The organism is Aeromonas sp. QDB34, assembly GCF_027705405.1.
GTDB lineage: Bacteria > Pseudomonadota > Gammaproteobacteria > Enterobacterales > Aeromonadaceae > Aeromonas > Aeromonas hydrophila.
This window is the reverse complement of record NZ_JAPDBT010000012.1, coordinates 55,817-113,487: the sequence shown is the minus strand read 5'-3', so window position 1 is coordinate 113,487 and position 57,671 is coordinate 55,817. Positions and strand designations below refer to the sequence as shown.

Genomic DNA, 57,671 nt, shown 5'->3' with positions numbered 1-57,671 from the left:
GGCAAACCCTATCTGAGTCTGGTGCTGTCCGATGCCCGCGGCATCAACCGGGTGCCTGAGCTGCAACTGGGGGAACAGCGCATCCCGTTCGCTCCCGGCGCCCTGCTGGGTGACGGGCTGGCCGGTATCCATGCACCGCTTGCCACCCTGCCGGGAGCAGACGGTGCCTTTCATATCGAGCTGGATCTGCAGGGGATGAACCAGCTGGAAGTGGTACCGCTCGGCCAGGACAGCAGGCTCAACCTCGCCAGCAACTGGCCCCACCCCAACTTCATCGGTGACTTTCTGCCGGGCAGCCGCACCCTCACTGCCAGCGGTTTCGAGGCCAGCTGGCAGAGCAGCTGGTTCGCCACCGACATGGAGAGCCGTTTCAACCGGATGATGAAGGGTGCCAGCGGCGATCTGCCCGCCTTCAGCGTCAGCCTGGTGCAGCCGGTGGATCACTACCAGCAGAACGAGCGGGCCGCCAAGTATGCGCTGCTGTTCATCGGCCTCACCTTCCTCAGCTTCTTCATGTTCGAGCTGCTCAAGGGGCTGCGGGTGCACCCGATCCAGTACGCGCTGGTGGGCATGGGGCTGGCCATCTTCTATCTGGTGCTGCTGGCCCTGACCGAGCACCTCGGCTTTGCCTGGGCCTATCTGATTGCCGCCCTGGCCAGCGTGGCCCTCAACGGCTTCTACCTCAGCCATGTGCTGGACGGCCCCAAACAGGGGCTCGGCTTCGCGGCGCTGCTCGGGCTGGTCTACGCCATCCTGTTCGGCTTGCTGCAGGCCGAGGAGATAGCCCTGCTGCTCGGCGCCCTGCTGCTGTTCGCCATCCTGGCGCTGGTCATGGTGCTGACCCGCAAGCTGGACTGGTATCGGGTGATGGGAAGTGCCCCCACGCCCCCCACCAGCGGGCAGGAGAACTGAAATGCAAACCGGCGCCATCAGGCGCCGGTTTGCATTTCATTGATCGGGCATCACTTCTTCTTGACCGGGCGAGCCCAGTTCTGGATGTGACGCTGGGGTACCCGGGTGATCACCAGCTCGTTCTCGGCCACATCCTTGGTGATGGTGGAACCGGCCCCCAGGGTCGCCCCCTTGCCGATGCGCACCGGCGCCACCAGCTGGGTATCGGAGCCGACGAAGACGTCATCCTCGATGATGGTCTGGAACTTGTTCACCCCGTCGTAGTTGCAGGTGATGGTACCGGCCCCGATGTTCACCTTGGCACCCACTTCGGCATCCCCCAGATAGGTCAGATGACCGCACTTGGAGCCAACTCCCAGCCGGGCCTTCTTCATCTCGACGAAGTTGCCGACGTGGGCATCCTGCTCCAGCACGGCGCCCGGGCGCAGCCGGGTAAAGGGACCGACCGAGCACTGATCGGCGATCTGTGCCCCTTCGATGACGGAGTAGGGTTTCACCTCGGTGTGGTCGCCGATCACGCAATCCTTCAGCACACTGCCGGCCCCGATGCGGACGTGGTTGCCCAGCACCACCTTGCCTTCGATGATGACGTTGACGTCGATCACCACCTCTTCCCCGATTTCCAGGGTGCCGCGCAGATCGAAGCGAGCCGGGTCGATCAGGGTGGCGCCGGCGATCATCAGCCGCTCGGCCTGCATTTTCTGGTAACTGCGCTCGAGCTGGGCCAGCTGTACCCGGTTGTTGGCCCCTTCCACTTCCATGGCGTCGTCCGGGTGGACTGCGGCGATGGGGCAGTTGTCGGCATGGGCCATGGCGATCACGTCAGTCAGATAGAACTCGCCCTGGGCATTCTTGTTGTCCAGACGCGACAGCCAGCTGCGCAGCTGGCCACCGTTGGCCACCAGCACGCCGGTGTTCACTTCGCGGATCGCCAGCTGCTCGGCATTGGCATCCTTCTGCTCGACGATGCCGACCACCTGGCCGTTGCTGCGCACGATGCGGCCATAGCCGGTCGGGTTGTCCAGCACCACGGTCAGCAGTGCCATGCCGTCGTCGGCCTTGGCGGCCAGCAGCCGCTGCAGGGTTTCCGGCTGGATCAGCGGGGTGTCGCCGTACAGCACCAGCACGTCGTCTTCGTCCTGCCAGAACGGGATGGCCTGGGCGACGGCGTGGCCGGTACCCAGTTGCTGGGCCTGCAGCACCCAGTTCAGATCGGATGCCTGGATCCGCTCCTTCAGCAGTTCGGCACCGTGGCCATACACCAGATGCAGCTGCTCGGCACCGACCTTGCGGGCAGTCTCGATCACATGGGAAACCATCGGCTTGTTGGCGACCGGGTGCAGCACCTTGGGCAGGGAGGAGCGCATACGGGTACCTTTACCCGCAGCCAGGATCACGACGTTGAGAGACATAATTCGACCTTTGGAACATGAAGAAATACTCGGCGGAGTCTATCCAACGAGTAAAAAAAAAGCGACCCGCAGGTCGCTTTTTACCTCACCGTTATTAACGGTAATTCTTTTTGACGATATCGATGACCCGCAGTTGAGCCATCGCCTTGGCCAGCTCGGTGGCGGCCTGGGCGTAGTCGATATCACCATGGGAGCTGTGGATCCGCTCTTCCGCCGCGCGTTTGGCTTCCTGGGCTTTCGCCTCATCCAAATCGTCGGCACGAATCGCGGTGTCCGCCAGCACGGTCACGGCTTCGGGTTGTACTTCCAGCATACCGCCGGAGATGTACAGCACCTCTTCAGTTCCATTCTGCTTCACCAAGCGGACCAGGCCCGGCTTGATGGCAGTCAGCAACGGAGCATGACCGTGGCGGAGACCCAGCTCACCTTCGGAGCCTGATACCTGAGCGGACTGCACGCGACCGGAAAACAGTTTTCCTTCAGCGCTCACCACGTCCAGGTGAAAGGAGATCATCTCTGCCATGGGCCCTCCTATCGAGGCTTACAGTTTCTTGGCTTTCTCGACAACTTCGTCGATGCTGCCAACCATGTAAAACGCCTGCTCCGGCAGATCGTCGTACTCGCCTTTCAGGATGCCCTGGAAACCACGGATGGTCTCTTTCAGCGGCACGTATTTGCCCGGGGAACCGGTAAACACTTCTGCCACGAAGAACGGCTGGGACAGGAAACGCTCGATCTTACGGGCACGGGCTACGGTCAGTTTGTCTTCTTCTGACAGTTCATCCATACCCAGGATGGCGATGATGTCCTTCAGCTCTTTGTAGCGCTGCAGCACGGTCTGAACGCCACGAGCAGTCTCGTAGTGCTCCTTGCCAACCACCAGCGGATCCAGCTGACGGGAGGTGGAGTCCAGCGGGTCAACGGCCGGGTAGATACCCAGTGCCGCGATCTGACGTGACAGTACGACGGTCGCATCCAGGTGGGCGAAGGTGGTCGCCGGAGACGGGTCGGTCAAGTCATCCGCAGGCACGTAAACGGCCTGTACGGAGGTGATGGAACCAGTCTTGGTGGAGGTGATACGTTCCTGCAGAACACCCATCTCCTCGGCCAGGGTCGGCTGGTAGCCTACTGCGGAAGGCATACGGCCCAGCAGTGCGGATACTTCAGTACCGGCCAGGGTGTAACGGTAGATGTTGTCCACGAAGAACAGCACGTCACGACCTTCGTCACGGAACTTCTCGGCCATAGTAAGGCCGGTCAGCGCCACGCGCAGACGGTTTCCGGGCGGCTCGTTCATCTGACCGTAAACCAGAGATACTTTGTCCAGTACGTTGGACTCCATCATCTCGTGGTAGAAGTCGTTACCCTCACGGGTACGCTCACCTACACCGGCGAACACGGAGTAACCGCTGTGTTCGATCGCGATGTTACGGATCAGCTCCATCATATTGACGGTCTTGCCTACACCGGCACCACCGAACAGACCAACCTTACCACCCTTGGCGAACGGGCATACCAGGTCGATAACCTTGATGCCGGTCTCCAGCAGGTCGTTGCTGTTGGACTGATCTTCGTAGCTGGGAGCCGCGCGGTGGATGGACCAACGCTCTTCTTCACCGATCGGACCTTTTTCGTCGATCGGATCGCCCAGTACGTTCATGATCCGACCCAGAGTCGATACACCGACCGGCACCTGGATGGATTTACCGCTATTCACTACTTCCAACCCACGACGCAGACCGTCGGAGGAGCCCATGGTGATGCAACGAACGACGCCGCCACCGATCTGTTGCTGAACTTCCAGCACCAGACCCTGGCCTTGACCTTCGCTGACAACCTTCAGTGCATCGTACACCTGGGGCACGGCATCTTGCGGGAACTCGATGTCCACCACAGCGCCGATGATTTGGACGATGAAACCGTTACTCATGTCAAATCCTCTAAACCTTTGATAACCCTTGCCTTACACCGCAGCAGCACCGGATACGATCTCTGTCAGTTCCTGGGTAATACTGGCCTGACGGGCCTTGTTGTATACCAGTTGCAGATCGTTAATCAGGTTACCGGCGTTGTCAGTCGCGGCTTGCATGGCAACCATTCGGGCTGCCTGTTCACTTGCCAAGTTTTCCACTACCCCCTGGTAGACCTGGGATTCGACGTAGCGAATCAGCAGGGTATCCAGCAGTTGCTTGGGATCCGGCTCATAGAGGTAATCCCAGTGGTGTTTCTTGGCGAGCTTGCTGTCTTCAGTTACGGGCAAAGGCAGCAGTTGATCGACTCGTGGTTGCTGAACCATGGTGTTGACGAACTTGTTGTACACCAGGTACAGCCTGTCAATCTCACCGTTGTCGTAAGCCTTCAGCATGACCTTGACTGAACCAATCAGGTCATTGACGCTCGGGTTATCGCCCAGTCCTGCGACATGAGCTTTCACCTTGGCGCCGTGCCGTTCAAAGAAGTTGGAGGCCTTGTTGCCGATCAGAGCCAGGTCAACCTTGGCTCCTTTCGCGCTCCATTGCTTCATATCATTGAGGGCAGCCTTGAACAGGTTGATGTTCAAACCGCCACACAGGCCACGGTCGGTGGAGACGACGATGTAACCCACTCGCTTGACCTCACGTTCGATGAGGTAGGGGTGCTTGTATTCCAAGTTCCCCTGAGCGATATGGCCGATCACCTTGCGCATGGTTTCAGCGTACGGACGGCTGGCAGACATGCGATCTTGCGCACGGCGCATCTTGCTTGCTGCCACCATTTCCATAGCGCCGGTGATCTTCTGAGTGTTTTTCACACTCCCGATCTTGTTACGTATCTCTTTTGCGCCGGCCATCTCTTACTCTCCATCAGGTGGCAGCTCGCGCTGCCACACACGCTTACCAGGTCTGGGTTGCCTTGAAGTCATCCAGCAACGCAGTCAGCTTGCCAACGATCGCGTCGTTGTAGTCGGCCTTGGCATTGATTTCAGCCATCAGCTCAGCATGCTGGGTATTGGCGTAAGAGAGCAGAGCGGCTTCGAAGTCGACGATCTTGTTCAGCTCGACATCGGAGAGATAGCCTTTTTCCGCGGCGAACAGCACCAGAGACTGGTGAGCCACGCTCAGCGGAGAGTACTGTTTCTGCTTCATCAGCTCGGTCACTTTCTGACCGTGGTCCAGCTGCTTGCGGGTTGCGTCGTCCAGATCGGAAGAGAACTGGGCGAACGCCGCCAGTTCGCGATACTGGGCCAGCGCGGTACGGATACCACCGGACAGCTTCTTGACGATCTTGGTCTGAGCGGCACCGCCCACACGGGATACGGAGATACCCGGGTCAACCGCCGGACGAATACCGGAGTTGAACAGCTGTGAGGTCAGGAAGATCTGACCATCGGTGATGGAGATCACGTTGGTCGGTACGAATGCAGATACGTCACCCGCCTGGGTTTCGATGATCGGCAGCGCGGTCAGGGAACCAGTCTGGCCTTTCACGGCACCATTGGTGAACTTCTCTACGTACTCGGCGTTGACGCGAGCAGCACGCTCCAGCAGACGGGAGTGCAGATAGAAAACGTCACCCGGGTAGGCTTCACGTCCTGGCGGACGGCGCAGCAGCAGGGAGATCTGGCGATAAGCTACGGCCTGCTTGGACAGGTCATCATAGATGATCAGCGCGTCTTCACCGCGGTCACGGAAGTACTCACCCATGGAGCAGCCGGCATACGGAGCCAGGTACTGCAGAGCGGCAGCTTCGGAAGCAGAGGCAACCACCACGATGGTATTGGCCAGAGCGCCGTGCTCTTCCAGCTTGCGAACCACGTTGGCGATGGTGGAGGCCTTCTGGCCAATCGCAACGTAGACACACTTAATGCCGGAGTCTTTCTGGTTGATGATGGTGTCGATCGCGATGGCGGTCTTACCAACCTGACGGTCACCGATGATCAGCTCACGCTGGCCACGACCGATAGGGATCATGGCATCGATGGCTTTCAGACCGGTCTGGACCGGCTGGTCAACAGACTTACGCTCGATAACGCCCGGTGCAATCACTTCGATCGGCGAGAAGCCATCGTTGTCGATTGGACCTTTACCATCGATCGGCTGACCCAGGGTGTTCAACACCCGGCCCAACAGACCACGACCGACCGGCACTTCCAGAATGCGGCCAGTCCCTTTTACTTTCATTCCTTCTGACAGACCGTCATAGGAACCCATGATCACCGCACCGACGGAGTCACGCTCCAGGTTCAATGCCAGAGCGTAGCGGTTGCCCGGCAGCTCGATCATCTCACCTTGCATGGCATCGGCCAGGCCGTGAATACGAATGATGCCGTCGCTCACAGAGACGATGGTACCTTCGTTACGCGCTTCGCTCTTGATATCAAACTGCGCAATGCGCTGCTTGATCAGCTCGGCGATTTCAGTGGAATTCAGTTGCATGCTCTAATACCCCAATCAAGATTGCAGCGCGTCAGCCATGCGATCCAGCTTACCGCGGACTGTACCGTCGATAACCAGATCACCGGCCTTGATGAGCACCCCGGCCATCAAGGACGCATCCATGCTGCAATTCAGCTTCACTTTGCGCGCGAGACGTTGTTCCAGAGAAGCCTGAATATTGGCTTTCTGCTGGTCGGTCAGTTCGATCGCCGAAATCACGTCAGCCTGAACTTCTTTATCCAGTTCAGCCTTGAACGCGACGAATTCAGCAACGACCGCCGGCAGCACACCCAAGCGACCATTCTCAGCCATCACCCGGATCAGGTTCTGACCATGCTCGTCGAGTTGCTCACCGCAGATACCGACAAAGATACTTGCCAGTTCTTCAGCAGCCACAGAGCCGTTTACCAGATTGTGGATGGTCTCGTTCTCCGCTACTTGTGCAGCGAAGCCGAGCATCCCCAGCCACTGGTCAACCGCCTTGTGCTCAACGGCAAACTCGAAAGCAGCCTTGGCGTAGGGGCGAGCGATTGTAGTCAGTTCAGACATAGCCCCGTTCCCGTTACAGTTCTGCTACCAGTTTGTCGACGATGTCGCTGTTGGCAGCCTGGTCGATTTGACGCGCCAGGATCTTCTCTGCACCAGCAATGGCAAGAGCAGCAACCTGCTTACGCAGTTCTTCTTTGGCACGATGACGTTCAGCTTCGATCTCGGCACGGCCCTGAGCCAGGATTTTTTCCCGCTCAGAGTGGGCACCGGCAGCAGCCTCATCAATGATCTGGGCTTTACGTTTGTTAGCCTGTTCAATGATTTCTGCAGCCTGGAGCTTGGCTTCTTTCAGCTGATCGGTGGCGTTGGCCTTGGCCAAATCCAGATCTTTCTTGGCACGCTCCGCGGAAGAGAGACCGTCAGCAATGGCTTTCTGACGGGCTTCGATGGCTGCCATCAGCGGCGGCCATACGTACTTCATGCAAAACACTACGAAGATGAAAAAAGCAATTGCTTGGCCGAGGAGGGTGGCGTTGATATTCACAGCCTATGTCCTCTTAGTTAGTTAATGGGTTATGTCCGGGAGTCGTTGAGACTTAGCCAGCAACCGCAAACATCACGTACAGACCCAGACCAACGGCGATCATCGGGATCGCATCCACCAGACCCATCACGATGAAGAACTGGGTACGCAGAACAGGGATCAGGTCAGGTTGACGAGCAGCGCCTTCCAGGAACTTGCCACCCAGGATACCGATACCGATGGACGCGCCGATAGCCGCCAGACCCATCATCATTGCAGCAGCGATGTACAGCAGGTCCATGTTCAAGTTTTCCATGAGGATCTCCATTTATTTAGATGTAATTGATTGTATAAAAAGGATTATTTGAGTTGCATCAACCATGGTCTTCTTGTGCCATCGACAGATAGACGATGGTCAGCACCATGAAGATAAACGCCTGCAAAGTGATGATCAGGATGTGGAAAATTGCCCAAGGCACGGACAGGATCCACTGTGACCACCAGGGTAGCAAACCCGCAATCAGGATAAAGATCAGTTCGCCAGCATACATGTTGCCGAACAGTCGAAGACCCAGAGAAACAGGTTTGGAAATCAGCGTAACAGTTTCCAGGATGAGGTTAACCGGGATGGCCGCCGGGTGGTTGAAAGGCTGAAGCGTCAGCTCCTTCACGAACCCGCCGATACCCTTGACCTTGATGCTGTAGTACAGGATCAAGAAGAACACGCCCAAAGCCATGGACATGGTGATGTTAACGTCAGCAGAGGGAACCACACGCAGATAGGGAACACCCATCAACTGTGCAGCGTGGGGGATAAAGTCAACGGGGATCAGATCCATCAGGTTCATCAGGAAGATCCACACGAACACTGTCAGGCCCAAAGGTGCGATGACCTTGTTACGACCGTGAAAGATGTCCTTGACGTTACCACTCACAAACTCGACCAGCATCTCCACAAAGCACTGCAGTTTGCCGGGCACACCGCTGGTAGCCTTGACGGCGACACGGCGGAACGACCAGATAAACAGAGCGCCTAGCAAGACGGAAAATATCATGGAATCGATATTCACCGTCCAGAACCCAGACCCGACTTGCAGATGGGTCAGATGGTGGGAGATATATCCCTGAGGAGTCAGGACTTCTCCGGTTGCAGACATGAGTTTTCCTAATAGTGGTTGTTAAGCGTGAATGAGACTATCCACTGTACAACGAGGGCGAGGATATAAGTGGCGAAGAACGAGACGGTATCGACCTCGATCCCGGCGCCAAACATCAGGGCGAAAAGTCCTGTTGTAGTAATGAGCTTAATCCCTGCCCCACCATAAAAGTCCCGCAGAACCAGGCCCACACTCTCCTTCGTCACCTTGCGGCGCAGAACCCAGAGCGTGAACAGGGCTTGAGGAACCCAGTACATGCCCCCCCCTAAGAGGGAGGAGCGTCCGGCAAACGCACCGGTCTGGTAAAACCAGACGGTACTGATCGCCAGGATCAGGACGAGCTGACAAACGAGCATAGCCAAGGCCAGCGTTAAACCTTCCAAGGCTATTTTCTGCTTCACCAACCTACCCCTGAACATTACAGAACTGTAAAAAATCGGGATCCGAAGACCCCGCGTTTACAGCCCAAAAAGCCGGTCAAATTATACCCTTGAAGACAGCTATTGCAACATGGCAAAAATCCTTAATTTTTGCGGCTTTCCGCACAGAATTAAGGTTATGTTCATATCAAAAGGAATGGATGTTTTATTACTACAAAAAGCGTAAAAATCACGTTTCTGACAGGCCAAAATAGCCCAATACCCGGTCCAAATCAGCCAAGTTCTCGTAACTTATTACTAACTTACCGCTATCCTGTTTTCCCGGCTGAAGTTGTACCTGATTGCCAATTTTTTCTGAAATCTGGCGCTCGAGATAACCAAACTGGGGATCACGGACGGGATCGACCTTGGCTTTTGCCGGTTCCAGCGCTTTTTGCACCAGCTTCTCGGTATCTCGCACTGTCAGCCCCTTCTGGGCCACCAGTTTCGCCAGTTCGGACTGGGCCTGGCCGCTCAGTGCCAGCAGGGCGCGGGCATGACCCATGTCGAGGTCGCCGTGCTCGACGAAGCGCTTCACGTCGTCGTTGAGCTGATTGAGGCGCAGCAGGTTGGTGACCGTGGTGCGGGACTTGCCCACCGCCTCGGCCACCTGCTGGTGGGTCAGTTCGAATTCGGTCAGCAGCCGCTGCAGGGCGACCGCCTCTTCGATGGCATTGAGATCCTCGCGCTGGATGTTCTCAATCAGCGCGATGGCGACGGCCGCCTCGTCAGGCACGTCCTTGACCAAGCAGGGCACCACCTCGAGGCGGGCCAGCTGGGACGCACGCCAGCGCCGCTCACCGGCGATGATTTCGAAGGAGTGCTCGCCGAGCGGACGCACCACGATGGGCTGGATCACCCCCTGGGCACGGATGGAGTTGGCCAGATCTTCCAGCGCATCCTGCGACATATCCTTGCGCGGCTGGTACTTGCCGGATTGCAGCCACTCCACCGGCAGCTTGCGCAGCTCGCCCTGGTTGGTCGGGGCCATGGCCTGCTCAGTGCGCTGGTCGCTCATCACCTGTTTCTGGCGCGCGGCCGTGCTGGTGCTGAGCAGAGCGTCCAGCCCCTTGCCCAGCCCACGTTTTTTCGGCGTCATATGCTCTCTCGGTCTGCGATGGTCACCTGACGTTCCTGCTCCTGACGGCGCAGGATCTCGCCAGCCAGAGCCAGATAGGCCTTGGCGCCCACCGATGATTTGTCATAGTGCATGGCCGGCGCACCGAAGCTCGGCGCCTCAGCCAGTCTTACGTTGCGGGGAATGATGGTGCGATAGACCTTGTCCCCGAAGTGCTGTTTAAGCTGATCGGACACATCATTGGCCAGCCGGTTGCGGTGATCGAACATGGTGCGCAGCACCCCCTCGATCTTCAGCTCAGGATTGACCACGGCTGCCAGCTTGCTGATGGTGTCGACCAGGGCGGTGAGCCCTTCCAGCGCATAGTATTCGCACTGCATGGGCACCAGCACGGAGTCGGCGGCGGCCATGGCGTTGACGGTCAGCATGTTGAGAGAAGGCGGGCAGTCGATGAAGACGTAGTCGTATTTGTCCCGTACCGAGGCCAGCGCATTGCGCAGGCGGATCTCGCGGGCGAAGAATTCCATCAGCCGGATTTCGGCTGCGGTCACGTCGGCGTTGGCGGCGATCAGGTGATAGCCCCCGGAGGTTTCGGGGATGATCACCTCGCCGATAGGGGCGTCCTCGATCAGCAGCTCATAGGCGGTGCGCTCGACGTCGTACTTGTCGACACCGCTGCCCATGGTGGCATTGCCCTGCGGATCCAGATCGATCACCAGCACCTTGCGGCGGGTAGCGGCCATGGAGGCGGCCAAGTTCACACAGGTGGTGGTTTTACCCACTCCACCCTTCTGGTTGGCTATGGCGATGACTTTTCCCACACTGTCCCCTAAATGAAACTGCGACCCTATTCGGGCTGGATATGTTTGAATTCCAGCAGATGACGTTCGCCTTCCAGCTCCGGTACCACCAGTTGATGGGAGGCGACCAGATGGATGTTGGCGGGCAACTGGGCCAGCTCCTGCTCGGGGAATTGTCCCTTGAGCGCCAGGAAGCTGCCCTGGGCCGACGGCAGATGGTGACACCAGTTCAGCATGTCTTCCAGCGAGGCAAATGCCCGGCTCAGCACGCCGTCAAATCCGACCTCGGGCTGATACTCCTCGACCCTGGATTTGACCGGCGTCACGTTGGTCAAGCCCAGCTCCAGGATCACCTGGCGGATGAAGTTGATCCGCTTGCCCAGGCTGTCCAGCAGCACGAATTGCTTGTCCGGGTTGATGATCGCCAGCGGCAGGCCGGGCAGGCCCGGGCCGGTGCCCACATCGATGAAGCGCTCACCGTGCAGGTGCTGGCTCACCACCAGGCTGTCGAGGATATGCTTGACCAGCATGGCGTCCGGATCTCGTACCGAGGTGAGATTGTAAGCCTTGTTCCACTTGTGCAGCAACTCGACAAGCTGAACCAACTGGGTCTTTTGGGTATCGGTGATAACAATTCCGGCCTGCATGAGCAGGCCGTTCAATCTTTCCAGCATGTTTTGCAACGGTAGGATCCTCAGGCGGTTTTACGCAGCAGGCCGTGTTTTTTCAGATGAACCAGCAGGATGGAGATGGCCGCCGGGGTGATGCCGGAGATGCGGGACGCCTGACCTATGGTCTGCGGCTTGGCATCGTTGAGCTTGGCGATCACCTCGTTGGAGAGGCCGTTGACGTCGCGGTAGTTCATGTCCAGCGGCAACAGGGTGTTCTCGTTGCGCAGCTGCTTCTCCACTTCGTCGTGCTGGCGCTCGATGTAGCCGGCGTACTTGATCTGGATCTCCACCTGATCGGCGGCGGCCGTATCGGGCAGGGCCGGACCGACCCCCTCGATGGCCATCAGAGCCTCATAGGTCACCTCGGGGCGACGAAGCAGCTCTTCCAGACTCTGCTCGCGGGTCAATGGGGTGTTGACCAGGGCATTGACCGCCTCCAGCGACGGATGCTGCGGGTGGATCCAGGTCGAGCGCATGCGCTGACGCTCCTGCTCCACCAGCTCCATCTTGGCGTTGAACTTGCCCCAGCGCTCGTCGTCCACCAGACCCAGTTCACGACCGATGCCGGTCAGACGCAGGTCGGCGTTGTCTTCGCGCAGCAGCAGGCGATATTCGGCGCGGCTGGTGAACATGCGGTAGGGCTCGCGAGTCCCCAGGGTAGAGAGATCGTCCATCATCACGCCGATGTAGGCCTGATCCCGGCGCGGATGCCAAGCATCTTTCTCCTGCGCCCGCAGACCGGCGTTCAGGCCGGCCAGCAGACCCTGGGCGGCGGCCTCTTCATAGCCGGTGGTGCCATTGATCTGGCCGGCGAAGAACAGGTTTGGAATGCACTTGCTCTCCATGTTGGCCTTGAGATCCCGCGGATCGAAGAAGTCATATTCGATGGCGTAGCCGGGACGGGTGATGTGGGCATTCTCGAAGCCGCGCACGGAACGGACGATCTGCACCTGCACGTCGAACGGCAGGCTGGTGGAGATCCCGTTCGGGTAGAGTTCGTGGGTGGTCAGGCCTTCCGGCTCGACGAAGATCTGGTGCGCCGTCTTGTCGGCAAAGCGGGTGATCTTGTCCTCGATCGACGGGCAGTAACGCGGCCCAATCCCCTCGATCACCCCGGCGTACATGGGGCTGCGATCCAGGTTGTTGCGGATCACCTCGTGGGTACGCTCGTTGGTATGGGTAACGTAGCAGGGCACCTGACGCGGGTGCTGGCTGGCGTCGCCGATGAAAGAGAAGACCGGGCGCGGATCGTCGCCGTACTGGGCCTGCATCACCGATAAATCGACGCTGCGGGCATCGATGCGCGGCGGTGTGCCGGTCTTGAGACGATCGATGCGCAGCGGCAGTTCACGCAGGCGCTGGGCGAGGGCGATCGAGGGAGGATCCCCGGCGCGGCCGCCCTTGTAGTTCTCCATCCCGATGTGGATCAGGCCGTTCAGGAAGGTGCCGACGGTCAGTACTACCGTCTTGCCACTGATACGGATCCCGCTCTGGGTGACCACGCCGGCAACCCGATCCCCGTCCATGATCAGATCGTCACAGGCCTGCTGGAAGATCTTCAGGTTGGGGTAGTTCTCCAGCATCTGGCGTACGACGGCCTTGTACAACAGGCGATCCGCCTGGGCACGGGTGGCGCGCACTGCCGGTCCTTTGGAGGAGTTGAGGGTGCGGAACTGGATCCCGCCAAGATCGATGGCGCGCGCCATGATCCCGCCGAGGGCATCTACTTCCTTGACCAGGTGTCCCTTGCCGATCCCGCCGATCGCCGGATTACAGGACATGTGTCCCAGCGTATCGATATTGTGGGTCAGCAACAGGGTATTCAGCCCCATCCGGGCTGCCGCTGTTGCTGCTTCGGTTCCTGCATGACCGCCGCCAACGACGATCACATCAAATTGTTCATGGTATTGCATTGGGGATCACCTTGATCTGCACGCCTGAAGATCTTTATTTGCCTGGGCTGAAGGGCGGAACATTCTATCTGTTTCACGCCCTGAGGGGAACGTCTACTTAGCGTTCAGTATGGAGGGAGGATCCACTAAATAGATCTTAAGGATCTTTAGATCGATCTTTTATTGGATCTTTTATTAGGATCCGCCACTTCTGTTGATAAGCACTTTTTGATCATAAAGATCATCGTGTTAAAGACGATCCCAGGTTGTGGAAAAGCTTGGATCCTGGCCCGGTGAACTGGGGGATAACAAGGGGTTTTATGCACAGAGGCTTGCCGCTCTGGATCTCATACATGGATAACTATAGGTTTTACAGAGTTTTACACCATAGTTATACACATTTTCCGGCTGCGTTGTGGGTAACGGCGTAGAACAACTTATCCGGATCCATCTGTTAATAACCTGGTGGATAGCGATCTGGGGATAAGCGGGGAGATCAAGGCCTTTTTTACCGGATCTCCCGCTTCCATTCAGGCGATCAATGCCAACCAGTCCCGGATCCAGCCTTCTGCGGCATCTTCCGGGATCTCGTGCTGGGTCACGTCGATGTCCAGACGATCTCCAATCCGGCTGGCGCCGCACTCGGCCAGCAGTCGATCCAGCGTCTTGCCGCCCTGGCAAAAGGTGTCATAACTGCTGTCACCCAGCGCGATCACGCCATATTTCAATGCTTTAAGATCCGGATGCTGCTCGGCAAGATCCTTGGCGAAGGGCTGCAGGTTGTCCGGCACATCGCCGGCACCGTGGGTCGAGGTGACCACCAGCAGTATGGCTTCGGGCTCGGCGAGCACCTCGGCCAGGCTGGCCGGATTGTGGATCTCGGCCTGATGGCCTGCCTGTTCCAGCAAGCTGGCGACGTGGTCTGCGACATATTCGGCGGCTCCCAGCATGGAACCGACGACGAGATTGAGTTTGGCCATGGAATGGATCCTGATTTCTGACGAAGCGAGGGAAAGCCGGATTCTACCGCCAAAGGGTGTGGATAAATATGGATAAAGCTTGGGGATAATGGATCCTCGGTGCTTTTTGCCCCTCAATGGGGATCCCCGACGCACCGTTGACGCCTTCTTGCCGACTGGCAGAAAAAGATCGGCTCCCCCTCTTCATATGCTGCTCAATCGACGCCTTGATACGTTAAGTAACAATGCAGATGCAAATGATTAGCAATTATTGAATCGATTCGATCATGGCTCCTGTAGTAGCATGTCGCTGCTTTATTCGCCTGAGGAACCGGGCTACCGGCATGACCGGGCACCAATAATAAGAAATCAGAAACAACTCATTGATATTTGAGACACTTACTATGATTGCGCAAAAAGACACCCCCATCGCAGCAATGCGAAAGAGAGGCGCACAGCAACTGTTGCCGCTCTCCTGCCTGTTGGCCAGCCTGCCCGTGCTGGCGGCCGAACAACCGAAAGAACTGCCCAAGGCCAGCGAGACCATGGTGGTCACCGGTACCGCCATGAAGGTGGAAGTACCGATGGCCGAGACGCCTCGCGCCGTCTCCGTGGTCAACCGCGAGGACCTGGATCAGCACGCCGTGCAGCAGCTTGACGAGTCCCTGCGCTACCGCTCCGGCGTGCTCAGCGGCCTCTATGGCTCCGACAACAATACCGACTGGTTCAAGGTGCGTGGCTTTGATGCCGCCTCCTATCTGGATGGCAACCGCCTGTTCGGCACCGGTTACTATGTCTGGACGCCGGAGCCGTTCGGCCTGGAGAGCGTGGAAGTGCTGAAAGGGCCGGCCTCGATCCTCTACGGCGAGGCGCCTCCGGGCGGCGTGATCAATGCCATCAGCAAGCGGCCGACCGCCACCCCGCAGGGGCTGCTGGATCTGCAGCTCGGCAGCCGGGATCACCGCCAGATCGGGGTGGATGTCTCCGATGCGCTGACCGACAACAGCCGCTACCGCATGGTTGCTCTTTATAAAGAGCGTGACGGCGTGCTGGACGGCACCTACAACGATCGCGTCTATCTGGCGCCGAGTGTGACCTTCGATCTCTCGGATCGTACCAGCCTGACCCTGCTGGCCAGCTTCCTGCACGACGAAGGGGTGCCGACCAACGGCTTCTTCCCGGTTTACGGCACCCTCAATACCAGCGGTGGCCAGATCGATCCCAGCACCAACCTGAGCCAGCCGGATTACGATCGCAACCGCAACACCCAGATCTCCACCGGTTACGAGCTGGCTCACCAGCTCAACCAGACCTGGGAGTTCAAGCAGAACGTTCGCTTTAACTACAACGATCTGCTGCTGCGCCAGACCTATATCTTCCCGACCTATGAAGGCACTACTGCCTTCCGTGGCCTGGTTTACCGTGATGGCAATACCAAGAGCGCCACCATGGACAACCAGATGGTGGGTTACTGGAACACCGACAGCACCGAGCAAACCCTGCTGCTGGGGGTGGATCTGCAGCGCCATGTCAATGAAGGCCAGGAGGCCGACAACTACGGCATGGGCTCCATCAATACCATGAACCCGGATTACAGCGGCTTCCCCGGTTTTGATGAATCTACTGCCACCCACCAGAAGAGCACCAAGGGCCAGAGCGGCCTCTACGCCCAGCACCAGATCCGCTGGGACGATCGCTGGTTGCTGACCGGCGGCGGTCGCTTCGACTACGTGGAGACCCACAACATCAGCGAAGCCAAGGGCAAGAACGAGAAGCAGTATGATCACGAGCTCTCCCTCTCCGGCAGCCTGATGTACCTGGCCGACAACGGTCTCTCTCCTTATATTGCCTATGCCGAGTCGTTCGAGGTACTGCCGGGGATCGACCCCAACACCAGCCAGTCCTACAAACCGCTCAAGGGCACCCTGTACGAGACTGGGGTCAAGTACGCGCCGAGCTTCCTCGATGGCTACATCAACCTGGCCCTGTTCGATCTGGAGCAGACCAACTCGCTGGTCTCCACCGGTTCCGGCCAGCAGACCCAGGCCGGTGAAGTGATCTCCCAGGGGGTCGAGCTGGAAGGAAGCGTGCAGGCCACTGAGGCGCTGCGCCTGACCGCCGCCTACACCTATACCGATGCCAAGACCAACGACACCGGCAAGGGCGATCGCCGTGCCAGTCTGATCCCGCGCCACCAAGCCTCCTTCTGGGGCAACTACAAGGTGCAGCAGGGTCCGGTCTCCGGTCTGGAACTGGGTAGCGGCGTGCGCTATGTCGGTTCCAGCGTCGGCATCGGTGCCGTGAATGCGGACTACACCCCCATCTATGGCTCGGCCGAGGTGCCGGCCCATACCGTGTGGGATGCGATGATCGGGTATGACTTTGCCAAGAACTGGCGGGCTCAGCTCAACGTCAACAACCTGCTGGGTGATACCTACGTGGCCAGCTGCGACTACTACTGCTACTACGGCGAGCCGCGCAGCGTAGTGGGCAGCATCAACTACCGCTGGTAATCGAAGTGGGGCGGGAACCTGGTTCCCGCCCTTCTTTTCACCTGCAGTGCTCTGATCTCTCTGGAATACCGGTCCGTTATGGAACTCTTGTCTCTGGTTTATCGCCAATATCGTTGGCCCTTCATCGCCATTACCCTGCTCAGCCTGCTCAGTGCCCTCAGCGGGATTGGTGTCATTGCCTTTATCAATCAGTCTCTCGTCGAATCCGTCGGCGATCCGCTGCCGGTGCTCGGCCAGCTGATCGGCCTCATCTTATTGCTGCTGGTGATCACGCTCGGCTCTCAGCTGGCGCTGACCACCCTCGGCCATCATTTCGTCTACCGGCTGCGCGGGCGCCTGCTCAAGCAGTTGCTGGATACCGATGTGGCCCGTCTGCGCCAGATTGGCCAGGGGCCGCTGCTGGCCTCCCTCTCCAGCGACATCGGCCAGATCACCATCGCCTTCGTGCGCCTGCCGGAGCTGGTGCAGGGGCTGGTGCTCACCCTGGGGTCGGCCCTCTACCTCGGCTGGCTGTCGCCGGCCCTGCTCGGCGTCACCACCCTCTGGGTCACCTTCACCATGGTGGTGGGCTGGCTGCTGGTGAACCGGGTCTATCGCCATCTCTCCCACATGCGTGAGGCCGAGGATCGGCTCTATCAGAACTATCAGGCCATCATCGCCGGCAGCAAGGAGCTGGCACTCAACCGCGAGCGGGCCCACTTCGTCTACCACCAGCTTTATCAGCAGAATGCGCAGGACTACCGCCAGCAGATCATCCGCGCCGACACCTATCACCTGAGCGCGGTGAACTGGTCGAATATCATGATGCTGGGGGCCATCGGTCTGGTCTTCTTCCTGGCCAACGGGCTGGGCTGGGCCGACACCCGGGTGGCCGCCACCTTCGCGCTGACCCTGCTGTTCTTGCGTACCCCCTTGCTGCAGGGCATTGGCGCCTTGCCGACCCTGCTCTCCGCCCAGGTGGCGTTCGACAAGATTGCGGCGCTCAATCTGGCCGCACCGGACGCCGACTTCCCGCTGCCGTCCGCGCCCCGCGCCTGGCAGCGCATCGAGCTGGAGCAGGTGAGCTTTCACTATCAGGGGGAGGGCGGTTTCGCCGTCGGTCCGATCAACCTCACCATCGAGAAGGGAGAGCAGATCTTCATCATCGGTGGCAACGGCTCCGGCAAGTCGACCCTGGCCATGCTGCTGACAGGCCTCTATCAGCCGGTAGCGGGTCAGATCCTGCTGGATGGGGAGCCGATCACCGATCGCAACGCCTATCTGGCGCTCTTCTCCGCCATCTTCACCGACTATCACCTGTTCCAGCACCTGCTGGGGCCGGAACCCAAGGATGAGCTGGTGGCCGAGTGGCTGGAGCGGCTGCAGATGGGCAGCAAGCTCACCATCGAAGATGGCTTCATCGCCGATATCGATCTCTCCCAGGGGCAGCGCAAGCGGGTCGCCCTGCTGCTGGCGCTGGCCGAGCAGCGCGAGGTGATGCTGTTCGACGAGTGGGCCGCGGATCAGGATCCCCAATTCCGCCGCATCTTCTATCAGCTGCTGTTGCCGCGCCTGAAGGAGATGGGCAAGACGGTGATCGCCATCAGCCACGACGATCTCTACTTCTCCCAGGCCGACCGGCTGCTGGAGATGCGCCAGGGCCGGCTCAGCGAGCTGACCGGCGAGCGGCGCGAGCAGGTGAGCCGCGATGCGGTCGCCCATCTGGATTGTGACTTGAATGCAGAGGTGCCGGTTTGAACCCGGCCAACAGGAACCGCTTATGTTTGAGATGAAATCAGCCAGCTTCGCGGTCAATGACCGCACGCTGCTGCACCCCACCGATCTTTGTTTCGAGCAGGGCAAGGTCTATGGCCTCATCGGCCACAACGGTTCGGGCAAATCCACCCTGCTCAAGCTGCTGGCACGCCAGCAGCCGCTCAGTGACGGCGAGATCCGGTTCGATGACAAGCCGCTGTCGGCGTGGGGGGCACGCGACTTCGCCCGTCAGGTGGCCTATCTGCCCCAGCATCTGCCGAGCGCCGAAAACCTGCTCGGGCGGGAGCTGGTGGAGATGGGTCGCTACCCCTGGCGCGGCCTGCTGGGCCGGATGGGGGGGGAGGATCACCGCCAGGTCGAACGGGCCATCGCGCTGACCCATACCGAACGCTTTGCCGACCGGCTGGTGGATACCCTCTCCGGCGGCGAGCGGGGGCGGGTGTGGCTGGCCATGCTGCTGGCCCAGGAGAGCCGTTTCATCCTGCTGGACGAGCCGCTGGCCGCGCTGGACGTGGCTCATCAGGTGGAGGTGCTCACGCTCGTCAAGCAGTTGAGCCGCCAGCTCAAGCTCGGGGTCATCATTGTCATTCACGACATCAACATGGCCTCCCGCTTCTGCGATCGGCTGGTGGCGCTGCACTCCGGCCGCCTGCTCACCCACGGCGAACCCGAACAGATCATGACCGGCGAGACCCTGCACGCCATCTATGGCATCCCGATGGAGGTCATTCGCCACCCGGCCCATGACCATGCCATCGCCATCGTTTAGATAAGGCTTGTTATCTCGATGCTTTTATTCAAGAAAGTTGGCTGGTTCTGCTGCCTCTTGGCTCCGCTCATGTTGCAGGCCGAGCCAGCGATGCCTGCCGCTGCAGACCTCTCTCAAGCCGATGCTGTGAAGTCGGTACCCCGCATTGCCACCATTGACTGGACCATAGCGGAAACCCTGCTGGCGCTCGGGGTGACGCCGCTGGCGGTGGGGGATGTCGGCTCCTACCGCGCCTGGGTCGGCGAACCGCTGCTGCCGGCCGCCGTGGTGGACATTGGCCAGCGCGCCCAGCCCAACCGCGAGCTGCTGGCCGAGCTCAAACCCGATCGCATCCTCATCTCTCCGCTGGCGGCACCGCTGGCGCCGACTCTCTCCCGCATCGCACCGGTGCAATCCATCGCGCTCTACGAGCCGGATGCCGATCTGTGGCAGCGACTGCACGAGGCGACCCTGACCATAGCCGCGCTGGTGAACAAGACCGCCGAGGCCGAGCAACTGCTGGCCAGGCTGGACCAGGATCTGGCGCAGATGCGGGCCACATTACCCGAAGATCTGCCGCCCCTGCTGGTGGTGCAGTTTATCGATGAGCGCCATGTGCGGGTATTTGGCCACCACAGCCTGTTCGAGGCAGTGATGCAGCGGCTCGGCCTGCGCAATGGCTGGCAGGGGGAAACCAATGCCTGGGGATTTGCCGTGGCCAGCCTGGAGCAGTTGATGGCGCTGCCGCAAGCGCGGCTGGTGGTGGTCGATCCGATCCCGGTCGGGGTGAGCGAGCGGCTGCAGGAGCCCGGTTTGTGGCAACAGCTGCCACAGGTGAGGGCGGCTGCCGTGCTGCATCTGCCTGCGGTGTGGAGTTTTGGCGGCGTGCTGGCGGCGCGCCGCTTCGCCGTGCAGCTCAGTACTGCGCTGCAGCGGGATGGGCAAAGCGGGGAGGGGCTGCAATGAACCAGATTTTTCCATTGCCGCTGCGACTGCCCGTCAGCCTGCTGCTGGGGTTGACGCTGGCGCTCGCCGGTTGGGAGCTGACCGGTCAGTTGCCGGTGGCACGTTGGCTCGCGGCCCTGTTGTCGCCGGATCTGACCGATGCCAGCCAGGCGGTGGTCCACTTCAGCTGGCTGCCTCGCCTTGCCATCTGCCTGCTGGCCGGCGCCGCCCTCGGGCTGGCGGGCACCCTGATGCAGCAGGTGCTGCGCAACCCGCTGGCCTCGCCCACCACCCTGGGGGTGGCCTCCGGTGCCCAGCTGGCGCTGATGATGGTGACCCTGTTTGCCCCCTCCTGGCTGCTGCTGGGGCGGGAGTGGATCGCCATGGCCGGCGGCAGCCTCGCCATGGGGCTGGTGTTTGCCCTGGCCTGGCGTCGCCAGCTCAATCCGGTGGTCATTGTCTTTGCCGGGCTGGTGATCAACCTCTATCTGGCAGCCATCAGCATGGGGCTCCTGCTGTTCTTTCAGGAGGAGCTGAAAGGCTTGCTGGTGTGGGGCAGTGGCTCGCTGGTGCAGAACAGCTGGAGCGGGGTGAGCTACCTGCTGCCCCGTCTGCTGCTGGCCGGCGTGCTGGCCGCGGTGCTGGTGCGCCCGTTGGCGGTGCTGGAGCTGGACGATGCCAGCGCCCGCAGCTTGGGGGTCTCCCTTTCGCACCTGCGTTTCGCCGGGCTGGGGCTGGCGGTGTTCGTCACCGCCTGCGTGGTGAGCGTGGTGGGGCTGATCGGCTTCATCGGGTTGGCCGCGCCCGCCCTGGTGCGCTTGCTGGGGGTGAGAAAACTGGCCCTGCGGCTGCTGTGGGCCCCGGTACTGGGTGCTCTGCTGCTGGCGGCTACCGATCTGCTGCTGCAATCCCTGAGCCGCAGCGGCTCTGTGCTCATCCCGACCGGTGCCATGACGGCCCTGCTGGGGGCACCACTGCTGCTGTGGCTGATCCCGCACCTGGGCATCAAATCGGGCACGCCAAAGGCGAATGCCGCCCTGCTGGTGGCCCGCCACCCGGCGCCGGCCCGCCTTGTCGGCCTGATGTTGATGGGGCTGGTATTGGCGGTGATCGCCTCCCTGCTGTTTGGACAGGGGATGGACGGCTGGCACTGGCCGAGCTGGCTGCGCTGGCAGGCCCAGCTGGAGTGGCGGCTACCGCGCACCCTGGCGGCCGGTGCGGCGGGCGTGCTGCTGGCATTGGCGGGCACCCTGCTGCAACGGGTCAGCAGCAACCCCATGGCGAGCCCCGAGCTGCTGGGGGTGAGTGGTGGCACTTTCATGGGGGTGATTGCCACGGCGCTGCTGCTGCCCGCACTGCCACTGCCCATGATGCTGGCCGGCGGCCTGCTCGGTGCCTTCGGTTGCCTGCTGCTGTTGCTGCTGGTCAATCGCAGCCACGGCTTCCAGCCAGAGCGGCTGCTGCTCTCCGGCATCGCCATCACGGCGCTGTTCGAGCCGCTGCAGGCCATCGCGCTGGCCAACGGTGACCTGCGGGTGCAGCAACTGCTCTCCTGGATGTCCGGCTCCACCTATTACGTCACCCTGCCGCTTGCCAGTGGGTTGGTCGTGCTGGCGCTGACGCTGCTGGCAGCCTGCCTGCTGCTCAGTCGCTGGCTCGATCTGCTGCCGATGGGGCCGGCGGTGGCCGCCGCGCTCGGCATTCGGCTCAACCGGGCCCAGCTCGCCATCCTGCTGCTGGTGGCCGTGCTGACCGCCAGCGCGACCCTGGTGGTGGGACCGCTCTCCTTCGTCGGTCTGCTGGCACCGCACATGGCCAAGCTGATGGGGTTGGTGCGGGCACGCTGGCACCTGCTCGGTGCCGCCGTCTCCGGCGCCCTGCTGATGGTGTCAGCGGACTGGATCGGTCAGCAAATCCTGTTCCCGCAGGAGGTGCCGGTGGGGCTGGTCTCCACCTTGTTAGGGGGCGCTTACTTCATGTGGTGCCTGCGCCGCCTCTAGGTTGGTGGATGAAAAACGCGCAATAAAAAGCCCGGGATGAGCCCGGGCTTTTTATTGCCTGCCGTGCGGCGTTATTTGCCGATGCAGAAGCTGGAGAAGATGCGACCCAGCAGATCGTCGGAGCTGAACTCGCCGGTGATCTCGGAGAGGGACTCCTGCGCGAGGCGCAGCTCTTCGGCCACCAGCTCGCCGGCCACGAACACCTCCAGCTGCTCCTTGGCCACCAGCAGCCGCTCGGCGGCACGTTCCAGCGCATCCAGGTGGCGGCGGCGGGCCATGAAGCCCCCTTCGGTGTTGCCCTGGAAGCCCATGCAGGCTTTCAGGTGCTCGCGCAGGGCGGGCAGCCCCAGCTCGGTCTTGGCGGAGATGCGGTAGACGGCGTGGCCTTGCTCCTGGCTCGGTGCCAGATCCTCGCCGGTCAGGTCGGCCTTGTTGCGCACCACGGTGAGGCCGATCTTTTTTGGCAACCGATCAACAAATTCCGGCCAGATCTCACGCGGGTCGACCGCATCCGTGGTGGTGCCATCCACCATGAACAGCACCCGATCGGCCTGCTCAATCTCGGCCCAGGCACGCTCGATGCCGATCTGTTCCACCTTGTCCTGGGTATCGCGCAGACCGGCGGTGTCGATGATGTGCAGCGGCATGCCATCCAGATGGATGTGTTCGCGCAGCACGTCGCGGGTGGTGCCGGCGATCTCGGTGACGATGGCGGACTCGCGGCCGGACAGGGCGTTGAGCAGGCTGGATTTGCCGGCGTTGGGGCGACCGGCGATCACCACCTTCATCCCTTCCCGCAGCAGGGCGCCTTGCTTGGCTTCCCCGCGTACGTCGTCGAGCTCCGCCATGATGGCGTAGAGATCGCCCGCCACCTTGCCGTCGGAGAGAAAATCGATCTCCTCATCCGGGAAGTCGATGGCGGCCTCCACATAGATACGCAGCCGGGTGAGACTCTCCACCAGCTGCTGGATCTTGCCGGAGAACTGCCCCTGCAGGGAGTGCATGGCACTGCGGGCCGCCTGCTCGCTGGACGCCTCGATAAGGTCGGCGATGGCCTCGGCCTGGGCCAGATCCAGCTTGTCGTTCATGAAGGCGCGTTCGCTGAACTCGCCGGGGCGGGCAGGGCGTAGCCCTTTTATCTGCAGGATGCGGCGCACCAGCATGTCCATGATCACCGGGCCGCCGTGGCCCTGCAGCTCCAGCACATCTTCGCCGGTGAAGCTGTTGGGAGCCTTGAACAGCAGGGCGATGCCCTGATCCAGCGGCTGGCCTTGCTCATCCCTGAACGGCAGATATTCGGCATAACGCACCCGGGGGAGCTTGCCGAGCACTATCTTGGCGACCTGTTCGGCGGCGGGACCGGAGACGCGGACTATGCCGACGCCACCCCGGCCGGGGGCGGTGGCCTGGGCCACGATGGTATCTGTAGTCATCTTGCTTGGCTCATGTGTTCGCTGATGGTTCACAGCAGTGGGGTCATTGTAATAAAAAAGGCGGCCCGAAGGCCGCCTCTTTTGTCATCCATCTTGCCATCGGGAGCGATTAGCTGCGGGTATGCAGGCCTTTCTTCTCCAGCTGACGGTAGATGATGGTCTGTTGGGTAATGGAGATGACGTTGCTCACCAGCCAGTACAGGGTCAGACCTGCCGGGAACCAGAGGAACATGAAAGTGAAGATGATCGGCATGAACTGCATCACTTTCTGCTGCATCGGGTCGGTGATGGTGGTCGGGCTCATCTTCTGCAGGTACCACATGGACGCACCCATGAGGATCGGCAGCACGAAGAAGGGGTCCTTCACCGACAGGTCGGTGATCCACAGGGCGAACGGCGCGTGGCGCAGCTCAACGGATTCCATCAGTGCCCAGTAGAGGGCGATGAAGATCGGCATCTGCACCAGGATCGGCAGACAGCCACCCAGCGGGTTGACCTTCTCCTTCTTGTACAGCTCCATCATGCCCTGAGACATCTTCTGGCGATCGTCGCCGAAGCGCTCACGCAGTGCGGCCAGCTTGGGCTGCAGCATGCGCATCTTGGCCATGGAGGTGTACTGGGCCTTGGTCAGCGGGAACATGATGCCGCGTACCAGCAGGGTCAGCATGATGATGGCCACACCCCAGTTCTGGACGAAACCGTGGAACACGGTCAGCAGCCAGTGCAGCGGCTGGGCGATGAACCAGAGCCAGCCGTAGTCGACGGTCAGGTCGAGGTGGTTTGCCACCTTGGCCATCTGGTCTTGCAGCTTGGGACCGACCCACAGCTTGCTGGTCACTTCGGCTTGCTGGCCGGCAGCCACGTCAACCAGCGGCGCCTTGTAGCCGATGATGGCCTGGTCTTTGCCAGGGATCACGCGGCTGTAGAAGCTGTTGGTATCGTCGGCATTCGGTGCCCAGGCAGAGACGAAGTAGTGTTGCAGCATGGCGACCCAACCACCCTTGGTGGTCTTGTTCAGGTCGGCATCCTTCATCTCGTCGAAGGTGTACTTCTTGTAGCGGGTATCTTCGCTGGAGAAGGCACCACCACGGTAGGCACTGGCCACCATGGCATGACCCTGCTGGTCTTTCGGGGTAGTCACGGTCTGCTTCAGCTGACCGTAGAACTGTACCTGGACCGGCTCGGCGGACTTGTTGTCGATCTTGTAATCGACGCCAACGGCGTAGTCACCACGCTTGAGGACGAACTCCTTGGTGAAGACCACGCCCTTGCTGTCGGTCCAGGTCATCGGTACGACGACTTGATCCTGACCATCGGCCAGCTGGTAGCTGGTCTGGGCGGCTTCGTAGGTGGGACGACCCTGGGCCTGGCTGTCAGGACCATTGCGACCAACCAGACCGCTCTGGGCAACATAGAGGTGCTCAGGTTGGCTGGTCAGCAGTACGAACGGTTGATCCTTGCCTTCTTCCAGCTTGTGGGCCAGCAGATCGGCAGAGACGATGTCGCCACCCTGGGTATCCAGGGTCAGCTTGAGCACGTCGGAGGAGACGGTGATCAGCTTGCGTGCGGTGTTCGCATTGGCTTGCTCGGAAACCTGAGGAATATCACCGGTCTGACCGGCTTCAGGTACGAAATGTTCGGTTTGGGCCACGGTAGTCGGGGCCGGCTTCGGAGCCTTGTCGGACTCCCACTGTTGCCAGAGCAAAAAGCTCACGAACAGCAAACCGATCAGGATGAGATTGCGTTGTGATTCCATAGTCTTCAGTTTCTTCGCTTTGGTTGCGGAACCGGGTCATAACCACCCTCGGATAAGGGATGGCATTTTAATAGACGTTTGCTGGCTAACCAAACGCCTTTTATGAAACCGTGAAGTCGGATTGCTTCTATCGCAAATTGGGAACAAGTCGGAGTGAAACGGCAGCGCGGCCCGAGCAGCGGGCTAATGATTAGCTGATACAGGCGTATCAGTTTGACAGCTACCCATTGCAACGGCGTGACAGAGTGCGCCATAGCTTTTCCAGTAACTTGAACAGTTCCTCGTTATCCATCTCTTTCACACCAGCCTTGGCGATCACGACGATGTCGATAGCGGGCAGATTGGCCTGATTGAGGCGGAAACTTTCCCGAACCACCCGTTTTACACGGTTGCGCCAGACGGCACGCTTGAGTGCTTTTTTGGGCACAGCGAGACCAAGGCGAGGATGTTCGAGGGTATTGGGACAGGCGAGAAGCGTAATTTGCGGAGAAGCGGCCCGGACAGGCTCGGCGAAAACGCGTTTGAAGTGTTCGGGAGTTAACAGACGTAACTCCCGAGAAAAGGTGTGCTGGGTAGGCATTAGACTACCAGGCGGGCACGACCCTTGGCACGACGAGCGGCCAGAACTTTACGACCGTTGGCAGTTGCCATGCGGGCGCGGAAACCGTGAGAGCGCTTGCGCTTCAGGTTGGACGGTTGAAAAGTACGTTTCATGATTCGATTCCGTATTTCTGTACAGTTTTGATTGTCACACTTAGCCGACGCGCCAGCTATAGCGTGTGACGACTAGCAAAAGAGGCCGAATTCTAAACAGAGTTCGGCTTTTAGTCAATCCGCCGTTCCCTCTCTTCCTGCCCTGACCTTGCAAAGGCCCGAACCGGCAGTGAGGATCCAGAGGATCGAGGGCTCCGGATTATACTGGCAACCCGGGGTTTAACAAGGATCCTCCAATAAAAAAGGCGGCAATGCCGCCAAAGAGAGAGCTATTTAAGCACTTTGCGCAGGAACTCCCGGGTACGGGGATCCTGCGGATCGACCAATATCTGATCCGGCGGGCCTTGCTCCACGATCCGGCCCCCCTCCATGAAGATCACCCGATCGGCAACATCTCGAGCAAATTCAATCTCATGGGTTACCACCACCATGGTCTGGTGCTGGCGGGCCAGCTCCTTCATCAGGCCCAGTACCTCGTCGACCCACTCGGGGTCGAGTGCCGACGTGGGCTCGTCAAACAGGATTACCTTGGAGTGCGCGGCCATGGCTCGGCCGATGCCGACCCGTTGCTGCTGACCACCCGACAGGGAAGCCGGATAGGCGTCCTGCTTGTCGGCGAGGCCGATGTCCTTGAGGATGCCGAGGGCGGTGGCACGGGCCTCTGCCTTCGGCTGTTTCCAGACGGTGATCAGCCCTTCGGCGATGTTGTCCAGCGCCGTCTTGTTGGCGAACAGGGCGTAGTTCTGGAACACGAAGGAGGCCCGCTTGCGCAGCTCTATCGCCTGCTGCTCGCTGGCCCTGGCCAGGTTGAGCTGCAGGTCGTCGATGGCGAGGTTGCCGGCATCCGGGGTCTCCAGCAGGTTGAGGCAGCGCAGCAGGGTCGACTTGCCGGTGCCGGAGGGGCCGATGATGACCACTATCTCCCCCTTTTTCACCTCCAGATCGATGCTGTTCAGCACCTGATTGCCGTCATATGCCTTGGACAGGCCGGTTAGCTTGATCATGAGAGCCCTCCTTTAATAGGCACGGTTGAGACGGACTTCCAGCAGATGCTGCAAGCGGGTAAAGAAGATCACCACCACCCAGTAGACCAGCGCCACCGCCATGAAGCTCTCGAAGAACTTGAAGGAGGAGGAGGCTTCCATCTGCGCCTTGCCCATGATCTCGGCCACCCCCAGGGTAAAGGCCAGCGAGGTGCTCTTGATCATGTCGATGAAGTAGTTCATCAGCGATGGCGTCGCGATGCGGGCCGCCTGCGGCAATATGATCCGCTGCATCGCCTGGTAGCGGCTCATGCCGATACTGAGGGCGGCTTCCATCTGGCTCTTGTGGATGCCAATGATGGAGGCGCGGATCGATTCGGCCATGTAGGCGGCGAAGTGCAGGGTCAGGCCGACGATGGCGGCGGTAAAGGCATCCATTCCCACGAAGATGGGGAACAGCTGCGGCAGCCCGTAATAGAGCAGGAACAGCTGGACGAGTAGCGGTGTACCCCGGAAAAACGAGATATAGAGCATCGCCAGCCAGTGGATCACGGGAACGCGAAACACCCGTACTATCGCCAGGGCCAGCGACAGTACGAGTGCCAGGACGAATCCCCACAGGGCCATCTCCATCGTGGTGCCCAGATATTTGAGCAGGATGGGAAACAGCCCCAGCGTGTATTCGAGGTCAAATTCCATCATTTATTTGTCGGTGATGTCGGAAGCGAACCATTTTTCAGAGATCTGACGCAGGGAACCGTCCTTGCGCATGGCGGTGAGGGCATCGTCGACCTTCTTCAGGAGCGCCTGCTTTTCCGGGGTCTTCAGGAAGGGCAGGGCGTTCTCGATGGTTTCGAACGGTGCGCCGGCCTGCTGCAGCGGCAGCTTGGACTCTTTGATCAGCTGGGCGGTGGAGACGCGGTCCATCACGAAGGCATCGATCCGGCCCAGGGCGACATCCTGCTCGAAGGCAGAGTCATAGGTGCGGATGTCGATCTTCTTGTTCGGGTCGTTCTTGCGCAGCAGCTCTTCGAAGTTGGAGCCCAGGTTCACCGCGACCTTCTTGCCTTCCAGATCCTTGATGCCGTGAATGGTGCTGTTGCCCTTGCGGACCACGATCTGGGCACCGTCATAGACGTAGGGCTGGGAGAAGGCGTACTTGGCCTTGCGCTCGTCGGTGATGGTGATCTGGTTGGAGATGGTATCGACACGGCCGGTTTCCAGCATGCCGAACAGGCCGGAGAAGCTGGCGGTCACGAATTCGACCTTGTAGCCGGTGCGCTCACCGATCTGGTTCCACATATCCACCTCGAAGCCCTGCAGCTTGTCCTGCTTGACGAAGGTGAACGGGAAGTACTTGCCGGACATGCCGACCTTGATGGTTTCCTGGGCGATGGCTTGACCGGACAGGGCGGCCAGCAGAATGGCGGCGCCGGAGACCAGCTTGATGGATGACGTCATGGGGATTCCTCTCTCTCTGTTGTTCTGTATTTTTAGTTGTAAACACTGGATTTGCGCTGATGTTATTGGAATAAAAGCTAAAGAATAAATGATATTTGGTTATATAAAATAACCGCTTCAGGTCTGGATCTTTGGTGCCCCTGTCGATGGATCTGGCTGTGGGTAACTTTGGGGATGAAATCGGATTCGGCGTTGCTGGATCCTTGAAAGTCAAGGATCTTATTTGCTGGATCCGCGAGGTCGCGGCTAGAGATCCAGCCGCTAAAAACGTAGAATAGCCGGTCTTTAGTTAATCAATCGACGGGAGTTTAGAGTGACTGCTTCGCTATGGCAGCAGTGCCTTAACCGGCTGCAAGATGAGTTGCCCTCGGCAGAATTCAGCATGTGGATCCGGCCGCTTCAAGCGGAGTTGAGTGACAATACTCTGACCCTGTATGCACCGAATCGCTTTGTTCTGGACTGGGTTCGAGACAAGTATCTCATCCGGGTGAACGGCATCATCAATGAACTCTGCGGGGTCGACGGCCCCACTCTGCGTTTTGACATCGGTAATCGTCCCCATCCCGTCGCGGTCGCCAGAGCGCCGGCGCGGGGTGCGGATCCTGTGAATAACTCGCAGAAGAGCTGGGAAAGCAAGGCCGAGGCCAAACCCGAGCCGAACCACAAGAGCAACACCAACGTGAACTATACCTTCGAGAATTTCGTCGAAGGTAAGTCCAACCAGTTGGCCCGTGCGGCTGCCCGTCAGGTTGCCGACAATCCGGGCGGGGCCTACAACCCCCTGTTCCTCTATGGCGGCACCGGTCTGGGCAAAACCCACCTGCTGCATGCCGTCGGCAATGCCATCAAGGAGCGCAAGCAGGACGCCAAGGTCATCTACATGCACTCCGAACGGTTTGTGCAGGACATGGTGAAGGCGCTGCAGAATAACGCCATTGAAGAGTTCAAGCGTTATTACCGTAGCGTCGATGCCCTGCTCATCGATGACATCCAGTTCTTTGCCAACAAGGAGCGCTCCCAGGAGGAGTTCTTCCACACCTTCAACGCCCTGCTCGAAGGCAACCAGCAGATCATCCTGACCTCGGATCGTTATCCGAAGGAGATCAACGGGGTGGAAGATCGTCTCAAGTCCCGCTTCGGCTGGGGCCTGACGGTGGCGATCGAACCGCCGGAGCTGGAAACCCGGGTGGCGATCCTGATGCGCAAGGCGGACGAGAACCAGATCCACCTGCCGGACGAAGTGGCCTTCTTCATCGCCAAGCGGCTGCGCTCCAACGTGCGTGAGCTGGAAGGTGCCCTCAACCGGGTGATTGCCAACGCCAACTTTACCGGTCGGGCGATCAATATCGACTTCGTGCGCGAAGCGCTGCGCGACCTGCTGGCGCTGCAGGAGAAGCTGGTCACCATCGACAACATCCAGAAGACGGTGGCGGAGTACTACAAGATCAAGCTGGCGGATCTGCTCTCCAAGCGGCGTTCCCGCTCCGTTGCCCGCCCACGCCAGCTGGCGATGGCGCTGGCCAAGGAGCTGACCAACCATAGCTTGCCGGAGATAGGTGATGCCTTTGGTGGTCGTGACCACACTACCGTGCTTCATGCCTGCCGCAAGATCGAGCAGCTGAAGGAAGAGAGTCACGACATCAAGGAAGACTATTCCAACCTGATCCGTACCCTTTCTTCCTGACAACGGAACGGAGTGGACAGATGCAGTTCGAATATTCCAACCTGATCCGAACCTTTTCCTCCTAATAACAACGGAGAGCACAGATGCAGCTCGAAATTAGCCGTGAGGCCCTGTTACGTCCTCTGCAACTGGTGTCCGGTGCCCTCGGTGGCCGGCCGACCCTGCCAATCCTCGGCAACGTGCTGCTGGATGTGAGCAACGGTTTGCTGTCACTGACCGGGACCGACCTCGAAGTGGAGATGATCGGTCAGGTCTATCTCAACAGCGACAGTCAGGATGGCCGCACCACTGTGCCGGCGCGCAAGCTGCTGGACATCTGCCGCGGTCTGCCGGAGGGGGCGGACATTCGCCTCAATACCGAAGGCGAGCGTCTGATCATCCGTTCCGGCCGCTCCCGCTTCAACCTGTCGACCCTGCCGGCCACCGAATACCCGAACATCGAGGATTGGGAATCCGTGCTCGAGTTCGACATCGGCCAGCTGGAGCTTAAAAAGCTCATCGATGCCACCCAGTTCTCCATGGCCAGCCAGGACGTGCGTTACTACCTGAACGGCATGCTGTTCGAGAGCGAGGGCCACGGCCTGCGTACCGTGGCGACTGATGGTCACCGGCTGGCGACCTGCCGCCGCGAGGTGGTAACGGAATCGCTGCCCGATCATCAGGTTATCCTGCCGCGCAAGGGCGTGCTGGAACTGGTGCGCCTGCTGGAAGCGGAAGACAAGCCGGTACGGTTGCAGATCGGCCGCAGCAACCTGCGTGCCGCCCTCGACGGCTTCATCTTCACCTCCAAGCTGGTGGATGGCCGCTTCCCGGACTGGCGCCGCGTCATTCCGCGCAACAGCGACAAGGCCCTGATCGCCGGTCGTGAGGATCTGCGCCAGGCCTTTGCCCGTGCCGCCATCCTCTCCAACGAGAAATTCCGTGGGGTGCGTCTCAATCTGCAGGAAAACCTGCTGCGCATCACCGCCAACAACCCGGAACAGGAAGAAGCTGAAGAGCTGCTTGACGTACAATACGAAGCCGGCGAGATGGAGATTGGTTTCAACGTCTCGTATGTGCTGGACGTGCTGAATACGTTAAAATGTGACCAAATCCGGATCAGCCTGAGCGATTCCATCAGCAGCGCCATTATTGAGGATTTTGACAGTCAGGATGCTCAGTACGTGGTAATGCCGATGCGGATCTAGTCGTGTCCCTGGTCAAACTCCAGCTCAGCGACTTTCGCAATATCCAGCAGGCCAGTCTCGCGCTGTCGCCCGGCCTCAATATCCTGGTCGGGTGCAATGGCAGCGGCAAGACCAGCGTGCTGGAAGCCATTCACTACCTCGGTCTCGGTCGCTCCTTTCGTACTCACCTGACCGGGCGGGTCATCCGCCAGGGGGAGAGGGCGTTTACCCTGTTCGCCCAGTGCGAACTGGAAGGGCGCCAGGTGCCGATCGGTCTTGCCAAAGACAAGAGTGGCGAGACCCAGCTCAAGATCGCCGGTGCCCAGGCCCAGCGTCTGGCCGAGCTGGCCGAATTGCTGCCGGTGCAGTTGATCCATCCAGATGGCTTCAATCTGCTGACCGGCGGGCCACAGGCTCGTCGGGCCTGGCTCGACTGGGGTGTTTTTCATCAGGAGCCGACCTTCTTCTCCCTGTGGGGGCGAGTGCGGCGGTTGCTGAAACAGCGCAATGCGCTGCTGCGTCAGAGCAGCCAGTATCGCCAGCTGGCGTACTGGGATCAGGAATTGGTACGGCTGGGCGGTGAATTGGCCGAGTTTCGCGCCAGTTATTGTCAGGCCATTACGCCCCTGATCAAGGAGATGACGGCGGATTTTTTGCCGGAATTCGATATCAGTCTTGGATTCTATCGAGGCTGGGAAAAAGATACCCCGCTCAATGAATTGCTGGAGGCGGGGTTTGAGCGGGATCGGGCGCTGGGTTACACAGGAGTAGGCCCACAGAAGGCCGATGTGCGACTCAAGGCGAACGGCGTCCCCGCTCAGGATATTTTGTCCAGGGGTCAGTTGAAGTTGCTGGTCTGTGCCATGCGACTGGCCCAAGGGCTCTATTTGAATCAACATAGCAGCCGTGGCTGTATTTTTTTAATTGATGATTTTGCCTCTGAACTGGATGTCGACAAGCGCCGGTTGCTGGCCGCAAGGCTGAAGCAGTGTGCGTCCCAGGTATTCATTACCGCCATCGACACCGGTCAGCTCGCAGACATGATGGATGCGAATGACTGCAAGTTGTTCCACGTGGAACAAGGCAAGATCTCCGAAACGTTAGAGAAGGCAGAGAGTAAGCTATGAGTGAAAATACTTACGACTCCTCGAATATCAAGGTACTGAAGGGCCTGGATGCGGTCCGCAAGCGCCCGGGGATGTATATCGGCGATACGGATGATGGCTCGGGTCTGCACCACATGGTGTTCGAGGTCGTCGACAACTCCATTGACGAGGCTCTGGCCGGCTACTGCTCCGATATTCAGGTCAAGATCCATTCCGACGGTTCCGTCTCCGTCCGTGACAACGGTCGTGGTATTCCTGTCGACATCCACCCGGAAGAGGGTCGCTCCGCTGCCGAAGTCATCATGACCGTGCTGCACGCGGGCGGCAAGTTCGACGACAACTCCTACAAGGTCTCCGGTGGTCTGCACGGCGTCGGCGTCTCCGTGGTAAACGCCCTCTCTGACAAGCTGCTGCTGACCATCCGTCGCAACGGCCATGTCTACGAGCAGACCTATCACCTGGGTGAGCCGCAGGCACCGCTCAAGCAGATTGGCGACAGCACCGGCACCGGGACCGAAGTTCGCTTCTGGCCGAGCCCGACCATCTTCAGCGATACTCTGTTCCACTACGAGATCCTGGCCAAGCGCCTGCGCGAGCTCTCCTTCCTCAACTCCGGCGTCTCCATCCGCCTGCTGGATGAGCGTGACGGCCGCGAGGCGCACTTCTGCTACGAAGGCGGCATCAAGGCGTTCGTCGAATACCTGAACCAGAACAAAACCCCGATCCACCCGAAAGTGTTCCACTTCACCACCGAGCAGGACGGCATCGGCGTCGAAGTGGCGATGCAGTGGAACGACGCCTATCAGGAAGGGGTTTACTGCTTCACCAACAACATTCCGCAGCGCGATGGTGGTACCCACCTGGTGGGCTTCCGTACCGCACTGACCCGTACTCTGAACTCCTACATGGACAAAGAGGACTACAGCAAGAAGGCCAAGTCTGCCGCCAGTGGCGACGACGTGCGTGAAGGTCTGATTGCCGTTATCTCCGTCAAGGTGCCTGACCCTAAGTTCTCCTCCCAGACCAAGGACAAGTTGGTCTCTTCCGAAGTGAAGACCGCGGTCGAACAGGCGATGGGTGAGAAGCTGGCCGACTTCCTGCTGGAAAACCCGGGCGATGCCAAGATCGTGGTCAACAAGATCATCGATGCGGCACGTGCCCGTGAGGCGGCCCGCAAGGCCCGCGAACTGACCCGCCGCAAAGGCGCGCTGGATATCGCCGGTCTGCCCGGCAAGCTGGCTGACTGTCAGGAAAAAGACCCCGCTCTCTCCGAACTCTACATAGTGGAAGGGGACTCTGCTGGCGGTTCCGCCAAGCAGGGTCGCAACCGGAAGAACCAGGCCATCCTGCCGCTCAAGGGCAAGATCCTGAACGTGGAGAAGGCCCGTTTCGACAAGATGATCTCCTCCCAGGAGGTGGGCACCCTGATCACCGCACTGGGCTGCGGCATCGGTCGTGACGAGTACAACCCGGACAAGCTGCGTTATCACAACATCATCATCATGACCGATGCGGACGTCGATGGTGCGCACATCCGTACCCTGCTGCTGACCTTCTTCTATCGTCAGATGCCGGAAATCATCGAGCGTGGCTATGTCTACATCGCCCAACCGCCGCTCTACAAGGTGAAGAAGGGCAAGCAGGAGCAGTATCTGAAAGACGAAGATGCGCTGCTGCAGTACCAGACTGCCATGGCGCTGGATGGTGCGACCCTGCACGTCAACGAGTCTGCCCCGGCCATCGGTGGTGAGGCGCTGGAGCGTCTGGTCAACCAGCATCGCTCGGTGACTCACCTGATCACCCGTATGTCCCGCCGCGCGCCGGAAGCCGTACTGACCCAGCTGATCTATCAGCCGGAGCTGAACGAAGCTCTGCTGAGCAGCGAGAGCGATCTGCTGGCCTGGTGCCAGAGCATGGAAGCCGTGCTCAACGAGAGCAACCACGGCATCCAGTACCAGATGCAGGTGCGCCACGACGAAGAGCGCCGTCTGTTCGTGCCGCACGCCGTGGTACGCCAGCACGGGGTTGACCGCGAATACCCGCTCAGCTACGACTTCCTGCAATCCTCCGAGTACCGTCAGCTGGTCTCACTGGGCAAGGAGATCGCCAACCTGATCGAGGAAGGCGGTTACATCAAGCGTGGCGAGAAGGTGAAGCCGGTCGCCAGCTTCGTCGAAGCGGTCGAGTGGCTGATGGGCGAAGGCAAGCGTGGCATCTACATCCAGCGCTATAAAGGGCTGGGCGAGATGAACCCGGACCAGCTGTGGGAAACCACCATGGATCCGGAAGCCCGTCGCATGCTGCGCGTCACCATCGACGACGCCGTCGGTGCCGACCAGCTCTTCTCCACCCTGATGGGTGATGCCGTTGAGCCACGCCGTGACTTCATCGAGACCAACGCCCTGCGCGTGGCCAACCTCGACGTCTAATTCGACGCTGTCAGTTCGATATAAAAAAGCCGCTCCCTGTGAGCGGCTTTTTGTTTTTCTGGCGAAGGAGGTGGCACGTTCCACGTGAAACATGGCTCCGTCTTGATGGTGCCGGCTCAGCCCAGTTCGGGGGCCGGGCAGTAGAGGCGCAGACGATGACCATCCGGATCGAGCGCCATGCAGGTGTAGCCAAATTCCATCCAGGTTGGTGCCTGGATCAGGGTGAGCCCGCGTGCCTGCCACTCGGCAGACTGGCGATCGACGGTGGCATCATCGGGGAGGGCGAAGGCCAGCTCCATGGCCCCGGCCGTTTGGGTCACGGCGGGCTCGACCGTGGCGCTGGACCAGAGTGCCAGTCTGGCGCCCGATTCGAACACGAACATGGCAAAGGTGGGGGACTCTTCCACCGGTGGTCGTCCGAACAGCTCGCGATAGAAGAGCGCGCTGCGGGCCGGGTTGGCAACGTAGAGGATGGTGAACTGGGGGACTAACATGGTGATGCTCCTTGCTGATGAGATGGCGCATCGGCGCCGACCCCGTCAGCATGGCGCTGCCTGCTGTCAGTTTCTGTCAGCAATGAATCTGGGCTGCGGGATCTGCTGGCTGGCGCGCCACTCCTTGAGCAGCCGCTCCCGATTGCCCGGATAAGGTTCCGCCTCCAGCCGCATCGCGCTGATCCTGTCCACCCGAAAGTGACGAAAGCTCTGGCGCAGCTCGCACCAGGCCACCAGTACCCGCACCTGGTCGAAGTAGCCGAGGGCAAAGGGCCAGATGGTGCGCTCCGAACTCTCCTCCTTGAGATCCCGACAGCTCAGGGTCACTTTGCGCTGCTGGCGGATGGCGCTGCGCAGCGGAGCCTCATCGACGGGGCTGTCACCGCGAGAGGTGCCGATCAGCAGGGCATTGGCATGCAGCTGTTGGCGATAGTCGGCGGGCAGCACGGCCTCTATCTTGGCCAGCGCGCTGCTGGCGGCGGTACTGAGGGCATGGTCGGCATGGGCCGCCACCCAGCGTGAGCCCAGCACCAGCGCATCCAGCTCCTCTTCGCTGAACATCAGCGGCGGCAGCATGAAGCCGGGGCGCAGCACATAGCCGATGCCCGCTTCCCCCTCGATGTGGGCGCCCTGTGCCTGCAGGGTGGCGATATCCCGATAGAGGGTGCGCAGGCTGATGCCAAGCTGGCTGGCCAGCTCGCTGCCGGTGATGGCGTAGCGGTGGCCGCGCAGCAGTTGCAGCAGGGCCAGCAGGCGTTCTGAACGGGACATGATGTGGCTCCTCAAAATCTCCACTCAGGGTGCCATGTTGTGACTGGGGGAGAAAGTTGAATGTGGCAAAGGCCTGCAACGGGTGGCGAGAAGATTTTTCGATCAGGACCCTTGAAAGCCGAAAGCGGGCCCCTATATAGATAACAAGGCCGGAACGCTCGACAGAGGTTTCGACCAGGCGCCCGTCCATCAGGAGGGCAAACAATCAGTTATCGCTCAAAAGAGGATAATACTATGCGTTCAATCGACTTTTCTCCGCTCTATCGTTCTGCTATTGGTTTCGATCGTCTGGCCAATCTCATCGAATCTGCGGCCAGCAATGGCAATGCCGGTTATCCCCCCTACAACATCGAGCAGCTGGGTGACAGCGACTACCGCATCAGCATGGCGGTGGCGGGCTTTACCCAGGAAGAGCTGGAGCTGAGCTTCCAGGAAAATCTGCTGACGGTGAAGGGCAACAAGCAGGCCGATACCGAGCGCAACTACCTCTACCAAGGCATAGCCGAACGCGGTTTCGAGCGTCGCTTCCAGCTGGCTGACTATGTGCGGGTGAAGGGTGCCGATCTGAAAAACGGTCTGCTTCACATCGACCTGGTGCGCGAAGTGCCCGAGGCGATGAAGCCGCGCAAGATCGAGATCAACGGCTGATAGCCTGACCTCATTGAATTGTTGACGTTTCCCGGGTGCCGATGACGGGCCCGTGGAGAAATGAAACCTGTTGCTTATAGAAGGATAGGATTATGCGTAACCTCGATTTTTCTCATCTCTATTCCAACGCCGTCGGCTTCGAGCGGATGGCCCGTGAGCTGGAAGGTCTGTTCGAGCAGAAGACCGCCGCTTACCCCCCGTACAACATCGAAAAGCGCGATCACGATGGCTATCGCATCACGGTTGCCGTGGCCGGCTTCGAGCGTGAAGAGCTGGAGCTGGAGACCGAAAACGGCACCCTCAAGGTGAAGGGGCGCAAAGCCGCCGCCGATGAACGCCAGTTCCTCCATCGGGGGATCGCTGAACGCGACTTCGAGCTCGCCTTCAAGCTGAGCCAGCATGTGGAAGTGCAGGGCGCCAAGCTGGAGCATGGCCTGCTGACCATCGATCTGGCGCGCGAGCTGCCGGAGGCGCTCAAGCCTCGTGCCATCCCCATCGGCAAGCCCGATCAGCTGGCACTGCCCGGTTAAGCCAACCGGCGCGCAATAAACAAGAGAGGCCTGCATGTGCAGGCCTCTCTGTTTTTGTATCGCCGAACTGGCTTAGCCGGCGTAGAGGGCGTTGATCTCGTCGGCCAGGATGGCGATGCCGCGCCGCACCAGCTCCTCGCTCTGGGAGTAGTTGAGGCGGATGCACTCCTGGCTGTGACGCCACTCCGGGTCGTCGATGCCAGGGAAGAAGTAGTGGCCAGGCACGATCAGCAGGTTCTTCGCCTTTAGTCGCTCGTACAGATCCTGACAGTGGATCGGCAAGCCCTCGAACCAGAGCCAGAGGAAGAGGGCGCCTTCCGGCTTGTGGATGTGGAAGCGCGGATCGGGGATCGCCTCGCGCAGCAGTTGTACCGCCAGCTCCGCCTTCTGCTGATAGAAGGGTTTCACCACCTGCTCGCTGAGGGCGATGATCTCACCGCTCTCGATCATCGGAATGGTGATGGCGGGCCCCAGACTGCCCGGCGCCAGATTGATGATACCGCTCAGGTTGGTGATGGCCTGAATGATCTTCTCGTCGGCGATGACGATGCCGCAGCGAGTGCCCGGCAGGCCGAGCTTGGAGAGGCTCATGCAGAGGATGGTATTGGCGTTCCAGAACGGCTTGGCCTCGCTGAAGATGATGCCCGGGAAGGGGACGCCGTAGGCGTTGTCGATCAGCAGCGGAATGCCCTTGTCGCGGGCAATCTGATCGAGGTGTTCGATCTCTTCATCGGTCAGCACGTTGCCGGTGGGGTTGGTGGGGCGGGAGACGCAGATCACCCCGATGTCGTCACCCACCTGCAGGCTCTCGAAGTCCACGTGGTACTTGAACTGGCCGTCGGCCAGCTTCTCTATGGTGGGCTTGTAGGCCACGAAGTAGTCGTCCGTCAGTGCCGAGTCGGCATAGCCAATGTACTCGGGGGCGAGCGGGAACAGCACCTTCTTCTTGCGGCCATCGGCAAATTCGCCCGCCAGCAGGTTGAACAGATAGAAGAAGGCGTTCTGGCTGCCATTGGTCAGGGCGATGTTGCGGGCGGAGATGTCCCAGCCCAGCTCCTTGCTGAGCAGGGCCGCCAGCGCCTTGGTGAACCTGTCCTTGCCCTGGGGGCCATCGTAGTTGGCCATCGCCTTCACCAGCTCGCCGTTGTCGAGCAGGCCCTTGGCCTCGGCCTGAAAGCGTTCCAGCATGGCGGGGATGGGGGCCGGGTTGCCGCCACCCAGCATGATGGCGTCCGGATTGGTCAGCCCCTGATTAAGGTCATCCATGAGTTGGGTAATACCGGCATGGCGAGTGAACTTCTCGCCGAACAAGGAAAATTCCATTCGGTGACAGATCCAGAGTCAGTTACGGGGGAGCTAGCACCATAGCTCAGTTTAAAAGCGGGTGTCGATCAAAAAAATGGGACGTTCCACGTGGAACAGCAGGCAAAAATTAAGCGTGGTGAAAATGACCACTTGTTGGTTCAATCCTGACTACAGGATGTTTTCCAACTGGCGCCAATTTCCATCTAAAAATTATTAATTTAAACAAAATCATGTCGTTATAGATGTGGCACAACAATTGGAATAGCTATCTGGTCATCTCAACCACACCGGAGCACACCAGATGAAAATCCTGATCGCAACCTTGATTGCCAGCAGCCTGAGCCTGAACGTCATGGCCGACGAGTACCCCAGACCCGAACTGGACAGCGCCAAGCTGGCGCAGGAGATAGCGGCCCAGCAGCAGCAGGCTTCCCATACAGTGGTGGAGGAGGCGATCCACAACCTCAAGCCGCTGGCGCTGGAGACCCTGGTGGTGGAGGCGAGCTCGGCCGATGCGACTCACCCCGAGAGTTGAGATAGCGCAGCGGGGTCTGCCCCGTGTGCTGTCTGAAGAAGCTGATGAAGGCGCTGTCGCTGGCGAACTCCAGCGTTGCCGCCACCCGGCTGATGGGTTCGGCCTCGGCCAGCAGCTCCAGTGCCCGCAACAGTCGCCACTGCTGGCGCCAGGCCTGGTAGCTCATGCCAGTCTCCCGCATGAAGATACGACCTATGGTCTTGTCACTGGCACCCACCCGTTCGGCCAGCCGGTTGAGCCGATCGGGCAGGGTGTCGCCCCGCTTCACTTCCTGCAGCCAGCCGGCCAGACGTGGGTCTGACGGCAGCGGCAACTGCCAGGATTCCCGCGGCGCTTGCGCCAACTCCTCCTGCAACAACGCCAGCGTGCAATGCTGTTCCGCCGCTGGCTTGTCCCACGGCCAGATCGCCATCCGCTCGATGATCTCCCGCAGCAGCGGGTTGACCGCCAGCACCGCCATCTCGGTCGGCAAGCCGGGCTCCGGCTGGAAGTAGAGGGAGCGATACGCCACCACCCCGCGCATCAGCACCCGATGGGGCAGCCCTGCCGGCAACCAGGCCGCTCGCGTCGGCGGCAGCAGGCAGACCTGATCTTCCAGCTCTATGGTCATGCAGCCGGCCTGGGCGAACAGCAGCTGATGGCGCCTGTGCTGATGACGGCCGGAGTCGTGCCAGCCGAGGGCGGAGGCGATCCCGATGGTGCTGCCATCGTGCTGATCCGGGTCAAAAGGGTGATCGGGAAGAATAAAGGCCATGTGTCCGATTATTGATGTTTATAGTCCTGCTTATTGTAATCGGACAATCGGCATCACTCTAGAATGACGGCCTCTTGTGAAGGAGGTTTGTCATGAACAACAAGTTGCCACCGCTCTGGCTGGTGGTCGGATTGATGATGTTTCCGCAGATAGTGGAGACCATCTACAGCCCGGTGCTGACCCATATCGCCAGCCAGTTTCGGGTGAGCGAAGGGCAGGCATCCCAGACCCTGTCGGTCTATTTTCTGGCGTTTGCGGCGGGCGTGGTCTGCTGGGGCAGACTGTGCGATCTGGTCGGGCGGCGTCCCGCCATGCTGGCGGGGCTGATGACCTATGGCGCCGGGACTCTGCTGGCTTTGCTGGCCACCGAATTTGAAACCCTGTTGCTGGCCCGGGTCATCGCGGCCTTCGGCGCCGCCGTAGGCTCAGTGGTGACCCAGACCATGCTGCGCGACAGCTATCAGGGCAGTGATCTGGCGCGGGTTTTTTCGGTGATGGGCATCGCGCTCTCCCTGAGCCCGGTGCTGGGGCTGGTGAGCGGCGGCCAGCTGGCGAGCGGGTTCGGCTATCTCGGGGTATTCAGCGCCCTGCTGGTGTTGGCAATCGGATTGCTGCTGGTCACTTGCTGGCAACTGCCGGAAACCCGGCCGGCCATCACCCAGCGGGTGGCGCTCTGGCCGCTGGCACAGCAGATGGTGCGTGATGCAGCCTTGTGGCGCAGCGCGGCTCTGGTGGCGCTGTTCAACACCATGCTGTTTGGCTACTACAGCCTGGCTCCCTTCCTGTTTGCCGGGCTGGGGTTGAGTGCGGGCGAGTTTGGTTACTCCGGCATCTTGTTGGCGCTGGCGACCCTGGGGGGCAGCCTGCTCAACAAGCGCCTGCTGGGGCGTGGCTGGTCGCCTGCCTCGCTGATCCGGCTAGCCGCCGCGTTGGCGCTGGGGTCCGGCTGGCTGGTGTGGGCCAGTCAGACTTCGCTCTGGTTCCTGCTGCCGATGATGGGGGTGGTGGTGGCGTTCGGGCTGGCGATCCCCAATGTGCTGAGCCAGGCGCTGCTGGCTTATCGGGAGGTGGCAGGCAGTGCCGGTGCCTTGTTCGGGCTCGGTTACTACCTGTTGCTCAGCCTGGGGTTGGCGGTGGCAGCCAGCTTGCAGGATCTCGGTCTGCTGCTCGGTGGTTGCGGTCTGTTGGCACTGTGCTGCGGTTGGCGTCGTTCCACGTGAAACATCAGCTGCCAATAAAGCGGTAGCCGATGCCGGATTCGGTTTCTATCAGCGTGGGTTGCTGGGGGTTATCTCCCAGCTTCTTGCGCAGGCTGGCGATGACGATGCGCAGGTAGTGGGTGTCCTCCTTGTGGCTCGGCCCCCAGATGTCGTTGAGCAGCTGGGTCTGCAGCACCAGCTTGCCGGGGTGGCACACCAGCGCCTGCAGCAGGGCGAACTCCTTGCGGGAGAGGGGCACCTCTTCCTCCCCCAGGGTGACCCTGTGGCTGCTGCTGTCCAGGGTCAGCCCACACTGGGGGAAGTGGCGCTGCTCGCCGCTGCTGACCCCGGCCCGCTGGCGCAGCAGTACCCGGATGCGGGCCATCATCTCGCCGATGCCGAACGGCTTGCTCATGTAGTCGTTGGCCCCCGCATCCAGCAAGCGCACCTTCTCCTGTTCAGAATCCCGCGCCGACAGCACCAGTACCGGGTGCTGATGGTGCTCGCGAATGGCCTGCAATACCTGGATGCCGTCCCCGTCCGGCAGGCCGAGGTCCAGGATCACCAGATCGGGATTGAGGTGGCGATACTGCGCCAGCCCCTCATTGACGCCGACCGCCTCGCTCACCTGATGCCCCTCGGCGATCAGGCTGATCCGCAAAAAACGGCGGATGGCCGCCTCGTCGTCGATGACCAGTATGTGAGCCATTCAGCCTCCAGCTGGATAGAGTAAAAAGGTTCAGGCCGCGGCTGCATTGAGCGCCAGCGGCAGGGAGATGCGCATGCAGGTGCCGTTGCCGTTGGGGCCGGAAAATGCCCAGATGCGGCCGCCGTGGGCCTCTATCATAGCGCGGGAAATGGCGAGGCCAAGTCCGGTGCCGCGGCTGCCGCAGTCGCCGACCGGCTGGGTGTAGAACAGATTGAAGATCTTGTCCCGATCCGACTCGGCGATGCCGACCCCGATATCGATGATGTCGAGGATGAGATCGGGGTCCGCCAGCATCACCTTGAACTCGATGGGGGTGCCGGCCGGCGAGTAGCGGGAGGCGTTGTCGAGGATGTTGACCAGCACCTGCTCGATCAGGGCGCCGTGCACATAGAGGCGGGGGATCTGCTGATCGAAGTGCACCAGCAGCTTGTGCTGGCGCCAGGAGGAGTCGAGCCGGCGGCGGGCGTTCTCCACCAGATCCGCCAGGTCGACCCAGTCCCGTTTCAGCTGGAAATCCGGTGAGCCGATGCGGGTCATGTCCAGCAGGTTCTGCACATAGCTGTGCAGTCGACGCGCCTCGTCCTGCACCGAGTGCAGCAGCTCGCAGCGATCTTCGCTGCTGATCCGGTCACCATATTCCAGCAGGGTGCTGCCGGCCCCCATGATGGTGGCCAGCGGCGTCTTCAGATCGTGGGAGACCGAGGAGAGCAGGGCGGCGCGCATCCGGTCGGTCTCCGCCTGCAGCTGGCTGTCGGCCAGCCGTTCGTTGAGATCGATCCGGGCCAGTGCGGCGCGGATATCGGTGAGCAGGGCCTGCAGCTGATGCTCGGCCGAAGAGGCGAGCGGATTGGCCAGCACTATCCCCAGCACCAGTTCATCGCTGAGGTGGTGGTACTGGGCTTCGGCCGCGTTGAGGGTGGCGGTGTGGGCGCCGGCGCTCTGCTTCTGGGCCAGACACCAGTCGATGGCCGCCTTGTCGGTCTGCCCCGGCTTGTGCTGGGTCGAACCGGCCCTGTGCTGGTAGTGCTGATCGAGGGCGAACACCGGCTGGCCCAGCGCCAGCGAGATGGCTTGGGATCCCTGTCTGAGCACCTCTTCCGGACTGCTGGCGGTGGCCAGTCCCTGGCTCAGCGACAACAGGGCGTTGCCCAGTTGCTGGGTCTCGCGCAGGCCGATCAGCTGTTGGCGCTGACGGGAGGCGAGCCGCCCGGCCGTGATGCCGACGATCAGCAGCACGAACAGGGTGAGCAGATCGCTGTGGCTGGCCACGCTCAAAGAGAAGTAGGGGGCGGTGAACAGCAGATTGTGGCCGACGAAGCCCAGCACCGCGGCCAGGATGGCGGGCATCAGGCTGGTGGTGAGCGCGGTGGCCAGCACCCCCAGCACGAACAGCATGGGCAGGGAGGCGGGCGGCAGCCAGTGGGAGAGGCCCCAGACGGCGGCCGAGGTGGTCCCCATGATGGCCACCGCCAACAGGCTCTGGCGAATGTCCTTGGGGTGGAGCGGCTGCAAGCCCAGGCTGGGCTTGCGCTTCTCGGTATCCACCAGCGTGATCTCGAGCCCCTGCGCCTGCTTGAGCAGGTGTTGCACCAGCGAGCGACGCCAGGGGGCCTTGTGGGGTTTGCCCAGCAGCAGTTGCGACACCTGCTGCTGCTCGGCGGTCTCCAGCAGGGTGTCGGCCACCGCCGGACTGGAGAGGGTCAACACCTTGGCACCCAGCTGGGAAGCGAGCGCCAGTGCCTGCTCCAGCTCGACCGAGCGCTGCCCCTTGCTGTCGATGTGCACCACCAGCCAGGGCAGCTGGCGGCGCTGGGCGAAGCGGTGACCGTAGCGCACCAGGGCGGCGCCGTGCTGATCGCCGAGGCAGACCATCAGCTTGCCCCGCAGCGGCAGTGTGGTCTTGCCGGCCGCCTGCCACTGCAGTTGCAGATCCCCCTCCACGTGGCTGGCGGCGGTCTGCATCGCCAGCTCGCGCAGGGCGGTGAGGTTGTTCAGAGAGAAGAAGGACTGCAGGGCGGCCTTGGCCTGGTGGGGCACATAGACCTTGCCCTCCTTGAGGCGGCCGAGCAACTCCTTGGGGGGGAGGTCGATCAGCACCAGGCTGTCGGCCTCCAGCAGCACCTGATCCGGCAGGGTCTCCTTGACCCTGACCCCGGTCAGCTGCCACACCAGATCGTTGAGGCTCTCCAGGTGCTGCACGTTGAGGGTGGTGTAGACGTCGATGCCGGCGCCCAGCAGCTCCTCCACATCTTGCCAGCGCTTCTCGTGGCGGCTGCCGGGGGCGTTGCTGTGGGCCAGCTCGTCCACCACGGCGATGGCGGGCTTGCGGGCCAGCAGGCCGTCCAGATCCATCTCCTCCAGCCGCTGCTGGCGGTGCAGGTGCAGCTTGCGCGGCTGGATGGCGAGCTTGTCGAGCAGGGCCAGGGTCTCCTGGCGGCCGTGGGTCTCCACCACCCCGATCAGGATGTCGACCCCCTCCCTGGCCTGCTCCCGCACCGCCTGCAGCATGGCGTAGGTCTTGCCGACGCCGGGGGCGGCACCGAGAAACACCTTCAGCTTGCCCCTGTGCTCCTGTTCCAGGCTCGCCAGCAGGGCGTCCGCCCTCACCTCATCACGCATCCCCGTGCTCCCGTTGCATCGGCCGAACCGCGGCCGTGACCTCATTGCTCATGCTTGTCCCCGTTGTCGAAAGGGAGCCTGTCCCGAACGGCAAGGAGCGCCCTCAGGCGCCCTTTTGATGATCGAGTTGCAGGTTCAACTGGAGAATGTTGACCACCTGCGGGCCAAGGATACCAGCTTGTGCCGCCGACTTGACCTGCTCCGTCAATTGAACGGGATCCAGCCCCCGTTGCCCGGCGACCCGCTCTACCTGAGCCAGCGCTGCAGCGAGCGGCAGATGGGGATCGAGGCCGGAGGCGGAGCGGGTCAGCAGGGCGGGGTCCCTGGCTTCCGGCTGCGCCCTGGCCGCCGCGGCGGCAAACTCGGCCCGCAGCGGCGAGCTCATCCCCAGGTTGCTGGCGCCTCCGCCTATGGTGGCGAAGTCGCTGGCGGAGGGGCGAGAGTGGAAGTAGTCGGCCCGCTCGAACTTCTGTGCCAGCAGGGCGCTGCCGACCACCTGCTGCTTGTCGTTGGTGAGCAGGCTGCCGTTGGCCTGCCAGGGGAAAACAAGCTGGGCCAGCCCGGTGACGGCCAGCGGATACGCCACCCCCAGCAGCAGGGTCAGGGTCAGCAGGGTTCTGATTGCTATCATGATTTTCTTGCTCCAAATGCGTTGGGTGGATGCGGGTCTGCCCCGCATCCGGTAATGCCGTTACACCAGCCCCAGGCCGGTGATGACCAGGTCGATCAGCTCGATGCCGATGTATGGGTGCACGATCTGGCTGTGGATACCATCGCGCGGCATTTTCATCACACCAGTCCCAGCCCGGTGATGACCAGGTCGATCAGCTTGATGCCGATGTTTGGGGGCACGATCTGGCCGTGGATACCATCGCGCGGCGTTTTCATCACACCAGCCCCAGGCCGGTGATGACCAAGTCGATCAACTTGATGCCTATGAAGGGCACTATCAGGCCGCCGACGCCGTAGATCAGCAGGTTGCGGCGCAGCAGGCTGGCGGCCGAGCCCTGCAGGCTGACCCCGCGCAGGGCCAGCGGCACCAGCGCGACGATGATCAGGGCATTGAAGATGATGGCCGACAGGATGGCGCTTTCCGGGCTGCCCAGCTGCATCAGGTTCAGCACCCCCAACTGCGGATAGGCGGCGATGAACAGGGCCGGCAGGATGGCGAAATACTTGGCCACGTCGTTGGCGATGGAGAAGGTGGTCAGGGCGCCGCGGGTCACCAGCAGCTGCTTGCCCACCAGCACCACGTCCAGCAGCTTGGTGGGGTTGGAGTCGAGATCCACCAAGTTGCCCGCCTCCTTGGCGGCCTGGGTCCCCTCGTTCATGGCCAGCCCCACGTCGGCCTGGGCCAGCGCCGGTGCGTCGTTGGCGCCGTCCCCGCACATGGCCACCAGCCGGCCATCGGCCTGCTCCTGACGGATGTAGGCCAGCTTCTTCTCCGGCGTCGCCTCGGCGATGAAGTCGTCCACCCCGGCCTCGGCGGCGATGGCGGCGGCGGTCAGCGGGTTGTCACCTGTGATCATCACGGTGCGGATCCCCATGTGGCGCAGGATCTGGAAGCGGGCCTTGATGCCCGGCTTGATGATGTCCTTGAGGAACACCACCCCCAGCAGCTTCTCGTGGGTACAGACCAGCAGCGGGGTGCCGCCCTGGCGGGCGATGTTGTCTACTGATTTGAGGATGAGCTCGGGCACCGCCTTGCGATCGAGCGAGAGGTAGCGCAGCACCGCGTCCACCGCCCCCTTGCGATAGTGATGGCCGTTGCGATCCAGCCCGCTCAGCCGGGTCTCGGCGCTGAAGGGGATCAGGATGTCGCTCTCCAGCTGGCTCGGTCTGGTGTGGCTCTTGCCCGCCAGGGTCAGGATGGATTTGCCCTCCGGCGTATTGTCGCCGAGCGAGGCCAGCATGGCGGCCTGGGCCAGCAGGGAGGGGTCCACGCCGGGGGCAGGGATCAGCTCGTCTGCCATCCGGTTGCCGAAGGTGATGGTGCCGGTCTTGTCCAGCAGCAGGGTGCGCACGTCGCCGGCGGCTTCCACCGCCCGGCCCGACTTGGCGATCACGTTGAGCTTCACCAGCCGGTCCATGCCGGCGATGCCGATGGCGGAGAGCAGACCGCCGATGGTGGTCGGGATCAGGGTGATGAACAGCGCCAGCAGATAGAGCCGGGGCACCTGGGTGCCGTTGTAGTCGAGGAACCAGGGCAGGGTGGCCACCACCAGCAGGAAGATCAGGGTCAGCCCCACCAGCAGGGCGTCCAGCGCCATCTCGTTGGGGGTCTTCTGCCGCTTGGCTCCTTCCACCAGTGCAATCATCCGATCCAGCGTGCTTTCGCCCGGGTTGTTGCTGATGTGCACCCAGATCTGGTCGGAGACGACGGTGGTGTTGCCGGTCACGCCGCTGCGGTCGGTGCCCGACTCGCGGATGACGGGGGCGGATTCGCCGGTGATGGCCGCCTCGTTGACCGAGGCGATGCCGGCGACCACTTCGCCGTCGGCCGGGATCATCTCGCCGCTGTGCACCAGCACCAGATCGCCCTTGAGCAGGCTGGTGGCCGGTACCCATTCGCCCTTGTCATCCTGTGGGCTGGTGACCCGACGTGCCTTGAGCTGGCTCATGCCGGCCTTCAGGCTGTCGGCCCGCGCCTTGCCGCGCCCCTCGGCCAGGGTCTCGGCGAAGTTGGCAAACCAGAGGGTGAGCCAGAGCCAGGCGGTCAGCTGCCAGGCCAGTGAAGGGGCAACGCCGGAGAGCGGCTGCCCCAGCAGCGACTCCAGGGTCGCCATCACGGCCGCCAGCCAGAGGGTGAACAGGATGGGGCTGCCAAACAGCGCCCTGGGGTTGAAGCGATAGAGGGCTTCCACCATGGCCTGCAGGATCTGTGATTTCTGTTTCTTGCCCTTCACCTGAATGGTGTCGGTGCTCATTGAAGCGGACTTGCTCATTGGAAAGCTCCCTGCATCGAATAGTTGGTCACGCAGATCAGTCGGGTGTGCAGCATCAGAAGGCACCTCCCAGCAGGCTCAGGTGTTCCGCCACCGGACCCAGCGCCAGCACCGGCAGGAAGGAGAGACCCCCCATCAGCAGCACGGTGACGATCAGCAGGGTGATGAAGAGCGGGCCGCTGACGGGGAAGTCCCCCTCGCTTCGCTCCTGGCGCGGGGCGCGGGCCAGCTGGCCGGCGATGGCCAGAACCGGAATGATGTAGCCGAAGCGACCGAGCAGCATGGCCAGCCCGATGGCGATGCACTGCCAGCTGTCGGCGGCGGCAAAGCCGGCGAAGGCGGAGCCGTTGTTGCCGGCGGCCGAGGCGTAGGCATAGATCAGCCGTGACAGGCCGTGGGGGCCGTCGTGGCCGATGACGGTGGCGGAGTCCGGCATCAGCAGGGTAATGCCGCCGATCACCAATACCCCGACCGGCATCACCAGCATGCTGGCGACCACCCACTTCATCTCGGTGATGCCGAGCCGTTTGCCCAGATAGGTGGGGGTGCGCCCCACCATCAGGCCGCACAGGAACACGGTCAGCAGCACGAACAGCATCATGCCGTAGATGCCGGCACCGACGCCGCCGAACACCACTTCACCCAGCAGCATGTTGATCATGGCGACCATGCCGGCGAGCGGGGCGAAGCTGTCGTGCATGGCGTTGACCGAGCCGTTGGAAGCGGCGGTGGTGGCCACTTCCCAGATGCTGGACAGCACGGGACCGAAGCGGCTCTCCTTGCCTTCCCAGTTGCCGGCTTCGCTGGTGAGGTGGGCGAGGGCGGGATCCGGCTTCAGCTCCTGACCGATGGCGAGGCAGAGCCCCAGCACCAGCATGATGGTCATGGCGATGAGGATGGCGCGGCTGTGGGCTAGATCCTTCACGTAACGCCCCAGGGTGCAGACCATGGCGGCGGCCAGCGTCAGCAGGGCAACCATCTCCAGCCAGTTGGAGAGGGCGGTCGGGTTCTCGAACGGATGGGCCGAGTTGATGCCGAAGAAGCCACCGCCGTTGGAGCCGAGCTGCTTGATGGCGATCTGGGAGGCGGCCGGGCCGAGCGGCAGCAGCTGCTCCTGGCCTTCCAGCCCGTGGAACGGCAGGTAGGCCGACAGGCTCTGGGGCACCCCCTGCCAGACCAGCAGCAGCGCCAGGATCAGCGCCATCGGCAGCAGCACGTAGAGACAGAAACGCACCAGATCCTGCCAGAAGTTGCCGAGGTGGGTGGTCTGCTGGCGGGCGATGCCGCGAAACAGGGCGATGGCGACGGCGGCGCCGGTGGCGGCGGAGACGAAGTTCTGGGTGGTGAGTCCCACCATCTGGCTGAAGTAGGAGAGGCTGGCTTCGCCGGAGTAGGCCTGCCAGTTGGTGTTGGTCATGAAGCTGACCGCGGTGTTGAAGGCGAGTTGCCAGTTCAGCCCGGGCAGCTGCTGCGGGTTGAGGGGCAGCAGCCCCTGTGCCAGCAGGATCAGGAACAGCAGGCCGAAGCCGGCGCCGTTGAAGGCCAGCAGGCTGAGGGCGTAGGACTTCCAGTCCTGCTCGCGCCCGTCCGTGCCGCAGCAGGCCAGGGTGGCGCGCTCAAGCGGGGCCAGCCAGCGACTCTTGCCTTCAAACACCCGATACAGGTAGTTGCCAAGCAGAGGCGCCGGCAGCAGCACCAGCAGTACGAACGCGACTGGATAGATGATCTCTTGCCACATATCCGGTTCCTCACTCATGGGTGCGCGCGAGGGCGCGCAGCAGATAACCCGCGAGGGCGAGGACCAGCAGCAGATATAGCCAATTCATAACGACTCCGTTGAGGTAATTAGCGTCAGGGATCGATGCATATCCGTGTCGATCCCATAGGTCTCATTGACGCTGAAAGGGTATGTAAAACGGGCGTAAAGGCGCCATAAAGCCCAATTTGGCTGGCGTAAAATCGGCGTAAAAAGAAGGGGGTTGGCAAAGTGGAGGGGTGGGTCGCGATCAAAAAACCCGGCCTGAGCCGGGTTTGGTAGCAATTGACTGAGACTGGTCTGATAGTGACAGGCCAGTTTCAAACATGCTTATCGCATGGTCACAAACTCTTCCGCGCTGGTCGGGTGGATGGCGACGCAGTTGTCGAAGTCTGCCTTGGTGGCGCCCATCTTCATGGCGACGCCGAAGCCCTGCAGGATCTCGTCCATGGCGAAGCCGATGCCGTGCAGGCCGACCACCTTCTCTTCCGGGCCGACGCAGACCAGCTTCATCCGGGTGGGCTGGCGATGCTGGGTCAGCGCCGAGTACATGGCGGTGAACTGGCTGCGGTAGGCCTTGACCTGCTCTTCACCGTATTCGGCGATGGCTTCCGGCTCGGTCAGGCCAATGGTGCCGATGGGCGGGTGGCTGAACACCACGGTCGGCACCAGGTCGTAGTTGAGGTGCTCGCCCGGCTTGTTGTTGAACAGCCGTTCGGAGAGGCGGCGGCCCGCCGCAACAGCCACCGGGGTGAGCTGGATGCGGCCGGTGTTGTCACCGACGGCATAGAGGTTGGCGACGGCGGTGTTCTGGAACTTGTCGGTCGGGATAAAGCCCTTCTCGTCCAACTCGATACCGGCGGCGGCCAGATTGAGGTTGTCGGTGGCCGGGACGCGGCCGATGGCCCAGATCAGGCAGTCGACGGTGAGGTGGCGACCATCTTCCAGCTGCAGGGTCAGGCTCTCATCGGCGTTCTTGACCACGGCTTTCGGAATGGCGTGGGTGTGCAGCTTGGGCCCTTCCTGCGCCATGATTTCGACCAGAGTCTCGTGGATCATGGGGTCGAAGTTGCGCAGCGGCGCGTGTTTGCGCACCACCAGATGGGTCTCGGAGCCCAGTGCCTGCATCACCCCGGCGATCTCCACCGCGATATAGCCGGCCCCTACCACGGCGACCCGTTTGGGCTGGCTTTGCAGCTCGAAGAAGCCGTCGGAGTCGATACCCAGCTCGGCGCCCGGAATGGCCGGCACTTCAGGACGGCCGCCGGTGGCGATCAGGATGTGATCGGCGCTGTACTGCTCGCCATTCACTTCGATGGTGTTGCTGCTGACGAAGCGGGCGAAGCCCTTGATGACGGTGATCTGGTTCTTGCCCAGCACGTTCTGGTAGGACTGATGAATGCGGCCGATGTAGGCCTGGCGGGACTCGACCAGCTTGGCCCAGTTGAAGTGGTTGAGGGTGGTGTCGAAGCCGTAGTCGGCGCCATATTTCAGGGCATCGGCGATCTGGCCGGCATACCACATGGCCTTCTTCGGCACGCAGCCGACGTTGACGCAGGTTCCACCCAACTCTTTGGCTTCAATCAGGGCAACTTTCTTACCGTACATGGCAGCCCGGTTGGCCGAGGCGATGCCGCCGCTGCCGCCGCCGATGGCGATATAGTCAAAATGCTGTGCCATTGCGAGGTTCTCCGCTCATTAAGAATGCAATCACAGCATGATGGGGATAAAGCGGCTGGCTCACAAGAGCCAGCGCTCAGTTATGTTGGATCGGCAAGCGAATATGGAACTGGGCGCCGTTGTCCGGCTCGCTGACGCAGTTGATGCGACCGCGCAGCAGCTGCACCACCAGGTTGTAGATGATGTGGGTGCCGAGCCCGCTGCCGCCCTGACCCCGCTTGGAGGTGACGAAGGGGTCGAAGATGCGCGGCAAGATCTCGGGCGGGATGCCGCGGCCGTTGTCGCTGTAGTCGATCAGCAGCTCTTCACCCTGCTGTTCCACCTTGATGGTGATCTTCTTGGGTTTGTCCCAGTTGTCGAAGCCGTGGTTGATGGAGTTGAGGATCAGGTTCGAATAGATCTGGGTGAAACTGCCGGGGAAGGAGAAGATCGACAGCTTGGGATCGCACTGGATATCCACCTCGCATTGGGCCTTCTTCAGCTTGTGGCCGAGGGAGACCACCACCTGGTGCAGGTTGTCGGCGAGGCTGAAGTTGTAGCGTGCCTCGGACGACTGATCCACCGCCACCTGCTTGAAGCTGGCGATGAGCTCCGAGGCGCGGCGCAGGTTGCCCTGCAGCAGCTGCATGGACTCGTCGAGGTTGACGGTAAATTCGGTGAGATAGGAGCGCGACAGCTGCTTGGAGTCGATGTGCTGCTTGAAGTCGGCCACCCGCTCCTGCAGGTAGGAGGAGGCGGTCACGCTGATACCGATGGGGGTGTTGATCTCGTGGGCCACGCCGGCCACCAGCGAACCGAGGGAAGCCATCTTCTCCGACTCCACCAGGGTCTGCTGGGCCTGTTTCAGATCGTCGTAGGCCTTGCCCAGCTGGTCGTTGGCATCGCTCAGGCTGCGGGTGCGCTCCACCACCTTGCCCTCCAGCTGTTCGTTGAGCTGGATGATCTCCCGCTCCACCTTCTTGAGACGGGTGATGTCGTAGCCAAAGCCAATCAGATACTTGAGGTTGGGCCCCTCGTAGAAGGGGGCGAAGGTCCACTGCAGCACCAGCTCGTGGCCCTGCTGGTCATGCATGATGACCTCTTTGTCCTCGATGGAGCCGTGATCGGCCAGGGTGGTCGCCAGCTCGTCGCGCTGGGCCTTGCTGACGAACAGATCCAGCCAGTTGTGCTGCAGTATCTCCTGCTGGTGGTAGCCGGTCAGCAGAATGGCTGCCGGGTTGATGCTGGCGATGTTGAGGTCCGGCTCCATGCAGCAGATGACCATGTTGGCCGAGTTGATCAGGGTGGCGGAGAAGTCACGCTCCTGTTGCAGCTGCTCGGCGGCCTGATGGCGCGCCGCAAATTCGTCGTTCAGCCGGGTACGCATCTGGTTGAGGGTGGCGACCAGGGTGTCGAGCTCGTCGGGTTTCTTGCGGGGCAGGGGGCGCCCCTCCAGGGTCAGCTCGATGGCGAGCCGGTCCAGATTGAACTTCTGGGCATAGTTGGCGATGCGGTTGAGGTGCCGCACCACCAGGTAGTAGATGATGATCAGGATGCAAAACGAGACCACCAGGGTCTTGATGGTCTGGCTGACCATGATCAGCACCGATTTCTCGATCAGGCGCTGGTAGATCTGCTCAAGCGAGGCGGCGACGAACAGCTTGCCCACCACTTCGCCCTGATAGGTGAGGTTGAACTCGCGGGAGATGTCGTAGCTTTCCCGCTCCACCCCCTGGGTCAGCAGCGGCACTTCCGAGTTGCCGAGCATCTCCTTCACCATCACGAACTGCATGTTGGGCAGGTTCATGATGCCTTCGATCTGTACCTTGACCTGCTCTTCGTCCAGGTTCCACAGGCTGGCGGCGATGGGCTGCAGGAATGAGGCCTCGATCTGGCCGATGCTGTCCTCGATCACGGCCACGTCCTTGCGGTAATCCCAGGCAAGCTGCAACACCGTAATGATCATCGCCAATACGGTACTGCACACCAGAATGTAGGAGAGCAGGCGGTATGAGAGTCCGTTACGGCCGACGGCCTTAGCGGTCTTGGAGAAGAGTCCTGACATGGCGTCCTTGCGGTCTGGATATATTGCCATTTAGTTTAACTGCTTCATGCACTTATGTCGTGTTTCGTTAGCGTGATAAAAACAAGGCCCCGAAACGGGGCCTTGTTGATTAAGAACGGTTTTTAATGACTCCCTTTCGCCTTGGGCGGAATGGATTCGTCAAACACCGGCAGCGGTTTGTGTTCGGAGGCCAGGTAGGTGTAGATCACCGGCAGCACGAACAGGGTGAACAGGGTGCCGATGGCCAGACCGGCCACGATCACGATGCCGATGCTGAAGCGCTGGGCTGCCCCGGCCCCCGTTGCATAGAGCAGCGGGATGAGACCGGCGATCATGGCGGCCGTGGTCATCAGGATGGGGCGCAGACGCACCTTGGCGGCGGCCATCACGGCTTCCATCCGGTTGCGACCGTGCAGCAGCTGCTCCTCCTTGGCCACCTCACAGATCAGGATACCGTGCTTGGTAATCAGGCCGACCAGGGTGATCAGACCCACCTGAGAGTAGATGTTCATGGTGGCGGCACCCCAGGCCAGCGCGATCAGTGCGCCACTGATGGCCAGCGGTACGGAGACCATGATCACCAGCGGGTCGCGGGCCGACTCGAACTGGATCGCCAGCACCAGGAAGATGATGGCCAGCGCCAGGGCGAAGGTGGCGTACAGGGCGCTGCCTTCGGTCACGAACTGGCGGGCTTCACCCATGTAGTCGTAACGGTAACCCTGCGGCAGCTTCTCGCTGGCGGTGGCATCCAGCCAGGCGATGGCGTTGCCCATGGTGGTGCCCGGCATCAGCACGGCACCTATGGTGGCCGAGTTGAGCTGGTTGAAGTGGGGCAGGGCGCGCGGCTCGCCGACCACCTCGATGCTGATCAGGCTGCCGAGCGGGATGGACTGGCCGTCGGCCGCCCGCACGTAGTAGCCCTTGATCGACTCGGGGTTGAGGCGGTATTTGCGCTCGACCTGCGGGATCACCTCGTAGGAGCGGCCATCCAGGTCGATCCGGTTGACGTAACCGTCCGACATCATAGTGCCCAGGGTGATGCCGATGTCCTGCATGGTGATGCCGTAGGCACCCGCCTTGTCCTTGTCGATCTTGATCTTCATGGTGGCGGAGTCGTACTGCAGGTCCAGCTCGGAGTAGACGAAGCGTCCGCTCCCCTGGGCTGCGGTCAGGATCTCGCTTGCCACCTGATAGAGGCTCTCGAAGTTGTTCGGCGTGGTGATGACGAACTGGATCGGCAGGCCGCTCGAGGCACCCGGCAATTCCGGGAACTGGAAGGTGGTGATGGACATGCCGGGCACGTTCTCGACCAGCTTGCCAACCCGTTCCAGCACCTCTTTCTGGCTCGCTTCACGCTGGCTCCACGGCACCATGGAGGCGATACCGAACGCCTGGTTGGCGTTGAACACTCCGGAGAAGACCTGGGAGAAGGCCACTTCCGGCTGTTCGTCCAGCACCTTGTTCACCTGCTCCATGGTGCCCTGGATGTAGTCCAGGTTGACGTTGGAGGGGGCGGTACCCAGCACGGCCATGACGCCCTTGTCTTCGTTCGGTGCCAGTTCGCTCGGAATGAACTTGAACAGCATCGGCAGGCTGGCGAAGACGATGACGGCGAACAGCACCACCACGATGCGCTTCTGCATCACGGCGTGCAGCATGGCATCGTAGCGGACCGTCATGCGGTCGAGCAGATGATGCACCTTGCTCTCGAACTTGCCCGGCTCTTCGTTGGCCTTGAGCATCTTGGCGCACATCATGGGTGACAGGGTCAGCGCTATGATGCCCGACACGAACACGGCGCCGGCCAGGGTGAGGGCAAACTCCTTGAACAGGGAGCCGGTGATGCCCCCCATCAGGGCGATCGGCGCATACACGGCGGCCAGGGTGACCGTCATGGCGATGACCGGCACGGCGATTTCACGGGTGCCTATGATGGCGGCCCGGAACGGTTCTTCCCCCTCCTTGACGTGGCGATCCACGTTCTCCAGCACCACGATGGCGTCATCCACCACCAGACCGATGGCCAGCACCATGGCCAGCAGGGTCATCAGGTTGATGGAGAAGCCGAACATCTGCATCACCATCACCACCCCGATCAGGCTGAGGGGAATGGTGATAATCGGGATGATGACCGCCCGGAACGAACCCAGGAACAGAGTGATCACCACCAGCACGATGGCGGCTGCCTCGGCGATGGTCTTGATAACCTCGCTGATCGACTCGTTGATGGCAACGGTCGAGTCATAGAGGACATTGGCCTCCATGGTGCTCGGCATGTTGCTCTTCAGGCTCGGCAGCATCTCCAGCACGTCGTGGGCGATGTTGATCGGGTTGGCGGTCGGCGCCGCGTTGATGGCCAGTACCACGGCCTCGCGGCCGTTGGCGGTGGCGCGATACGTATCGTGGCTCTTCTCCAGGCTGACCTTGGCGATGTCTGCCAGACGGATTACCTTGCTGTCACGGGTGGCCACCACCAGGCGCTCGAGCTCTTCGGTAGTATTGACCTGGGTCTCGGCATTGCCGTTGTAGAGGGTGAAGTAGCCGGTGGCCTGGCCGGTGGCGGACTGATAGTTGTTGCTGTTGAGCACGCTCATCACGTCCGCGGCGGTCAGGTTGAACGCCGCCATCTTGGCCGGATCCAGCCACACCCGCAGGGCGTACTTGGTACCACCGTACATGTCGACCTTGGAGACGCCGCCGACGGTGAAGAGCTGGGGCTTGATGACCCGCTCCAGGTAGTCGGTGATCTGGCTGGCGTTGAGCTCTGGGCTGGTAAAGCCGATGTAGAGCACCGCCGTGGTCGAGCCGGTCGACATGGTCACCGAGGGATCTTCCGACTCCTTCGGCAACTGGGAACGTACCGAGTTGACCTTGGCCAGAATGTCGGACAGGGCCGCATTCGGGTTGGTGTTGAGCTTCATGTAGGCAGTGATGGTCGAGCTGCCGAGCTGGGTGGACGACGTCATGAAGTCGATGTTGTCCGCCTGGGCGATGGCCTGTTCCAGTGGCTGGGTGATGAAGCCCTGGATCAGGTCGGCACTCGCGCCATAGTAGCTGGTGCTGACCGTGACGACCGTGTTGGTCATCTCGGGGTATTCCCGCACCTGCATCTTGAACACGGCCTGGACACCCAGCAACGCGATCAGAAAGCTGATCGAGATGGCCAGGATGGGCCGCTTGATGAATATATCGGTAAAGCGCATCTGTCTCTCCGCGTTTTACAGCATGGGAACCTGGTCCGGAACCTTCAGGCCCTGGTCCTGCACGATTTTCACTTTGGCGCCGTTGCTCAGGCGTACCTGGCCGGACATGACCACTTCGTCACCCGCCTTGATGCCGGAGACCACGTGCGCATCGTTGCCCTTGCGCTCGCTGACCTTGACCACCACCTGCTCGACGCGCTTCACGCCATCCTTCTCTTTGACCAGGTAGACGTTCTCGCCATACAGGGTAAAGGTGATGGCGGTCTGCGGCAGCACGATCTGGTCCTTCTGGGCCGGCAGCAGAATGCTGGCGCGGGCAAACATGCCGGAGCGCAGCTGGCCGTCGTTGTTGGGGATGTCCGCCTGCACCTGGATCAGGCCGCTCTGGTAGTTGACGGCCGGTTCGATGGCGCTGATGTGGCCCTTGAACTGGCGATGCGGGTAGGAATCCACGTTGATCAGGATGTCCTGATTCAGGCGAATGCGGGAGATATCGGTCTGCGGCACGGTGAAGCGCAGGCGCATCACGCTGGTGTCTTCCAGCCGGACGATGTCGGTACCCGGTTGCAGGTACTGACCGAGGAAGACGTTGCGCAGGCCGACTACACCGGCAAACGGTGCGCGCACTTCGCGGCGGGCGATGGTCGATTTCAGACTCTCGATATCGGCCTCGAGGGAGCGGTAGGTCGCCTCGGTGTCGTCCAGCTGGTCGCGGGAGATGGAGCCCTTGGTGAACAGGTTCTGATAGCGATCGAACTTGGCCTTGGCCGCCGGCAGCTTGGCCATGGAGGCGCGCAGGTTGGCCTTCTCGACGCTGGCATCCAGGCTCAGCAGCAGCTGATCCGGCTTGACGGTATCACCCGACTCGAAGGAGATGCTGTCGATGGTACCGGATTGCTCGGTTGACAGGGTTACCCCCTGGTTGGGTTCGATGAAACCGATGGCCTCGATGGTCGGCACCCAGTCGCGGGTCTCCACCTTGTGGGTGGTGACTGGAAACTCGGGCTCCGGCATGTTGGCCATGTAGTTGGCTATCATCTTTTGCTTGAACAGGTTGAA

General features: G+C 61.2%; 50 protein-coding genes (2 of these 50 running past the window's edge). 14 read left to right on the top strand and 36 right to left on the bottom strand.

The window, feature by feature from the left end; all coding sequences use genetic code 11:
• Positions 1-912, top strand: the 3' portion of a protein-coding gene (creD, locus tag OKC29_RS16190; protein ID WP_073348560.1) for a cell envelope integrity protein CreD. 450 nt of this gene lie to the left of the window's left edge; the window shows 912 of its 1,362 coding nt (coding positions 451-1,362); its start codon lies off the left edge, out of view; it ends in the stop codon at positions 910-912.
• Between the two features lie 50 nt (positions 913-962).
• Here creD and glmU read toward each other — a convergent pair whose 3' ends face one another.
• The 15 genes from glmU to mioC all read right to left on the bottom strand — a co-directional run bounded on the left by glmU (position 963) and on the right by mioC (position 14,748).
• A complete protein-coding gene (gene glmU, locus OKC29_RS16185) occupies positions 963-2,324 on the bottom strand; it encodes a bifunctional UDP-N-acetylglucosamine diphosphorylase/glucosamine-1-phosphate N-acetyltransferase GlmU (protein ID WP_073348559.1) in 1,362 nt (453 codons plus the stop codon).
• A 94-nt stretch (positions 2,325-2,418) separates the two neighbouring features.
• Entirely contained in the window at positions 2,419-2,847 is a 429-nt protein-coding gene (locus OKC29_RS16180; RefSeq protein WP_005307217.1) for a F0F1 ATP synthase subunit epsilon, read from the bottom strand.
• Between the two features lie 18 nt (positions 2,848-2,865).
• Complete coding sequence (atpD, locus tag OKC29_RS16175; protein WP_005307215.1) at positions 2,866-4,254, bottom strand: F0F1 ATP synthase subunit beta; 1,389 nt, start codon at positions 4,252-4,254, stop codon at positions 2,866-2,868.
• Between the two features lie 33 nt (positions 4,255-4,287).
• On the bottom strand, positions 4,288-5,154 hold the full coding sequence (gene atpG / locus OKC29_RS16170) for a F0F1 ATP synthase subunit gamma (protein WP_011707909.1): 867 nt from the start codon (positions 5,152-5,154) through the stop codon (positions 4,288-4,290).
• A 43-nt stretch (positions 5,155-5,197) separates the two neighbouring features.
• Positions 5,198-6,739, bottom strand: a complete 1,542-nt coding sequence (atpA, locus tag OKC29_RS16165; protein WP_011707910.1) for a F0F1 ATP synthase subunit alpha — start codon at positions 6,737-6,739, stop codon at positions 5,198-5,200.
• 15 nt (positions 6,740-6,754) lie between these two features.
• Positions 6,755-7,288 (bottom strand): F0F1 ATP synthase subunit delta, encoded by a 534-nt coding sequence (gene atpH / locus OKC29_RS16160; RefSeq protein ID WP_011707911.1) that lies wholly within the window; start codon positions 7,286-7,288, stop codon positions 6,755-6,757.
• Between the two features lie 13 nt (positions 7,289-7,301).
• On the bottom strand, positions 7,302-7,772 hold the full coding sequence (gene atpF / locus OKC29_RS16155; RefSeq protein ID WP_011707912.1) for a F0F1 ATP synthase subunit B: 471 nt from the start codon (positions 7,770-7,772) through the stop codon (positions 7,302-7,304).
• A 52-nt stretch (positions 7,773-7,824) separates the two neighbouring features.
• Positions 7,825-8,067: a F0F1 ATP synthase subunit C gene (gene atpE, locus OKC29_RS16150; protein WP_005307205.1), complete on the bottom strand. Its 243-nt coding sequence runs from the start codon at positions 8,065-8,067 to the stop codon at positions 7,825-7,827.
• A gap of 58 nt (positions 8,068-8,125) precedes the next feature.
• Complete coding sequence (atpB, locus tag OKC29_RS16145; protein WP_011707913.1) at positions 8,126-8,908, bottom strand: F0F1 ATP synthase subunit A; 783 nt, start codon at positions 8,906-8,908, stop codon at positions 8,126-8,128.
• Positions 8,909-8,916: 8 nt separating this feature from the next.
• Positions 8,917-9,327, bottom strand: coding sequence for an ATP synthase subunit I (locus OKC29_RS16140; protein ID WP_162275557.1), 411 nt, complete (start codon positions 9,325-9,327; stop codon positions 8,917-8,919).
• A 190-nt stretch (positions 9,328-9,517) separates the two neighbouring features.
• Positions 9,518-10,426 carry a ParB/RepB/Spo0J family partition protein gene (locus tag OKC29_RS16135; protein ID WP_073348558.1) on the bottom strand — a complete coding sequence of 303 codons (909 nt, stop codon included), beginning with the start codon at positions 10,424-10,426 and terminating at the stop codon, positions 9,518-9,520.
• Positions 10,423-11,226, bottom strand: coding sequence for a ParA family protein (locus OKC29_RS16130; RefSeq protein WP_011707916.1), 804 nt, complete (start codon positions 11,224-11,226; stop codon positions 10,423-10,425). The genes OKC29_RS16135 and OKC29_RS16130 overlap by 4 nt, the downstream gene beginning before the upstream one ends.
• A gap of 26 nt (positions 11,227-11,252) precedes the next feature.
• Positions 11,253-11,879, bottom strand: a complete 627-nt coding sequence (rsmG, locus tag OKC29_RS16125) for a 16S rRNA (guanine(527)-N(7))-methyltransferase RsmG (protein WP_024946269.1) — start codon at positions 11,877-11,879, stop codon at positions 11,253-11,255.
• A gap of 20 nt (positions 11,880-11,899) precedes the next feature.
• Positions 11,900-13,789, bottom strand: a complete 1,890-nt coding sequence (gene mnmG, locus OKC29_RS16120; protein WP_017410470.1) for a tRNA uridine-5-carboxymethylaminomethyl(34) synthesis enzyme MnmG — start codon at positions 13,787-13,789, stop codon at positions 11,900-11,902.
• A 509-nt stretch (positions 13,790-14,298) separates the two neighbouring features.
• Positions 14,299-14,748 carry an FMN-binding protein MioC gene (gene mioC / locus OKC29_RS16115; RefSeq protein WP_043126228.1) on the bottom strand — a complete coding sequence of 150 codons (450 nt, stop codon included), beginning with the start codon at positions 14,746-14,748 and terminating at the stop codon, positions 14,299-14,301.
• Positions 14,749-15,131: 383 nt separating this feature from the next.
• On the opposite strand from mioC, the gene OKC29_RS16110 reads away from it, so the two are divergent.
• The 5 genes from OKC29_RS16110 (at position 15,132) to fhuB (ending at position 22,688) form a co-directional block, all read left to right on the top strand.
• Positions 15,132-17,240, top strand: coding sequence for a TonB-dependent siderophore receptor (locus tag OKC29_RS16110; RefSeq protein ID WP_162275556.1), 2,109 nt, complete (start codon positions 15,132-15,134; stop codon positions 17,238-17,240).
• A gap of 78 nt (positions 17,241-17,318) precedes the next feature.
• Positions 17,319-18,977, top strand: coding sequence for a multidrug ABC transporter permease/ATP-binding protein (locus OKC29_RS16105; RefSeq protein ID WP_073348556.1), 1,659 nt, complete (start codon positions 17,319-17,321; stop codon positions 18,975-18,977).
• 22 nt (positions 18,978-18,999) lie between these two features.
• Complete coding sequence (locus OKC29_RS16100) at positions 19,000-19,764, top strand: ATP-binding cassette domain-containing protein (RefSeq protein WP_073348555.1); 765 nt, start codon at positions 19,000-19,002, stop codon at positions 19,762-19,764.
• An 18-nt stretch (positions 19,765-19,782) separates the two neighbouring features.
• Positions 19,783-20,709: an ABC transporter substrate-binding protein gene (locus OKC29_RS16095; protein WP_073348554.1), complete on the top strand. Its 927-nt coding sequence runs from the start codon at positions 19,783-19,785 to the stop codon at positions 20,707-20,709.
• Positions 20,706-22,688, top strand: coding sequence for a Fe(3+)-hydroxamate ABC transporter permease FhuB (gene fhuB, locus OKC29_RS16090; protein WP_073348553.1), 1,983 nt, complete (start codon positions 20,706-20,708; stop codon positions 22,686-22,688). Before OKC29_RS16095 ends, fhuB begins: the two co-directional genes overlap by 4 nt.
• A gap of 71 nt (positions 22,689-22,759) precedes the next feature.
• On the opposite strand, the gene mnmE is transcribed toward fhuB, so the two are convergent.
• The 8 genes from mnmE to OKC29_RS16050 all read right to left on the bottom strand — a co-directional run bounded on the left by mnmE (position 22,760) and on the right by OKC29_RS16050 (position 29,035).
• Positions 22,760-24,121 carry a tRNA uridine-5-carboxymethylaminomethyl(34) synthesis GTPase MnmE gene (gene mnmE / locus OKC29_RS16085; RefSeq protein WP_073348552.1) on the bottom strand — a complete coding sequence of 454 codons (1,362 nt, stop codon included), beginning with the start codon at positions 24,119-24,121 and terminating at the stop codon, positions 22,760-22,762.
• Between the two features lie 109 nt (positions 24,122-24,230).
• The gene (yidC, locus tag OKC29_RS16080) at positions 24,231-25,877 is read right to left on the bottom strand and encodes a membrane protein insertase YidC (RefSeq protein ID WP_011707925.1); all 1,647 of its coding nucleotides are present in this window, start codon (positions 25,875-25,877) and stop codon (positions 24,231-24,233) included.
• Positions 25,878-25,882: 5 nt separating this feature from the next.
• Positions 25,883-26,131: a membrane protein insertion efficiency factor YidD gene (gene yidD, locus OKC29_RS16075; protein WP_010635605.1), complete on the bottom strand. Its 249-nt coding sequence runs from the start codon at positions 26,129-26,131 to the stop codon at positions 25,883-25,885.
• A complete protein-coding gene (gene rnpA, locus OKC29_RS16070) occupies positions 26,098-26,457 on the bottom strand; it encodes a ribonuclease P protein component (RefSeq protein WP_011707927.1) in 360 nt (119 codons plus the stop codon). The genes yidD and rnpA overlap by 34 nt, the downstream gene beginning before the upstream one ends.
• Positions 26,457-26,591: a 50S ribosomal protein L34 gene (gene rpmH / locus OKC29_RS16065; protein ID WP_005307156.1), complete on the bottom strand. Its 135-nt coding sequence runs from the start codon at positions 26,589-26,591 to the stop codon at positions 26,457-26,459. Before rpmH ends, rnpA begins: the two co-directional genes overlap by 1 nt.
• Positions 26,592-26,860: 269 nt before the next feature.
• Positions 26,861-27,595 (bottom strand): amino acid ABC transporter ATP-binding protein, encoded by a 735-nt coding sequence (locus OKC29_RS16060; RefSeq protein WP_017410488.1) that lies wholly within the window; start codon positions 27,593-27,595, stop codon positions 26,861-26,863.
• Between the two features lie 12 nt (positions 27,596-27,607).
• Positions 27,608-28,276 (bottom strand): amino acid ABC transporter permease, encoded by a 669-nt coding sequence (locus OKC29_RS16055; protein WP_011707929.1) that lies wholly within the window; start codon positions 28,274-28,276, stop codon positions 27,608-27,610.
• Entirely contained in the window at positions 28,277-29,035 is a 759-nt protein-coding gene (locus OKC29_RS16050) for an amino acid ABC transporter substrate-binding protein (protein ID WP_005307144.1), read from the bottom strand. It abuts the gene before it with no gap.
• A gap of 313 nt (positions 29,036-29,348) precedes the next feature.
• Here OKC29_RS16050 and dnaA point away from each other — a divergent pair, with 313 nt between their 5' ends.
• The 4 genes from dnaA (at position 29,349) to gyrB (ending at position 35,420) form a co-directional block, all read left to right on the top strand.
• Entirely contained in the window at positions 29,349-30,719 is a 1,371-nt protein-coding gene (dnaA, locus tag OKC29_RS16045) for a chromosomal replication initiator protein DnaA (RefSeq protein WP_005307141.1), read from the top strand.
• A gap of 83 nt (positions 30,720-30,802) precedes the next feature.
• On the top strand, positions 30,803-31,906 hold the full coding sequence (gene dnaN, locus OKC29_RS16040; protein ID WP_011704048.1) for a DNA polymerase III subunit beta: 1,104 nt from the start codon (positions 30,803-30,805) through the stop codon (positions 31,904-31,906).
• A 2-nt stretch (positions 31,907-31,908) separates the two neighbouring features.
• Positions 31,909-33,012: a DNA replication/repair protein RecF gene (recF, locus tag OKC29_RS16035; protein WP_017410490.1), complete on the top strand. Its 1,104-nt coding sequence runs from the start codon at positions 31,909-31,911 to the stop codon at positions 33,010-33,012.
• On the top strand, positions 33,009-35,420 hold the full coding sequence (gyrB, locus tag OKC29_RS16030) for a DNA topoisomerase (ATP-hydrolyzing) subunit B (protein WP_016348869.1): 2,412 nt from the start codon (positions 33,009-33,011) through the stop codon (positions 35,418-35,420). The genes recF and gyrB overlap by 4 nt, the downstream gene beginning before the upstream one ends.
• A 116-nt stretch (positions 35,421-35,536) precedes the next feature.
• Here the strand turns inward: gyrB and OKC29_RS16025 are convergent, their stop codons facing one another.
• Both OKC29_RS16025 and OKC29_RS16020 read right to left on the bottom strand, forming a co-directional pair.
• On the bottom strand, positions 35,537-35,914 hold the full coding sequence (locus tag OKC29_RS16025; protein WP_073352271.1) for a VOC family protein: 378 nt from the start codon (positions 35,912-35,914) through the stop codon (positions 35,537-35,539).
• A gap of 66 nt (positions 35,915-35,980) precedes the next feature.
• Positions 35,981-36,685, bottom strand: coding sequence for a helix-turn-helix transcriptional regulator (locus OKC29_RS16020; protein WP_270669374.1), 705 nt, complete (start codon positions 36,683-36,685; stop codon positions 35,981-35,983).
• A 234-nt stretch (positions 36,686-36,919) separates the two neighbouring features.
• Between OKC29_RS16020 and OKC29_RS16015 the strand changes: the two genes are divergently transcribed.
• The gene (locus OKC29_RS16015) at positions 36,920-37,333 is read left to right on the top strand and encodes an Hsp20 family protein (protein ID WP_010635612.1); all 414 of its coding nucleotides are present in this window, start codon (positions 36,920-36,922) and stop codon (positions 37,331-37,333) included.
• A gap of 92 nt (positions 37,334-37,425) precedes the next feature.
• The gene (locus OKC29_RS16010) at positions 37,426-37,863 is read left to right on the top strand and encodes an Hsp20 family protein (protein WP_049045656.1); all 438 of its coding nucleotides are present in this window, start codon (positions 37,426-37,428) and stop codon (positions 37,861-37,863) included.
• 72 nt (positions 37,864-37,935) lie between these two features.
• Here OKC29_RS16010 and OKC29_RS16005 read toward each other — a convergent pair whose 3' ends face one another.
• The gene (locus tag OKC29_RS16005) at positions 37,936-39,186 is read right to left on the bottom strand and encodes a valine--pyruvate transaminase (protein ID WP_049045655.1); all 1,251 of its coding nucleotides are present in this window, start codon (positions 39,184-39,186) and stop codon (positions 37,936-37,938) included.
• A gap of 283 nt (positions 39,187-39,469) precedes the next feature.
• Between OKC29_RS16005 and OKC29_RS16000 the strand changes: the two genes are divergently transcribed.
• Complete coding sequence (locus tag OKC29_RS16000; protein ID WP_073352266.1) at positions 39,470-39,703, top strand: hypothetical protein; 234 nt, start codon at positions 39,470-39,472, stop codon at positions 39,701-39,703.
• Here OKC29_RS16000 and OKC29_RS15995 read toward each other — a convergent pair.
• On the bottom strand, positions 39,633-40,457 hold the full coding sequence (locus tag OKC29_RS15995; RefSeq protein WP_073352264.1) for an AraC family transcriptional regulator: 825 nt from the start codon (positions 40,455-40,457) through the stop codon (positions 39,633-39,635). The genes OKC29_RS16000 and OKC29_RS15995 overlap by 71 nt on opposite strands.
• 92 nt (positions 40,458-40,549) lie before the next feature.
• Here OKC29_RS15995 and OKC29_RS15990 point away from each other — a divergent pair, with 92 nt between their 5' ends.
• On the top strand, positions 40,550-41,677 hold the full coding sequence (locus tag OKC29_RS15990) for a multidrug effflux MFS transporter (protein ID WP_073352262.1): 1,128 nt from the start codon (positions 40,550-40,552) through the stop codon (positions 41,675-41,677).
• A gap of 4 nt (positions 41,678-41,681) precedes the next feature.
• On the opposite strand, the gene OKC29_RS15985 is transcribed toward OKC29_RS15990, so the two are convergent.
• The 9 genes from OKC29_RS15985 to OKC29_RS15945 form a co-directional block, all read right to left on the bottom strand.
• Entirely contained in the window at positions 41,682-42,365 is a 684-nt protein-coding gene (locus tag OKC29_RS15985) for a response regulator (RefSeq protein WP_011704058.1), read from the bottom strand.
• A gap of 30 nt (positions 42,366-42,395) precedes the next feature.
• Complete coding sequence (locus OKC29_RS15980; RefSeq protein WP_073352260.1) at positions 42,396-44,984, bottom strand: sensor histidine kinase; 2,589 nt, start codon at positions 44,982-44,984, stop codon at positions 42,396-42,398.
• Between the two features lie 103 nt (positions 44,985-45,087).
• Positions 45,088-45,615 (bottom strand): potassium-transporting ATPase subunit C, encoded by a 528-nt coding sequence (locus OKC29_RS15975; protein ID WP_073352258.1) that lies wholly within the window; start codon positions 45,613-45,615, stop codon positions 45,088-45,090.
• Positions 45,616-45,871: 256 nt separating this feature from the next.
• Positions 45,872-47,929 carry a potassium-transporting ATPase subunit KdpB gene (gene kdpB, locus OKC29_RS15970; protein ID WP_073352256.1) on the bottom strand — a complete coding sequence of 686 codons (2,058 nt, stop codon included), beginning with the start codon at positions 47,927-47,929 and terminating at the stop codon, positions 45,872-45,874.
• Between the two features lie 55 nt (positions 47,930-47,984).
• Positions 47,985-49,667 (bottom strand): potassium-transporting ATPase subunit KdpA, encoded by a 1,683-nt coding sequence (kdpA, locus tag OKC29_RS15965; protein ID WP_073352254.1) that lies wholly within the window; start codon positions 49,665-49,667, stop codon positions 47,985-47,987.
• Positions 49,668-50,015: 348 nt separating this feature from the next.
• Positions 50,016-51,365 carry a glutathione-disulfide reductase gene (gene gorA, locus OKC29_RS15960; RefSeq protein ID WP_073352253.1) on the bottom strand — a complete coding sequence of 450 codons (1,350 nt, stop codon included), beginning with the start codon at positions 51,363-51,365 and terminating at the stop codon, positions 50,016-50,018.
• Positions 51,366-51,441: 76 nt separating this feature from the next.
• Positions 51,442-53,409 carry an ATP-binding protein gene (locus OKC29_RS15955; protein WP_174892449.1) on the bottom strand — a complete coding sequence of 656 codons (1,968 nt, stop codon included), beginning with the start codon at positions 53,407-53,409 and terminating at the stop codon, positions 51,442-51,444.
• Positions 53,410-53,531: 122 nt separating this feature from the next.
• Entirely contained in the window at positions 53,532-56,612 is a 3,081-nt protein-coding gene (locus tag OKC29_RS15950) for a multidrug efflux RND transporter permease subunit (protein ID WP_016348885.1), read from the bottom strand.
• 15 nt (positions 56,613-56,627) lie between these two features.
• Positions 56,628-57,671, bottom strand: the 3' portion of a protein-coding gene (locus tag OKC29_RS15945) for an efflux RND transporter periplasmic adaptor subunit (RefSeq protein ID WP_011704066.1). Its footprint extends 63 nt past the window's final position; the window shows 1,044 of its 1,107 coding nt (coding positions 64-1,107); the start codon falls outside the window, past its right edge; its stop codon occupies positions 56,628-56,630.

Bases quoted from the DNA above. Each gene is read 5' to 3' on its own strand.
- glmU (WP_073348559.1), bottom strand. From the start codon at position 2,324: ATGTCTCTCAACGTCGTGATCCTGGCTGCGGGTAAAGGTACCCGTATG.
- OKC29_RS16180 (WP_005307217.1), bottom strand. From the start codon at position 2,847: ATGGCAGAGATGATCTCCTTTCACCTGGACGTGGTGAGCGCTGAAGGA.
- atpD (WP_005307215.1), bottom strand. From the start codon at position 4,254: ATGAGTAACGGTTTCATCGTCCAAATCATCGGCGCTGTGGTGGACATC.
- atpG (WP_011707909.1), bottom strand. From the start codon at position 5,154: ATGGCCGGCGCAAAAGAGATACGTAACAAGATCGGGAGTGTGAAAAAC.
- atpA (WP_011707910.1), bottom strand. From the start codon at position 6,739: ATGCAACTGAATTCCACTGAAATCGCCGAGCTGATCAAGCAGCGCATT.
- atpH (WP_011707911.1), bottom strand. From the start codon at position 7,288: ATGTCTGAACTGACTACAATCGCTCGCCCCTACGCCAAGGCTGCTTTC.
- atpE (WP_005307205.1), bottom strand. From the start codon at position 8,067: ATGGAAAACTTGAACATGGACCTGCTGTACATCGCTGCTGCAATGATG.
- atpB (WP_011707913.1), bottom strand. From the start codon at position 8,908: ATGTCTGCAACCGGAGAAGTCCTGACTCCTCAGGGATATATCTCCCAC.
- OKC29_RS16140 (WP_162275557.1), bottom strand. From the start codon at position 9,327: ATGTTCAGGGGTAGGTTGGTGAAGCAGAAAATAGCCTTGGAAGGTTTA.
- OKC29_RS16135 (WP_073348558.1), bottom strand. From the start codon at position 10,426: ATGACGCCGAAAAAACGTGGGCTGGGCAAGGGGCTGGACGCTCTGCTC.
- rsmG (WP_024946269.1), bottom strand. From the start codon at position 11,879: ATGCTGGAAAGATTGAACGGCCTGCTCATGCAGGCCGGAATTGTTATC.
- mnmG (WP_017410470.1), bottom strand. From the start codon at position 13,789: ATGCAATACCATGAACAATTTGATGTGATCGTCGTTGGCGGCGGTCAT.
- mioC (WP_043126228.1), bottom strand. From the start codon at position 14,748: ATGGCCAAACTCAATCTCGTCGTCGGTTCCATGCTGGGAGCCGCCGAA.
- OKC29_RS16110 (WP_162275556.1), top strand. From the start codon at position 15,132: ATGATTGCGCAAAAAGACACCCCCATCGCAGCAATGCGAAAGAGAGGC.
- OKC29_RS16105 (WP_073348556.1), top strand. From the start codon at position 17,319: ATGGAACTCTTGTCTCTGGTTTATCGCCAATATCGTTGGCCCTTCATC.
- OKC29_RS16100 (WP_073348555.1), top strand. From the start codon at position 19,000: ATGTTTGAGATGAAATCAGCCAGCTTCGCGGTCAATGACCGCACGCTG.
- OKC29_RS16095 (WP_073348554.1), top strand. From the start codon at position 19,783: ATGCTTTTATTCAAGAAAGTTGGCTGGTTCTGCTGCCTCTTGGCTCCG.
- fhuB (WP_073348553.1), top strand. From the start codon at position 20,706: ATGAACCAGATTTTTCCATTGCCGCTGCGACTGCCCGTCAGCCTGCTG.
- mnmE (WP_073348552.1), bottom strand. From the start codon at position 24,121: ATGACTACAGATACCATCGTGGCCCAGGCCACCGCCCCCGGCCGGGGT.
- yidC (WP_011707925.1), bottom strand. From the start codon at position 25,877: ATGGAATCACAACGCAATCTCATCCTGATCGGTTTGCTGTTCGTGAGC.
- yidD (WP_010635605.1), bottom strand. From the start codon at position 26,131: ATGGCGCACTCTGTCACGCCGTTGCAATGGGTAGCTGTCAAACTGATA.
- rnpA (WP_011707927.1), bottom strand. From the start codon at position 26,457: ATGCCTACCCAGCACACCTTTTCTCGGGAGTTACGTCTGTTAACTCCC.
- rpmH (WP_005307156.1), bottom strand. From the start codon at position 26,591: ATGAAACGTACTTTTCAACCGTCCAACCTGAAGCGCAAGCGCTCTCAC.
- OKC29_RS16060 (WP_017410488.1), bottom strand. From the start codon at position 27,595: ATGATCAAGCTAACCGGCCTGTCCAAGGCATATGACGGCAATCAGGTG.
- OKC29_RS16055 (WP_011707929.1), bottom strand. From the start codon at position 28,276: ATGATGGAATTTGACCTCGAATACACGCTGGGGCTGTTTCCCATCCTG.
- OKC29_RS16050 (WP_005307144.1), bottom strand. From the start codon at position 29,035: ATGACGTCATCCATCAAGCTGGTCTCCGGCGCCGCCATTCTGCTGGCC.
- dnaN (WP_011704048.1), top strand. From the start codon at position 30,803: ATGCAGCTCGAAATTAGCCGTGAGGCCCTGTTACGTCCTCTGCAACTG.
- gyrB (WP_016348869.1), top strand. From the start codon at position 33,009: ATGAGTGAAAATACTTACGACTCCTCGAATATCAAGGTACTGAAGGGC.
- OKC29_RS16025 (WP_073352271.1), bottom strand. From the start codon at position 35,914: ATGTTAGTCCCCCAGTTCACCATCCTCTACGTTGCCAACCCGGCCCGC.
- OKC29_RS16020 (WP_270669374.1), bottom strand. From the start codon at position 36,685: ATGTCCCGTTCAGAACGCCTGCTGGCCCTGCTGCAACTGCTGCGCGGC.
- OKC29_RS16015 (WP_010635612.1), top strand. From the start codon at position 36,920: ATGCGTTCAATCGACTTTTCTCCGCTCTATCGTTCTGCTATTGGTTTC.
- OKC29_RS16010 (WP_049045656.1), top strand. From the start codon at position 37,426: ATGCGTAACCTCGATTTTTCTCATCTCTATTCCAACGCCGTCGGCTTC.
- OKC29_RS16005 (WP_049045655.1), bottom strand. From the start codon at position 39,186: ATGGAATTTTCCTTGTTCGGCGAGAAGTTCACTCGCCATGCCGGTATT.
- OKC29_RS16000 (WP_073352266.1), top strand. From the start codon at position 39,470: ATGAAAATCCTGATCGCAACCTTGATTGCCAGCAGCCTGAGCCTGAAC.
- OKC29_RS15995 (WP_073352264.1), bottom strand. From the start codon at position 40,457: ATGGCCTTTATTCTTCCCGATCACCCTTTTGACCCGGATCAGCACGAT.
- OKC29_RS15990 (WP_073352262.1), top strand. From the start codon at position 40,550: ATGAACAACAAGTTGCCACCGCTCTGGCTGGTGGTCGGATTGATGATG.
- OKC29_RS15985 (WP_011704058.1), bottom strand. From the start codon at position 42,365: ATGGCTCACATACTGGTCATCGACGACGAGGCGGCCATCCGCCGTTTT.
- OKC29_RS15980 (WP_073352260.1), bottom strand. From the start codon at position 44,984: ATGCGTGATGAGGTGAGGGCGGACGCCCTGCTGGCGAGCCTGGAACAG.
- OKC29_RS15975 (WP_073352258.1), bottom strand. From the start codon at position 45,615: ATGATAGCAATCAGAACCCTGCTGACCCTGACCCTGCTGCTGGGGGTG.
- kdpB (WP_073352256.1), bottom strand. From the start codon at position 47,929: ATGAGCAAGTCCGCTTCAATGAGCACCGACACCATTCAGGTGAAGGGC.
- kdpA (WP_073352254.1), bottom strand. From the start codon at position 49,667: ATGTGGCAAGAGATCATCTATCCAGTCGCGTTCGTACTGCTGGTGCTG.
- gorA (WP_073352253.1), bottom strand. From the start codon at position 51,365: ATGGCACAGCATTTTGACTATATCGCCATCGGCGGCGGCAGCGGCGGC.
- OKC29_RS15955 (WP_174892449.1), bottom strand. From the start codon at position 53,409: ATGTCAGGACTCTTCTCCAAGACCGCTAAGGCCGTCGGCCGTAACGGA.
- OKC29_RS15950 (WP_016348885.1), bottom strand. From the start codon at position 56,612: ATGCGCTTTACCGATATATTCATCAAGCGGCCCATCCTGGCCATCTCG.